Annotated in this window: 51 protein-coding genes and 1 tRNA gene (2 of these 52 only partly in view); 29 read left to right on the top strand and 23 right to left on the bottom strand. The window is 67.4% G+C overall.

The features are described from left to right. The 4 genes from VSR71_RS26675 to VSR71_RS26660 all read right to left on the bottom strand — a co-directional run. Positions 1 to 625, bottom strand: partial view of an ATP-binding protein gene (locus VSR71_RS26675; protein WP_342916771.1) — the beginning only. The gene continues 866 nt to the left of window position 1, outside the view; the window shows 625 of its 1,491 coding nt (coding positions 1–625); the start codon lies at positions 623 to 625; its stop codon lies off the left edge, out of view. 151 nt (positions 626 to 776) lie between these two features. Further along, positions 777 to 1,421 (bottom strand): 3-isopropylmalate dehydratase small subunit, encoded by a 645-nt coding sequence (gene leuD / locus VSR71_RS26670; protein ID WP_342916770.1) that lies wholly within the window; start codon positions 1,419 to 1,421, stop codon positions 777 to 779. Next, positions 1,414 to 2,862: a 3-isopropylmalate dehydratase large subunit gene (leuC, locus tag VSR71_RS26665; protein WP_342916769.1), complete on the bottom strand. Its 1,449-nt coding sequence runs from the start codon at positions 2,860 to 2,862 to the stop codon at positions 1,414 to 1,416. The genes leuD and leuC overlap by 8 nt, the downstream gene beginning before the upstream one ends. 28 nt (positions 2,863 to 2,890) lie before the next feature. Then, on the bottom strand, positions 2,891 to 3,865 hold the full coding sequence (locus VSR71_RS26660; protein ID WP_342916768.1) for a tripartite tricarboxylate transporter substrate binding protein: 975 nt from the start codon (positions 3,863 to 3,865) through the stop codon (positions 2,891 to 2,893). A gap of 102 nt (positions 3,866 to 3,967) precedes the next feature. Here VSR71_RS26660 and VSR71_RS26655 point away from each other — a divergent pair, with 102 nt between their 5' ends. Continuing rightward, positions 3,968 to 4,894, top strand: a complete 927-nt coding sequence (locus VSR71_RS26655; RefSeq protein WP_342916767.1) for a LysR family transcriptional regulator — start codon at positions 3,968 to 3,970, stop codon at positions 4,892 to 4,894. 28 nt (positions 4,895 to 4,922) lie between these two features. Here the strand turns inward: VSR71_RS26655 and kdpE are convergent, their stop codons facing one another. The 4 genes from kdpE to VSR71_RS26635 all read right to left on the bottom strand — a co-directional run bounded on the left by kdpE (position 4,923) and on the right by VSR71_RS26635 (position 10,927). After that, positions 4,923 to 5,618, bottom strand: coding sequence for a two-component system response regulator KdpE (gene kdpE, locus VSR71_RS26650; protein WP_342916766.1), 696 nt, complete (start codon positions 5,616 to 5,618; stop codon positions 4,923 to 4,925). Then, positions 5,619 to 8,516, bottom strand: a complete 2,898-nt coding sequence (locus VSR71_RS26645) for a DUF4118 domain-containing protein (protein WP_342916765.1) — start codon at positions 8,514 to 8,516, stop codon at positions 5,619 to 5,621. A gap of 319 nt (positions 8,517 to 8,835) precedes the next feature. Further along, positions 8,836 to 9,402 carry a single-stranded DNA-binding protein gene (locus VSR71_RS26640; RefSeq protein WP_342916764.1) on the bottom strand — a complete coding sequence of 189 codons (567 nt, stop codon included), beginning with the start codon at positions 9,400 to 9,402 and terminating at the stop codon, positions 8,836 to 8,838. A 274-nt stretch (positions 9,403 to 9,676) separates the two neighbouring features. Further along, positions 9,677 to 10,927: an MFS transporter gene (locus tag VSR71_RS26635; protein ID WP_342916763.1), complete on the bottom strand. Its 1,251-nt coding sequence runs from the start codon at positions 10,925 to 10,927 to the stop codon at positions 9,677 to 9,679. Between the two features lie 415 nt (positions 10,928 to 11,342). On the opposite strand from VSR71_RS26635, the gene uvrA reads away from it, so the two are divergent. Next, positions 11,343 to 14,207: an excinuclease ABC subunit UvrA gene (gene uvrA / locus VSR71_RS26630; protein WP_342916762.1), complete on the top strand. Its 2,865-nt coding sequence runs from the start codon at positions 11,343 to 11,345 to the stop codon at positions 14,205 to 14,207. A gap of 19 nt (positions 14,208 to 14,226) precedes the next feature. Here the strand turns inward: uvrA and VSR71_RS26625 are convergent, their stop codons facing one another. Further along, a complete protein-coding gene (locus tag VSR71_RS26625) occupies positions 14,227 to 14,820 on the bottom strand; it encodes a histidine phosphatase family protein (RefSeq protein WP_342916761.1) in 594 nt (197 codons plus the stop codon). 114 nt (positions 14,821 to 14,934) lie between these two features. Between VSR71_RS26625 and VSR71_RS26620 the strand changes: the two genes are divergently transcribed. Then, positions 14,935 to 15,420, top strand: coding sequence for an adenosine-specific kinase (locus tag VSR71_RS26620; RefSeq protein WP_342916760.1), 486 nt, complete (start codon positions 14,935 to 14,937; stop codon positions 15,418 to 15,420). A gap of 9 nt (positions 15,421 to 15,429) precedes the next feature. Here VSR71_RS26620 and VSR71_RS26615 read toward each other — a convergent pair whose 3' ends face one another. The 3 genes from VSR71_RS26615 to VSR71_RS26605 form a co-directional block, all read right to left on the bottom strand. Next, on the bottom strand, positions 15,430 to 17,109 hold the full coding sequence (locus VSR71_RS26615) for a Na/Pi cotransporter family protein (RefSeq protein WP_342916759.1): 1,680 nt from the start codon (positions 17,107 to 17,109) through the stop codon (positions 15,430 to 15,432). Between the two features lie 181 nt (positions 17,110 to 17,290). Next, complete coding sequence (locus VSR71_RS26610; protein ID WP_342916758.1) at positions 17,291 to 17,902, bottom strand: LysE family translocator; 612 nt, start codon at positions 17,900 to 17,902, stop codon at positions 17,291 to 17,293. Positions 17,903 to 17,948: 46 nt separating this feature from the next. Beyond that, positions 17,949 to 18,521 carry an adenine phosphoribosyltransferase gene (locus VSR71_RS26605; protein ID WP_342916757.1) on the bottom strand — a complete coding sequence of 191 codons (573 nt, stop codon included), beginning with the start codon at positions 18,519 to 18,521 and terminating at the stop codon, positions 17,949 to 17,951. 153 nt (positions 18,522 to 18,674) lie between these two features. On the opposite strand from VSR71_RS26605, the gene VSR71_RS26600 reads away from it, so the two are divergent. Then, complete coding sequence (locus VSR71_RS26600; RefSeq protein WP_342916756.1) at positions 18,675 to 19,253, top strand: DJ-1/PfpI family protein; 579 nt, start codon at positions 18,675 to 18,677, stop codon at positions 19,251 to 19,253. Positions 19,254 to 19,339: 86 nt separating this feature from the next. Then, positions 19,340 to 19,729 (top strand): ribbon-helix-helix domain-containing protein, encoded by a 390-nt coding sequence (locus tag VSR71_RS26595; RefSeq protein ID WP_342916755.1) that lies wholly within the window; start codon positions 19,340 to 19,342, stop codon positions 19,727 to 19,729. Between the two features lie 18 nt (positions 19,730 to 19,747). On the opposite strand, the gene VSR71_RS26590 is transcribed toward VSR71_RS26595, so the two are convergent. Then, positions 19,748 to 21,727 (bottom strand): cation:proton antiporter, encoded by a 1,980-nt coding sequence (locus VSR71_RS26590; protein WP_342916801.1) that lies wholly within the window; start codon positions 21,725 to 21,727, stop codon positions 19,748 to 19,750. A 151-nt stretch (positions 21,728 to 21,878) separates the two neighbouring features. Between VSR71_RS26590 and VSR71_RS26585 the strand changes: the two genes are divergently transcribed. The 11 genes from VSR71_RS26585 (at position 21,879) to VSR71_RS26535 (ending at position 31,372) form a co-directional block, all read left to right on the top strand. Then, on the top strand, positions 21,879 to 22,862 hold the full coding sequence (locus VSR71_RS26585) for a KpsF/GutQ family sugar-phosphate isomerase (protein ID WP_342916754.1): 984 nt from the start codon (positions 21,879 to 21,881) through the stop codon (positions 22,860 to 22,862). A gap of 34 nt (positions 22,863 to 22,896) precedes the next feature. Further along, positions 22,897 to 23,526 carry an LPS export ABC transporter periplasmic protein LptC gene (gene lptC, locus VSR71_RS26580; RefSeq protein WP_342916753.1) on the top strand — a complete coding sequence of 210 codons (630 nt, stop codon included), beginning with the start codon at positions 22,897 to 22,899 and terminating at the stop codon, positions 23,524 to 23,526. A gap of 129 nt (positions 23,527 to 23,655) precedes the next feature. After that, positions 23,656 to 24,303, top strand: a complete 648-nt coding sequence (lptA, locus tag VSR71_RS26575) for a lipopolysaccharide transport periplasmic protein LptA (RefSeq protein WP_342916752.1) — start codon at positions 23,656 to 23,658, stop codon at positions 24,301 to 24,303. 53 nt (positions 24,304 to 24,356) lie between these two features. Next, the gene (gene lptB, locus VSR71_RS26570) at positions 24,357 to 25,157 is read left to right on the top strand and encodes an LPS export ABC transporter ATP-binding protein (protein WP_342916751.1); all 801 of its coding nucleotides are present in this window, start codon (positions 24,357 to 24,359) and stop codon (positions 25,155 to 25,157) included. Positions 25,158 to 25,311: 154 nt separating this feature from the next. Further along, the gene (locus VSR71_RS26565; protein WP_342916750.1) at positions 25,312 to 26,790 is read left to right on the top strand and encodes an RNA polymerase factor sigma-54; all 1,479 of its coding nucleotides are present in this window, start codon (positions 25,312 to 25,314) and stop codon (positions 26,788 to 26,790) included. A gap of 48 nt (positions 26,791 to 26,838) precedes the next feature. After that, on the top strand, positions 26,839 to 27,189 hold the full coding sequence (gene hpf, locus VSR71_RS26560; protein ID WP_029046778.1) for a ribosome hibernation-promoting factor, HPF/YfiA family: 351 nt from the start codon (positions 26,839 to 26,841) through the stop codon (positions 27,187 to 27,189). Between the two features lie 367 nt (positions 27,190 to 27,556). Then, positions 27,557 to 28,012 carry a PTS IIA-like nitrogen regulatory protein PtsN gene (gene ptsN, locus VSR71_RS26555; protein WP_029046777.1) on the top strand — a complete coding sequence of 152 codons (456 nt, stop codon included), beginning with the start codon at positions 27,557 to 27,559 and terminating at the stop codon, positions 28,010 to 28,012. 80 nt (positions 28,013 to 28,092) lie between these two features. Then, on the top strand, positions 28,093 to 29,064 hold the full coding sequence (hprK, locus tag VSR71_RS26550; RefSeq protein WP_063236682.1) for an HPr(Ser) kinase/phosphatase: 972 nt from the start codon (positions 28,093 to 28,095) through the stop codon (positions 29,062 to 29,064). A 187-nt stretch (positions 29,065 to 29,251) separates the two neighbouring features. Further along, positions 29,252 to 29,584, top strand: coding sequence for a PsiF family protein (locus VSR71_RS26545; RefSeq protein WP_342916749.1), 333 nt, complete (start codon positions 29,252 to 29,254; stop codon positions 29,582 to 29,584). A 122-nt stretch (positions 29,585 to 29,706) separates the two neighbouring features. After that, a complete protein-coding gene (gene rapZ / locus VSR71_RS26540; RefSeq protein WP_342916748.1) occupies positions 29,707 to 30,594 on the top strand; it encodes an RNase adapter RapZ in 888 nt (295 codons plus the stop codon). Between the two features lie 109 nt (positions 30,595 to 30,703). Continuing rightward, on the top strand, positions 30,704 to 31,372 hold the full coding sequence (locus tag VSR71_RS26535) for an LON peptidase substrate-binding domain-containing protein (protein ID WP_342916747.1): 669 nt from the start codon (positions 30,704 to 30,706) through the stop codon (positions 31,370 to 31,372). Positions 31,373 to 31,387: 15 nt separating this feature from the next. Here the strand turns inward: VSR71_RS26535 and mutY are convergent, their stop codons facing one another. The 3 genes from mutY to mutM form a co-directional block, all read right to left on the bottom strand. Then, a complete protein-coding gene (gene mutY, locus VSR71_RS26530; RefSeq protein WP_342916746.1) occupies positions 31,388 to 32,560 on the bottom strand; it encodes an A/G-specific adenine glycosylase in 1,173 nt (390 codons plus the stop codon). A gap of 155 nt (positions 32,561 to 32,715) precedes the next feature. Then, complete coding sequence (locus VSR71_RS26525) at positions 32,716 to 34,665, bottom strand: dynamin family protein (RefSeq protein ID WP_342916745.1); 1,950 nt, start codon at positions 34,663 to 34,665, stop codon at positions 32,716 to 32,718. A 278-nt stretch (positions 34,666 to 34,943) separates the two neighbouring features. Further along, on the bottom strand, positions 34,944 to 35,828 hold the full coding sequence (gene mutM, locus VSR71_RS26520; protein ID WP_342916744.1) for a bifunctional DNA-formamidopyrimidine glycosylase/DNA-(apurinic or apyrimidinic site) lyase: 885 nt from the start codon (positions 35,826 to 35,828) through the stop codon (positions 34,944 to 34,946). A gap of 140 nt (positions 35,829 to 35,968) precedes the next feature. Here mutM and VSR71_RS26515 point away from each other — a divergent pair, with 140 nt between their 5' ends. The 8 genes from VSR71_RS26515 (at position 35,969) to VSR71_RS26480 (ending at position 44,284) form a co-directional block, all read left to right on the top strand. Then, positions 35,969 to 37,930 (top strand): tetratricopeptide repeat protein, encoded by a 1,962-nt coding sequence (locus VSR71_RS26515; RefSeq protein ID WP_342916743.1) that lies wholly within the window; start codon positions 35,969 to 35,971, stop codon positions 37,928 to 37,930. Between the two features lie 105 nt (positions 37,931 to 38,035). Further along, positions 38,036 to 38,644, top strand: coding sequence for a lipoprotein insertase outer membrane protein LolB (gene lolB / locus VSR71_RS26510; protein WP_342916742.1), 609 nt, complete (start codon positions 38,036 to 38,038; stop codon positions 38,642 to 38,644). Continuing rightward, complete coding sequence (gene ispE / locus VSR71_RS26505; RefSeq protein ID WP_342916741.1) at positions 38,641 to 39,525, top strand: 4-(cytidine 5'-diphospho)-2-C-methyl-D-erythritol kinase; 885 nt, start codon at positions 38,641 to 38,643, stop codon at positions 39,523 to 39,525. The genes lolB and ispE overlap by 4 nt, the downstream gene beginning before the upstream one ends. A 59-nt stretch (positions 39,526 to 39,584) precedes the next feature. Then, positions 39,585 to 39,661, top strand: a tRNA-Gln gene (locus VSR71_RS26500). A gap of 97 nt (positions 39,662 to 39,758) precedes the next feature. Further along, entirely contained in the window at positions 39,759 to 40,712 is a 954-nt protein-coding gene (locus VSR71_RS26495) for a ribose-phosphate pyrophosphokinase (RefSeq protein ID WP_209756396.1), read from the top strand. Positions 40,713 to 40,844: 132 nt separating this feature from the next. Next, complete coding sequence (locus VSR71_RS26490) at positions 40,845 to 41,462, top strand: 50S ribosomal protein L25/general stress protein Ctc (RefSeq protein WP_342916740.1); 618 nt, start codon at positions 40,845 to 40,847, stop codon at positions 41,460 to 41,462. Positions 41,463 to 41,624: 162 nt separating this feature from the next. After that, positions 41,625 to 42,221, top strand: a complete 597-nt coding sequence (gene pth / locus VSR71_RS26485; RefSeq protein ID WP_342916739.1) for an aminoacyl-tRNA hydrolase — start codon at positions 41,625 to 41,627, stop codon at positions 42,219 to 42,221. 206 nt (positions 42,222 to 42,427) lie between these two features. Beyond that, entirely contained in the window at positions 42,428 to 44,284 is a 1,857-nt protein-coding gene (locus VSR71_RS26480) for a PhoX family phosphatase (RefSeq protein WP_342916738.1), read from the top strand. A gap of 127 nt (positions 44,285 to 44,411) precedes the next feature. Here VSR71_RS26480 and VSR71_RS26475 read toward each other — a convergent pair whose 3' ends face one another. The 5 genes from VSR71_RS26475 to VSR71_RS26455 all read right to left on the bottom strand — a co-directional run bounded on the left by VSR71_RS26475 (position 44,412) and on the right by VSR71_RS26455 (position 49,212). Then, the gene (locus VSR71_RS26475) at positions 44,412 to 44,672 is read right to left on the bottom strand and encodes a YfhL family 4Fe-4S dicluster ferredoxin (protein WP_342916737.1); all 261 of its coding nucleotides are present in this window, start codon (positions 44,670 to 44,672) and stop codon (positions 44,412 to 44,414) included. Between the two features lie 67 nt (positions 44,673 to 44,739). Beyond that, a complete protein-coding gene (gene coaD, locus VSR71_RS26470; RefSeq protein WP_029046761.1) occupies positions 44,740 to 45,225 on the bottom strand; it encodes a pantetheine-phosphate adenylyltransferase in 486 nt (161 codons plus the stop codon). A gap of 239 nt (positions 45,226 to 45,464) precedes the next feature. Then, positions 45,465 to 46,172 carry a 16S rRNA (guanine(966)-N(2))-methyltransferase RsmD gene (rsmD, locus tag VSR71_RS26465; protein ID WP_342916736.1) on the bottom strand — a complete coding sequence of 236 codons (708 nt, stop codon included), beginning with the start codon at positions 46,170 to 46,172 and terminating at the stop codon, positions 45,465 to 45,467. Positions 46,173 to 46,260: 88 nt separating this feature from the next. Further along, a complete protein-coding gene (locus VSR71_RS26460; RefSeq protein WP_342916735.1) occupies positions 46,261 to 47,652 on the bottom strand; it encodes a pitrilysin family protein in 1,392 nt (463 codons plus the stop codon). A gap of 9 nt (positions 47,653 to 47,661) precedes the next feature. Then, positions 47,662 to 49,212 (bottom strand): pitrilysin family protein, encoded by a 1,551-nt coding sequence (locus VSR71_RS26455; protein ID WP_342916734.1) that lies wholly within the window; start codon positions 49,210 to 49,212, stop codon positions 47,662 to 47,664. Between the two features lie 227 nt (positions 49,213 to 49,439). Between VSR71_RS26455 and ftsY the strand changes: the two genes are divergently transcribed. Further along, entirely contained in the window at positions 49,440 to 50,576 is a 1,137-nt protein-coding gene (ftsY, locus tag VSR71_RS26450; protein WP_342916733.1) for a signal recognition particle-docking protein FtsY, read from the top strand. A gap of 257 nt (positions 50,577 to 50,833) precedes the next feature. Here the strand turns inward: ftsY and maiA are convergent, their stop codons facing one another. Together maiA and VSR71_RS26440 are read right to left on the bottom strand one after the other, a co-directional pair. Beyond that, entirely contained in the window at positions 50,834 to 51,481 is a 648-nt protein-coding gene (maiA, locus tag VSR71_RS26445) for a maleylacetoacetate isomerase (RefSeq protein WP_342916732.1), read from the bottom strand. Between the two features lie 4 nt (positions 51,482 to 51,485). Next, a complete protein-coding gene (locus VSR71_RS26440) occupies positions 51,486 to 52,187 on the bottom strand; it encodes a fumarylacetoacetate hydrolase family protein (RefSeq protein ID WP_342916731.1) in 702 nt (233 codons plus the stop codon). Positions 52,188 to 52,431: 244 nt separating this feature from the next. Between VSR71_RS26440 and VSR71_RS26435 the strand changes: the two genes are divergently transcribed. From VSR71_RS26435 to VSR71_RS26420, 4 genes are all read left to right on the top strand, one after another. After that, entirely contained in the window at positions 52,432 to 53,067 is a 636-nt protein-coding gene (locus VSR71_RS26435; protein ID WP_342916730.1) for an ANTAR domain-containing response regulator, read from the top strand. 385 nt (positions 53,068 to 53,452) lie between these two features. Further along, positions 53,453 to 54,793: a CmpA/NrtA family ABC transporter substrate-binding protein gene (locus tag VSR71_RS26430; protein WP_342916729.1), complete on the top strand. Its 1,341-nt coding sequence runs from the start codon at positions 53,453 to 53,455 to the stop codon at positions 54,791 to 54,793. Between the two features lie 56 nt (positions 54,794 to 54,849). Further along, a complete protein-coding gene (ntrB, locus tag VSR71_RS26425; protein WP_342916728.1) occupies positions 54,850 to 55,758 on the top strand; it encodes a nitrate ABC transporter permease in 909 nt (302 codons plus the stop codon). An 18-nt stretch (positions 55,759 to 55,776) separates the two neighbouring features. After that, positions 55,777 to 56,457, top strand: partial view of an ABC transporter ATP-binding protein gene (locus VSR71_RS26420; protein ID WP_342916727.1) — the 5' portion only. The gene runs 123 nt beyond the window's last position; only the first 681 of its 804 coding nucleotides appear in the window; the start codon lies at positions 55,777 to 55,779; its stop codon lies beyond the right edge, outside the window.

Here is a 56,457-nt window from a genome sequence, read left to right as displayed (position 1 = left end):
CGCCGCCGAGCTCGTCCGCGCGCGTGGAATCGCCCTGCATGAAGGGCTCGAACAGGTGCGGCAGCAGCGCGCCATCGATGCCAGGGCCGGTGTCCGCCACTTCCAGCATCAGCCCGACCCGGTCCGCCGAGGGCTGCGGTTCCTGCCACAGGCGCAGCGTGACGCGCCCCTGCGCGGTGAACTTGATCGCATTGCGCAACAGGTTGGCCAGCACCTGCCGCACGCGCAGCGGATCGCCCAGCAGCCATGGCACGCCCGGCTGCAGGTCGCAGTCCAGCGCCACGCCCTTGCGCATGGCCAGCGGCTCCTGCGCGCGCGCCACGGTTTGGGCCAGCGCCACCGGATCGAACGGCACCGCGTCCAGCCGCAGCTGGCCGGCTTCGATGCGCGAGAAGTCAAGCAGGTCGTCGAGGATCTGCAGCAGCACACGCGACGACTCGGTGATGGTCGCCACCTGCTGGCGCTGCGCCACGTCCAGCCCGGTCATCGACAGCAGTTCCAGCGTGCCGAGCATGCCGTACAGCGGCGTGCGGATCTCGTGGCTCATCGCGGCCAGCAGGCGCGCGTTGGCGGGGCCGGGCGCGTCGGCCGGGGCCGGGCCCGCGCTGTCGTCGTTCGTCGTCATGGCATTGTCCGGAGCTGCAGCCTGCCTGAGGCTGGCGGAGATATGCCAAGCATAGCCACGCGCGGCCGCGGGCGCATGAAATCCGGCCTGCACGATTTCCGAAACGCGGAAAGGCGCGCGGTGCGGCTCAGGCCATCGGTCAGGTAATCGGTCAGGTCGTGCCCAGCCTGTCCCGCGTGCGCCGGGCCACATCCTTCGCCCACGGGAACGCCTCCCAGTAGCGGCGCGCAAACTGCTCGATCTCGTCGCGCTGCTTCAGCGACAGGCCGATCATGTCGAGTCCCTCCAGGAACATGCGGCGATGCCGCGCCGACAGCTCGAACGGGAAGTCGCCTGCCGGCGTGCGCACCTGCATCGCCTCGACGTCGATGCGGATCTCATTGGCGCTGTCGGCATCGACCGCGTCCATCAGCCGTTCGATCACCTTGCGCGGCAGCATCACCAGCTGCAGCCGGTTATTCATCGCATTCGAGTAGAAGATCTCGCCGAAGCTGGGCGCGATCACCGCGCGGATGCCGAACTGCTGCAGGCCCCACACGGCATGCTCGCGGCTGGAGCCGCAGCCGAAGTTGGCGCCGCCGACCAGGATGCTGGTGCCGGCGTACTCCGGCCGGTTCAGCACGAATTCCGGGCGCCGCGCGCCGGTGGCGTCGAAGCGGTGGTCATAGAGAATGCCTTGGGCAAGGCCCGATTTGTCGATGCCGCGCAGGAACTGCTTGGGAATGATCTGATCGGTGTCGAGGTTCTCGAAACGGATCGCGGCGGCTTTGCCGGCGAGGCAGGAAAGTTCAGGCATGAGACAGCTCCAGCTTGCGGACGTCGGTGATCGCGCCGGTAATGGCCGCCGCGGCCGCCATGGCCGGGCTCATCAGGTGGGTGATGGCACCCCGCCCCTGCCGGCCTTCGAAATTACGGTTGGTGGTGGAGGCGCAGCGCACGCCGTCGGCGAGCACGTCGTCGTTCATGGCCAGGCACATCGAGCAGCCGGGCTGGCGCCATTCGAAACCCGCCGCGGTGAGGATGTCGGCGAGCCCTTCGCGCTCGGCCTGCGCCTTCACCGCGCCCGATCCCGGCACGACCATCGCGCGCACGCCCGCGGCGACGGTCTTGCCGCGCACCACGCTCGCGACCGCGCGCAGGTCTTCGATGCGGCCGTTGGTGCAGGAGCCGATGAAGACGTGCTGGATCGGCGTGCCGGCCAGCGTCGCGCCCGGCTGCAGGTGCGTGTAGGCCAGCGCGCGCTCGACCGAGCGCTGCTCCGCTTCGTCGATCTGGTCTTCCGGGAACGGAACCTGGCCCGACACCGGCAGCACCTGGTCGGGGCTGGTGCCCCAGGTCACGTGCGGCTCGACCTGGCTGGCGTCGAACACGTATTCCATGTCGAAGTGCGCGCCGGTGTCGCTGTGCAGCGTCTGCCAGTAACGCAGCGCGGCGTCGCGCTGGACGCCACCGTCATCGCCGCCGTCATCGCCATCGCCACCGATATCCGGCGCGCGGCGCAGCACGTAGTCGATGGCGGCCTCGTCCGGCGCGATCAGCGCGCCGCGCGCGGCGGCCTCGACCGTCATGTTGCACAGCGTGAAGCGGGCTTCGATGCTCAGGTCGCGGATGGCCGAGCCGCAGTATTCCACCACGTAGCCGCGCGCGCCCTGCGCGCCAATCGCCCCGATGATGCGCAGGATCAGGTCCTTGGCGGTAGTGCCGAGCGGCAGCCTGCCGTCCACGCGGATGCGCATGGTCTTTGCCATCCGGTAGACCAGCGTCTGCGTGGCCAGCACGTGCTCGACCTCGGACGTGCCGATGCCGAAGCCCAGCGCGCCGAGCGCACCGTAGGTGGTGGTATGGCTGTCGCCGCAGATCACCACCATGCCCGGGCGGATCATGCCGTGCTCGGGCGCCACCACGTGCTCGATGCCCTGCAGCGCGTCGTTGGTGTCGAACAGCGGGATCGCGTGCCGCTCGCAGTTGGCATGCAGGTTGGTGGCCTGCAGCGCCGACGCCGGATCGGCGATGACGCGGATCGCGCCGGGGTGCGTGGGGATGATATGGCTGACTACGGCCACGTTCTGCCCCGGCACCAGCACGCCACGCCCCTGCTCGTGCAGGCCGGCGAAGGCCTGCGGGCTGGTGTATTCGTTCATCAGGTGCAGGTCGCAATACAGCAGCACGTTGTCGTCGTCGATCCTGGCGACGGTATGGGAGTCGACCAGCTTCTGGTACAGGGTGCGGGGGGTCATGGCACAAGCCTTGGTAACGGTATGACGGTCATTCCGCGGTGATGCCGCGCTGCCTGATCAGGTTGGCCCACACGGGCATTTCTTTTTCCAGCCGCTGCCGGGCGGCCGCGGGCGTGCTCGGCGTCGGCTCGAAGCCTTCCTTGAGCATCCGGTCCCGCGTGGCCGGCGTCGCGAGCGCGGCATTCAGCGCGGTGTTCAGCTTGTCGATGACCGGCGTGGGCGTGCCCGCGGGCGCGAACACCATGAACCAGGTCTCGAAGTTGTAGCCCGGCAAACCGGCCTCGGCCGCGGTCGGCACGTTCGGCAACTGGGCGGAGCGCTTCGAACCGGTCACGGCCAGCGCCTTGAGCTTGCCGCCCTGCACATGCTGCTGGGCCGCGGACACCACCGGGAAGCTCATGTCGACCTGGCCGGCAATGGTGTCGACCAGCGCCGGGCCACCGCCGCGATACGGCACGTGGACGATCGACACGTTGGCCACCGACTTGAACAGTTCCGCCGACATATGGAAGGTGCTGCCATTGCCGGCCGAGCCGTAGGTCAGCTTGCCCGGCTGAGCCTTCGCCGCGGCGATCAGTTCCGGCAACGTCTTCGCCGGAATGTTGTTGTTGACAACCAGCACGTGCTGCGAGCTGGCGACCATGCCGATCGGCGCGAGGTCCTTCAGCGTGTCATACGGCATGCGCGGGAACAGGCCGGGGTTGATGGCCAGCGACACCGTCTGCAGCCCGACCGTGTAGCCATCGGCGCTCGCCTTGGCGACCGCGTCGACGCCGATGTTGCCGCCGGCGCCGGCGCGGTTCTCCACCACGATGGTGCCGCCGAGGCTCCTGGCCCAGGCATCGGCGACCAGGCGCGCGGCGATGTCGGCGCTGCCACCGGGGGCATACGGCACGATCAGGCGGACCGGGCGCTGGGGATAGGACTGGGCGGCGGCGCTGCCAGCGGTGGCGGCGAAAGCCGCGGCACAGGCCAGCAAGGCAGTCAGGCGGACAAGTTTCACGGGCGTCTCCTGTGGGATGAATTGTTGTGGAAACGATCGTATCATTGCCCCGGAGAAACATAATTCAGACTCCGTTACTTCTTTAGTTCCTGTAATTCAGCAATGGACAACTTCTCCGACCTAGCCTTCTTCCAGTGCATCAACAAGCACGGCAGCCTGGCCGCCGCGGCGCAGGAACTGGGCGTGACGCCACCGGCGGTCAGCAAGCGGCTGGCCGCGCTGGAAGCGCGGCTGGGCGTGCGGCTGCTGCACCGGACCACGCGGCGTATCAGCCTGACGCCGGAGGGCGAAAGCTACCTGGTCGAAGGCGCGCGCATCCTGGCGGAAATGGAAGCGCTGGAACGCGCCATCGCCGGCAGCAGCAGCACGCCGCACGGCCTGCTGAAGATCGGCGCGACGCTGGGTTTCGGCCGCCGCCATATCGCGCCGGCGCTGTCGGCATTCGCGCGCGCGTTTCCCAGGATCGAGGTCCAGCTGCACCTGAGCGACCGGCCGCTCAACCTGGTCGAACAGGGCCTGGACGCGCTGATCCATTTCGGCGAGCTGCCCGACGTGCGGCTCACCGCGCGGCTGCTCGCCAACAACCGCCGCCTGCTGTGCGCCGCGCCGTCCTACCTGCAGGCCGCCGGCGAGCCGGCGAATCCGCGCGAGCTGGCGCGGCACAACTGCATCTTTATCCGCGAGGCCGACGAGACCTTCGGCACCTGGCACCTGCGCAACGGCGCCCAGCAGGAAACGGTCAAGGTGCGCGGCACCATGAGCACCAACGACGGCGAATCGGCGCTGGCGTGGGCCATCGACGGGCAAGGGCTGCTGGTGCGCTCCGAATGGGACGTGGCCGAGCACCTGCGCAGCGGTGCGCTGCGCCGCGTGCTGCCGCAGTGGCAACTGGCGCCGGCCGACATCTACCTGGTGTTCCCGGCGCGCAACCACCGGCCCGACAAGGTGCGGGCGCTGGTGGATTTCATGCTGGAGCGGTTTGCCGGCCACCGCGCCCGTGGGCCGGGCGGCGCGGACAGCGCGTGGTAGCGGGATTACCGGGGCTGAAAGTACAGCCTTATCCGGCGAACCGGTAGCCCAGCCCCACTTCGGTCAGCAGGTGCGCCGGCTGCGCCGGGTCTGCTTCGAGCTTGTGCCGCAGGTGTCCCATGTAGACGCGCAGGTACTGGCTGCTTTCCGACTGTGCGGGTCCCCAAACCTCGCGCAGCAGTTCGCGGTGCGTCATGACCTTGCCGCGATGCGCGATCAGCACGGCCAGCAGCCGGTACTCGATCGGCGTCAGGTGCACCGCCTGCCCGCCGCGCGTGACCAGGCGGTTGGCCAGGTCGACCTGGACATCGCCGAACGTGACCTGGCTGGAGCCTTGCGCGTTGGCGCGGGCATGCCGGCGCAGCAGCACGCGCAGGCGCGCCACCAGCTCGGCCACGCCGAAGGGCTTGGTCAGGTAGTCGTCGGCCCCCGCATCCAGCGCGCCGACCTTGTCGGCTTCCCCGCTGCGCGCGGACAGCACCAGGATCGGCACGGCGGTCCACGTGCGCACCTCACCGATCAGCTTGAGCCCGTCGCCGTCCGGCAGGCCGAGGTCGAGGATGACCAGGTCGGGCTGCCGCGTGCCGGCCTCGATCAGGCCGCGCTTGAGCGACTCGGCCTCGTGCACCGTGCAACCCTCGGCCTCCAGCGTCAGGCGGACAAAGCGACGGATATGCGGTTCGTCCTCGACGAGCAGGATCGTGGGCGAAAAATCGAACGGCATCTATGCCTCTCCTTGCTTGGTTGGCGACGGCTCGGGCAGTTCAGCCGGCTCGGCCTCGATCGTTGGCGGATTGCCGTGCGGCAACGCGATCGTGAAGCGCGCGCCGGTGCCATCGTCGGGACGCGCATGCCGGCCCTGCCGCTGCGCCGGTTCCACCCAGATGCGGCCGCCATGCGCCTGCATGATGGCATCGCATACGGCCAGGCCCAACCCGACGCCGGCGGTGGCGGACTCGCGTTCGCCGCGCGTGAATTTCTCGAATATCTGCCGCTCCTTGCCGCGCGGCACGCCCGGGCCGTCGTCCTCGACCACGACCCAGACCTCGTCGCCCGCAGCCATGGCCGACAACCGGATTTCGGTGCCTGGCGGCGTGTACTTGGCGGCATTCTCCAGCAGGTTGCACAGCACCCGCTCGAACAGCACGGCATCGCATTCCACCAGCGGCACCTGCGACAGGTTGGCCACGACAACGCGGTGGCGCGCCAGCGCCTCGCGCATCGCAGCCAGGCTCGCGCCGGCCAGTTCCTCGATCGACTGCCACTCTTGCCTGATGCGCACATCGCGGCCCTGCAGCCTGGCCATGTCGAGCAGGTTGACCACCATGGTCCGCATGCGCCGCGCCTGCTCCAGCATTGCGGCGACGGTCTCGTCCAGTGGCGGGGCCAGCAGCGGCGTGCCGCGCTGCATGGTTTCCGCCATACCGATCAGGCTGGTCAGCGGCGTGCGCAGGTCGTGCGAGACCGCGGCCAGCAGCGAGCTGCGCAGGCGCTCCGATTCCATCGACAACAGCGCCTGCTGCGCCACCTCGACATAGTGCAGCCGCTCGATCGCGATCGCGATCAGCGTGCAGAACACGTCGGCCTGGCGGCGTAGCGCTGGCTGCGCGAACGCGTGCGGCAGCGCGGGCTCCACGGCGAGCACGCCACGGGTGCGCATCGGCGCCGTCAGCGGCAGGTACAGCACCGTGCTGCCCGGCAGCGTGTCGGTGCCGGTGCCTGCGGGCTGGCCATGGTGGAACACCCATTCGGCGAGCACGCGGTCGATCGAGTCGGTGTGGCCGGCGCTGTTTCCCATGCCGCGCGCCGCGCCGTCATCCGACACCGGCGGCAGCAGCCGCCCCTCCGCCGAGACCAGGAAGAAGGCCGAACTGGCATCGAAGGCGGCGCGCAGGAAGCGGCTGCCGATTGCGACGATCTGTTCGGACTGCAATGCCGCCGACAGCTCGCGCGCCAGCTCGTACAGCGTGCGCGCGTCCTCTTCGCGCTGCACCGCCAGCCGCGCCTGCTCGCGCAGCCCGGCCGTAAGCTGGCCAATCACCAGACCCACCGACAGCAGCACCAGGAAGGTCAGCAGGTACTGCACGTCGCTGACCGCGAACGACAGCCGTGGCGGCACGAAGAAGAAATCGAACGCCGCCACCGCCAGCACCGACGCCAGCGCCGCCGGCCCGCGGCCATGGCGCAGCGCCACGCCGACCACCGCCACCAGGAACAGCATGACGATGTTGACCACGTCGAACCACGGCAGCGCCAGCGCCGACAGCAGCGTCGCGCCCGCGCACCACGCCACGGCCCACGCGTAGTCCTTGCGCCTGGCGCCGTCGGAGCTTGCCGTGGTTTCCGTGTCGTCGGCGGCGTGGCGCGGACGCAGGTCGGCGCGCGTCATGTCGGCGGCAACGCGGATGATATCGATCTCGGGGCAGCCGCGCGCCAGCGCATCGGCAAAGCTGGCGCGGCGGCCGGGCAGCCAGCCCGGTCCGCTGACGAACGGCGACAGTGCCAGCCCCAGCAGCGCGCGCGCGCGCCCCACCAGCGAGCCGCCGCGGCGCCAGTCCGCCGGCGCGCGGCCGAGCACGACCTTGGTCAGGTTATGGCGCCGCACGTATCCGGCCACCGCCAGCACCATGTCGTTGCCGGCGAGTGTCTCGGTCCGCGCGCCCAGTTCCTCGGCGAGGCGCATTGCCGCCTGCAAACGCAGCCGCGCGGCTTCGGAAGGTGGTGCGAGCCGGGGCGTCGCCACCGTCACCACGTGCCAGTCGCAATCGAGCTGCCCGGCGAGCCGGCGCGCGCTGCGCACCACCTGCTCCGCATCGTCGCCGCTGCCGATGCAGGCGAGCACCGCCTCGCGCGTGCGCCATACCGCCTGCACCGCTTCGGACTGGCGCCAGGCGCGCATATCGTCGTCGATGCGGTCCGCGGTGCGGCGCAGCGCCAGTTCGCGCAGCGCGATCAGGTTGCCCTTGCGGAAGAAGTTGCGTGCCGCGTGGCGCGCCTGCTCGGGCAGGTAGACCTTGCCCTCCTTCAGCCGGCGCAGCAGTTCATCGGCCGGCAGGTCGACCAGCACGACCTCGTCGGCGCCGTCGAAGACCGTGTCGGGCACGGTCTCCCACACGCGGATGCCGGTGATGCCGCCGACGGCCTCGTTCAGGCTCTCGAGGTGCTGCACGTTGACCGTGGTCCACACGTCGATGCCGGCCGCCTGCAGTTCCTGGATGTCCTGCCAGCGCTTGGGATGGCGGCTGCCCGGCGCGTTCGAATGGGCCAGTTCGTCGACCAGCACCAGCGCGGGACGGCGCGCCAGCGCCGCGTCGAGGTCGAACTCGCTCAGCACGCGCTCGCGGTATGGCACCGCCTTCATCGGCAGGCGCTCCAGGCCGTCGATCAGCACTTCGGTTTCCGCGCGGCCATGGGTCTCGACCACGCCGATGACGACGTCGACGCCCTGCGCCACCGCGCGCGCCGCGGCAAGCATGGCAAAGGTCTTGCCCACCCCCGCCGATGCCCCGAAATAGACCCTGAGCTTGCCGCGCGCGGCCCGCGCCGTTTCGGCCTGCACCTGCCTGAGCAGGACATCGGGATCGGGGCGTGCGCCGGCGGCGCGGAGTTCGGTATCAGGCATGGGAAAGCTCGCGTCCCATGCTAGCAGAACCGCCGCCTGCCCGACGCGCCGCCACGGGGCCTGGCTGGCGCAGTGCGGCAAAAGGGATCGATGCGACCACGAAGATCCCGATCACGGCTGGCATCCTTGAATGAGTCCGGGCATGCAGCTTACCGACTGGGCCGTAAAAGCCGGGTAGAAAGGAGGCGGATCGGCATAAAGAACGTATAAAGATAGCGGCTACCTCATGGGCCGGTATGGCGAGCGCGAGGAGCGCCTGCTGATAAAAAAACCCCGCTCGCTGGCGGGGTTGATCTTTACAGGTATCGGTTACACAAGATTAGAACGGAATATCGTCGTCCATATCCTCGAAACCGTTCGACGGCGCCTGCTGCGGGCGGCGAGCGCCGCCACCACCCTGGCCGCCACCCTGGCCGCCACCCTGGCCGCCCTGGCCGCCGCCCTGGCCGCCACGGCCGCCGCCGTAGCCGCCACCGCCACCGCCCTGCGATTCACGGCTGTAGCCACCGCCACCACCGCCGCCGCCGTAGCCGCCTTCATCGCCACCACCCTGGCGCGAGCCCAGCATCTGCATCTGGTCGGCAACGATTTCGGTCGAGTACTTGTCCTGGCCGGACTGGTCCTGCCACTTGCGGGTGCGGATGCGGCCCTCGATATAGACCGACGAGCCCTTGCGCAGGTACTGGCCGGCGATTTCGGCCAGCTTGCCGAACATCGAAACGCGGTGCCACTCGGTGGCTTCCTTCATCTCGCCGGACTGCTTGTCCTTGTAGCGATCGGTGGTTGCCAGGCGGAGGTTGGTGACGGCGTCGCCGCTGGGCATGTAGCGGGTTTCGGGGTCGGCGCCGAGGTTGCCGACGAGAATGACTTTGTTGACCGAGGCCATGTGAATGTTCTCCAAAAGCCACGCGCTGTGTTGAAAAGCGTGGCAATACGATAAGGGTGAATCTGACTGCAAGTGTGATCCGATACTGCGCCGGCGACTACCTTGGCCGCTTGTCTGGTTCGGCACTGCGCCGTCGCTGCGGCGCCGCCTGGCGGCAACGCAACGTACAACGTAAACGAACATCGCGCCGCCCGGCCGGTGTCGGGTGGCGCGATCATGCTAGGCCATTTTCTGGCCGGAAAGCGTTACGGATTGATGCGATGCCAGGCCAACTTCATGCGGCCGGCGCAGGTGCGGCTTCCTGCCCGCGGGCCGGGGGTGCCTTCATGTTCCAGGCGATTATAAGCCAGAGCAGCAACACGGCCGCGCAGCCGACGAACACCGCGCTGCGGCCTTCGTGCTTGAGCAGCCAGCCGCCTACGGCGCCGCCCAGGAACAGGCCCAGCGCCTGCGTGGTGTTGTACACGCCGAGTGCCGCGCCGCGCGCGGCCGCGGCGTAGCGCGACACCAGCGAGGGCTGCATTGCCTCCAGCACGTTGAACGCGACAAAGAACAGCAGGAGCACGCCGACGATGGCCCACAGTCCATGCACCGCTGCGAACAGCAGCTGCACCGCGGTCATCAGCGCCACCGCGCCCAGCAGCACCGGACGTACGCGGCCGTAGCGCTCGGCCGCCATCATCGGGCCCAGCATCAGCACGAACGACACCAGCACCACCGGCAGATAGACCTTCCAATGCTGGTCGAGCGGCATGCCGGCATTGGTCAGCATCGCCGGCACCACCATGAACATGGCCACCTGCGAAGCATGGAGCGCCAGCACGCCGACATTCAGCCGCGCCAGGTCGGCATTGAGCAGTACCTTGCGAAAGGGCAGCCGCACCGGGTGCGGCGCGGGCGGCGTGGGCACCAGGAACAGCGTCACGCCGATGGCCACCAGCCCCAGCACCGACATCAGGCTGAAGATGCCCGGCATGCCGATGCTGTGCAGCAGCGGCGAAGCGATCACCAGCGACAGCGCAAAGGTCAGGCCGATGCTGCCGCCGACCATCGCCATCGCCTTGGTGCGATGGCGCTCGCGCGTGAGGTCGGCGATGCAGGCGGTGATGGCCGCCGAGATCGCGCCCATGCCCTGCAGCGCGCGGCCGGCGATGATGCCCGTCAGGGTATCGGAGAAAGCCGCCACCAGGCCGCCCGCGATGAACAGCAGCAGCCCGGCCACCATCACCGGCTTGCGACCGATACGGTCGGACAGCCAGCCCAGCGGGATATGCAGGAAGGCCTGCATCAGGCCATAGATGCCCATGGCCAGGCCGACGCGCTGGACGTCATGCCCGTCCGGCAGGTTGCGGGCGTATTCGGCAAAAACGGGCAGGATCAGGAACAGCCCCAGCATGCGCAGCGCGAAGATGCTGGCCAGCGACACGCTGGCGCGCAACTCGGTGCGCGTCATGCGTTCGCGGGCGGGGGCCTGGGACGCGCCGGCAGGGCTCGCGTCCGGGGAAGAAGACTGGATCGGCGGCATTGCGATCGTGAGGATCTCTGGAAAGCGGGTCGGCTGGCGGGGCCGGCCGGGTGGCCGATTGCGACGGCGTCGGCCGGTATGGCCAGGAGCCGGTGTCGCTGGTGGTTCCGCGCCTTCCGGGTCGCCCTGGAATCGGACCTGCGGCGGCCCTGCGCCCGGTTTCCGGCACGCGCCCGTTCTAGGCCGACTACCCCGGAAACCGAAGTTGGGTATATTAACAGGTTTGCTCCTTCGCGCTTCCCGGGTCACCTGGCCTTGCCAGAGACCCCCCGGGCGTGTGCCCGGATGCGCATTCCGCCGTCGCCAGCGGCAGGAAGTGCCAGTCAGCGCACTTGGACACTGGGTTTTGCCTTTCCTTCAGACAGCCTCGGCCAGCCCGGCCCGGGCGGCCTGCCTGGCGACGACTTTTCGGCATATGGAAGAAATCAAGATCCGTGGGGCCCGCACCCACAACCTGAAGAACATCAATCTCGACCTGCCGCGCAACCGGCTGATCGTGATCACCGGCCTGTCGGGCTCGGGCAAGTCTTCGCTCGCCTTCGACACGCTCTATGCCGAGGGCCAGCGCCGCTACGTGGAGTCGCTCTCCGCCTACGCCCGCCAGTTCCTGCAGCTGATGGAAAAGCCGGACGTCGACCTGATCGAAGGCCTGTCGCCGGCGATCTCGATCGAGCAGAAGGCCACCAGCCACAACCCACGCTCGACGGTCGGCACCGTCACCGAGATCCACGACTACCTGCGCCTGCTGTACGCGCGCGCCGGCACGCCCTACTGCCCCGACCACAACCTGCCCCTGCAGGCGCAGAGCGTGTCGCAGATGGTGGATGCGGCGCTGGCGTTGCCGGAAGACACCAAGCTGATGATCCTGGCGCCGGTGGTGGTCGACCGCAAGGGCGAGCACTCGGACCTGTTCGACAGCATGCAGGCGCAGGGCTTCGTGCGCTTCCGCATCCGCTCGGGCGGCGGCACCGCGCACGAGGCCGAGGCCAGGGTGTATGAGGTCGACCAGTTGCCCAAGCTGAAGAAGACCGAGAAGCACAGCATCGATGTGGTGGTCGACCGCGTGAAGGTGCGCGCCGACATCAAGCAGCGCCTGGCCGAATCGTTCGAGACCGCGCTGCGCCTGAGCGACGGCCGCGCGCTGGCGCTGGAAATGGACAGCGGCGAGGAGCACACCTTCAGCTCGCGCTTTGCCTGCCCGATCTGCTCGTACTCGCTGCAGGAGCTGGAGCCGCGGCTGTTCTCGTTCAACAACCCGATGGGCGCGTGCCCGAGCTGCGACGGGCTGGGCCAGATCACCTTCTTCGATCCCAGGCGCGTGGTGGCCTTCCCCAACCTGTCGCTGGCCTCGGGCGCGATCAAGGGCTGGGACCGGCGCAACCAGTTCTACTTCCAGATGCTGCAGAGCCTGGCGGCGTTCTACGACTTCGATACCGAGACAGCGTTCGAAGAGCTGCCGGAGACCGTGCAGCAAGTGGTGCTGCACGGCTCGGGCGAGCAGGAGATCCCGTTCACCTACATCAACGAGCGCGGCCGCACCACGGTACGCGAGCATGTGTTCGAGGGGATCATCCCCAACCTGGAACGCCGCTACCGCGAGACCGATTCCGTCGCCGTGCGCGAGGAACTGGCCAAGTACCAGAACAACCAGCCCTGCCCCGCCTGCCACGGCACGCGGCTGCGCACCGAGGCGCGCCACGTCAAGCTGGGCGAGAACGAGCAGGCACGCGCGATCTATGAGATCAACGGCTGGCCGCTGCGCGATGCGCTGACCTACTTCCTGACGCTGGACATGCATGGCGCCAAGCGCGAGATCGCCGACAAGATCGTCAAGGAGATCACCGCGCGGCTGAACTTCCTCAACAACGTGGGCCTGGACTACCTGTCGCTGGAGCGCAGCGCCGACACGCTGTCGGGCGGCGAGGCGCAGCGCATCCGGCTGGCGTCGCAGATCGGCTCGGGCCTGACCGGCGTGATGTACGTGCTGGACGAGCCTTCGATCGGCCTGCACCAGCGCGACAACGACCGCCTGATCGGCACGCTCAAGCACCTGCGCGATATCGGCAACTCGGTGCTGGTGGTCGAGCATGACGAGGACATGATCCGCGCCTGCGACTACGTGGTCGATATCGGCCCGGGCGCGGGCGTGCACGGCGGCATGATCGTGGCCGAGGGCACGCCGCGGCAGATCGAGGACTCGCCGGCATCGCTGACGGGGCAGTACCTGTCGGGCCAGCGCCGCATCGAAGTGCCGAAGAAGCGTGCCGCCCCGGATGAAGAGCGGCTGCTGCGCATCGTCAATGCCAGCGGCAACAACCTGCGCAACGTCACTGCCGAGGTGCCGGTGGGCCTGCTCACCTGCATCACCGGCGTGTCCGGCTCGGGCAAGTCAACGCTGATCAACGACACGCTCTACCACGCGGTGGCGCGCCACCTGTACGGCTCGACGCCGGAGCCGGCGCAGCACGACCGCATCGAGGGGCTCGAGCATTTCGACAAGGTCATCAACGTCGACCAGAGCCCGATCGGCCGCACGCCGCGTTCCAACCCGGCCACCTACACCGGCCTGTTCACGCCGATCCGCGAGCTGTTCGCCGGCGTGCCGGCGGCCAAGGAGCGTGGCTACGATCCGGGCCGCTTCTCGTTCAACGTCAAGGGCGGGCGCTGCGAGTCGTGCCAGGGCGATGGCGTGCTCAAGGTCGAGATGCACTTCCTGCCCGACGTGTACGTGCCCTGCGACGTCTGCCACGGCAAGCGCTACAACCGCGAAACGCTGGAGGTGCTGTACAAGGGCAGGAACATCTCCGAGGTGCTGGACCTGACCGTCGAGCAGGCGTACGAGTTCTTCAGCGCGGTGCCGGTGGTGCGGCGCAAGCTGCAGACGCTGCTGGACGTGGGCCTGGGCTATATCCGGCTTGGGCAGTCGGCGACCACGCTGTCGGGCGGCGAGGCGCAGCGCGTGAAGCTGTCGCTGGAGCTGTCCAAGCGCGACACCGGGCGCACGCTCTATATCCTGGACGAGCCCACTACGGGCCTGCACTTCCACGATATCGAGCTGCTGCTCAAGGTCATCCACAAGCTGCGCGACCAGGGCAACACCGTGGTCATCATCGAGCACAACCTGGACGTCATCAAGACCGCCGACTGGCTGATCGACATGGGCCCGGAGGGCGGCGCCGGCGGCGGCCAGGTGATCGCGCGGGGCACGCCGGAGGCGGTGGCGAAGAGCAAGGCCAGCTTCACCGGCAAGTATCTGGCGCCGCTGCTCAAGCGCGGCTGACCTGCCGACTGGTCGCGGCTCAGTCGAGTCCGGCGGCAGGCAGCACGCGCGTGCGCCGCGCCGTGCCGCCCTGCGGCAACTCGATCGCCACGCCGCCACCGCTGTCGGCGCCGTGGCCGGTCAACGCGGTGATCACCACCTGGTGGGTGACCATCAGGTAGGGACCGCCTTGCGGGTCGAGGCCGTCGATCAGGCGCGACAGCTGCGCGACCTGCGCGTCGCGGCGCGGCGCATCCGCCCCGAAGAACGAATTGAGCAGCGGCTGCACCTGTACCGGGCCCAGCCCGATCAGCCGCGCCGTGTCCTGGCAGCGGCACCACGCGCTGCTCCACACCTGCGTCGGCCTGAAGCCGGCCGCCTTCCAGCTCGTTCCCAGCCGCATTGCCTGCTCGCGTCCGCGCGCGTCGAGGTTGCGCTGGGTGGCGCAATCGGCCAGCCGGAACCCGGGCGGGTCGCCCACGCCCGGCGCGCTGGCATGGCGCAGCACCACCAGGACATTCGGGCGCTGCAGCTCGCTCACCGCGATCTCGCCCTGTGATGCCGGAGAGACCTGCGCGGCGGCAAGCGTGGAGACGATGGCAAGCAGGGCAAGCAAGCGGCAAAAGGCAGGCATCGGCTGCTCCGGTGGTGCGTCAACCCCTCCGGTATAGCAGGCGCTGGCTTGCTTTCACCACCTCGCGCCCTACCATGAACCGGACGGCGACATGCATCGCACAGGAGCCCCGCCATGGAACTGACGGTCGTACCGGTCACCAAGCCGGAAGCCACCAACTTCATCTTCGGCCATTCGCATTTCATCAAGACCGTGGAAGACCTGCACGAGGCGCTGGTGGGCACCGTGCCCGGCATCCGTTTCGGGCTGGCGTTCTGCGAGGCCTCGGGCAAGCGGCTGGTGCGCTGGTCCGGCACCGACGAGCCCCTGATCGACATGGCGTGCGAGAACGCGCGCGCCATCGGCGCGGGGCACAGCTTCCTGATCTTCCTGGGAGACGGGTTCTTCCCGGTGAACGTGCTGGGCGCGGTGCGTGCGGTGCCGGAGGTGTGCCGGATCTACTGCGCGACCGCGAACCCGACGCAGGTGATCATCGCGCAGACCGATGCCGGCCGCGGCGTGGTGGGCGTGATCGACGGCGCCTCGCCGCTGGGGATCGAGACCGAGGCGGATGTAGCGGAGCGGAAAGAACTGTTGCGCAAGTTCGGCTACAAGCTGTAGCCGTGCCGCTCAGTGCTGCGCCGCCTGTACGCGCGTGACCGGCGGCACATCGTCTTCCTTCATCCGGCTGCGGTTCAGCACGCCGGCCTGCTCCAGCACCGGATAGGCGGTCGCGCAGAACAGCGAATTCAGCCGCTTCAGCTCGCTGATCACATCGAGATGCAGCGAACTGGTCTCGACGCTTTCCGCGGTCTGCACCGCCACGCGCTGCAGATGGGTGCGCGCGTACTTGCGCTCCAGCTCGCGGAAGTTGGTCTTCTCCGCCATCAGCGCCTGCGCGCTCTTCAGGTCGCCGTTGAGGAACACCGACAAACCCAGCCGCAGGTTGGCCACCAGGCGCGCATGCATTTCGGCGATTTCCTCCATGCCCGCTTCGGAGAACATCAGGTTGTGCGCGATCTTCTTGTCCTTGGTGTCGAGCAGGATGCGCTCGATGATGTCGCCGGCGTGCTCCAGGTTGATGGTCAGCGAAATGATCTCGGTCCAGCGCTGCCCGTCGCGCTCGTCCAGCGCTTCGAGGCTGATGCGGGTCAGGTAGAGCTTGATCGCGGTGTAGAGGTCGTCGACCTCGTTGTCGATGCGGCAGGTGGCGGTGGCCAGCTTGGCGTCATTGGTGCGCATCACGCGCAGCATGTTGTCGAGCATCTGCTCGACGCGGTCGCCGATGCGCAGCACCTCGCGCGCGGCATTGGACAGCGCCAGCGTCGGCGTTGACAGTGCGGCCGGGTCGAGATGGCGCGGCGTGACCTGGCTGTCGCCGGTATTGCGTCCGGGCAGCACCTTCTCGCACAGGCGCGCCAGCGGCGCGGTGGCGCCCAGCAGCAGCATCGCCAGCGCGACGTTGAACAGCAGGTGGAAATTGACGATCAGCCGTTGCGGATCTTTGTCGATCAGCGCCAGCAGCTCCCCCGCCTCGGTCAGCAGCGGCAGTGCGATGAGGCAGCCCAGCAGGCGCGACAGCAGGTTGCCCAGCGTCACGCGCTTGCCCGGCTGGTTATTGCCCGAAGTGGTCAGCAGCGCGGAGATGCCCGAGCCCAGGTTGGCGCCCAGCACCAGTGCCAGCGCCACGTGGATCGACACCACGCCGGCCGAGGCCAGCGCGCCGCAGAACAGCACCACGGCCAGGCTGGAATAGCACAGGATGGTCAGGAACGCGCCCACCAGCATGTCCAGCCCGGAGTCGCCGGTCAGCGAGGCAAACAGCACCTTGACCCCCGCGGCCTGCACCACCGGGCGCGTGGCAATGGAGATCAGCTCCAGCGCCAGCGTGATCAGGCCCAGCCCGATCAGCACGCGCCCGACGTGGCCGGGCTTGTTGCCCTTCCAGGTCAGGTGGAGGATCACGCCGACGAAGATCAGCAGCGGCGACAGCCACGACAGGTCGAGCGAAAACACCTGCACCATCAGCGCGGTGCCGACGTTGGCGCCGAGCATGATCGCCAGCGCCGGCGCCACGGCGATCAGGCCCTGGCCGACGAAGGAACTGACGATGACCGCGGTGGCGTTGCTGCTCTGGACCAGCCCGGTGACGCCGAGCCCGGCAAGGAAGGCGGTGAAGCGGTTGGAGACGCTGGTCGACAGCACATGGCGCAGGTTGGCGCCGTAGACGCGCAGGATGCCGACCTTGACGATATTGGTGCCCCATACAAGCAGGGCAACACCCGAGAGCAGATGAAGAAGTACGCCCATTGTGCGCCTCAGTGTGACCGGTGCCCGAATTACTGCCGGAGGCGGCCCTGCCCGGTCATCGTGTAGTTGTCAATGGGGCATTATGCGCCCGGCACGGGGCAGCGGCAACGGCACCTGGCAAGGGGTACGGGCAACAGGCAACACATAGGCAACACATGCCGCGGCACGGCCGCGGCCGCGCTCAGGGCAGCGCGACCTTGATCCCCAGCGCGACGAAGATCGCCCCCGCCGCGCGGTCGAGCCAGCGCCCCGTGGCCGGACGGCGCCGCAGCCATGCGCCGAGCCAGCCCGCGCACAGGCCGAACAGGGAGAACACCACCGCCGTCTGCAGCATGAAGACCACGCCCAGCAGCAGGAACTGCAGCCCGGGATGCGCGGTATCGGCGCGCACGAACTGAGGCAGGAACACCAGGAAGAACAGCGTCACCTTGGGATTCATCATGTTGCCGAGCACGCTCTGGCGGAACACGCGGCCAAGCGGCACCGCGTCGACGTCGCCGCCCTGCGCCAGCCCGCCCCTGGCGCGCAGCGCCTGGACGCCGATCCAGATCAGGTAGGCGGCGCCGGCATACTTGATCAGCTGGAACGCCAGCGGCGAAGAGCGCAGCACCGCCGCCAGCCCGACCGCCGCGATCACGGTATGGAACAGGCAGCCGACCGAGAAACCCAGCGCCGCCACCAGCCCCGCGCGCCGCCCCTGAGCCATGCCGCGCGCGAGCACCTGCAGGTTGTCGGGTCCGGGCGCAACGGTGACCGCGATCGAGGTCAGCAGAAACAGCAGCAGGTCTGGCATATGGTCTCCGTGTCGATCTCCGTGTCGTTGCGTCAGTGAGCGTGGATCAGTGTCCGGCGAAGCGGCACACCGTGAACAGCGGCAGCCCCCCGTCCTGCAGCAGCTTCGAGCCGCCCAGTTCCGGCAGGTCGACGATCGCGGCACCCTCCACTACCGTGGCGCCCAGCCGCTCCAGCAGCTTGCGCCCCGCCATCATGGTGCCGCCGGTGGCGATCAGGTCGTCGACCAGCAGCACGCGATCGCCGGCCTTGCAGGCATCGGCATGGATCTCGACGGTGGCGCTGCCATACTCCAGCTCGTACTCCTCGGCCACCGTCTGGAACGGCAGCTTGCCCTTCTTGCGGATCGGCACGAAGCCCAGGTTCAGCTCGTACGCGACGATCGCGCCCAGGATAAAGCCGCGCGCGTCGATGCCGGCGACGAGGTCCAGTTCGGCGTCCATGTAGCGGTGCACGAAGACGTCGATCAGCACGCGCAGGGTCTTGGGGTCCTGCAACAGCGGCGTGATGTCGCGGAACATCACGCCCGGCATGGGCCAGTCCGGCACGGTGCGGATGCGGTCGCGCAGGTAGCCGGTGACATCGCCGAGGTCGGGGGACTGGATGATGGAATCTGCCATAGGGTCTGAAAAAAAACAGGAGCACGCCTCGCGCGCCGGTGAAAGATGCCCGCGCCGGCTGCGGTAACGGGCTACCACCCGCGCCGCCGGGCCGGCCAGCACAATGGCCCTGCCGGCTGCCGCCGGACACCCGTAACCATACAGGAGACCGTGATGGCGAAGAAGATACTGATGCTGGTCGGCGACTACGCCGAAGACTACGAGACCATGGTGCCGTTCCAGGCACTGCAGATGGTCGGCCACACCGTCCACGCCGTCTGTCCCGACAAAAAGGCAGGCGCCGCCTGCGCCACGGCGATCCACGACTTCGAGGGCGACCAGACCTACACCGAAAAGCGCGGCCACAACTTCACCCTGAACGCCAGCTTTGCCGATATCGACCCGGCCGCGTACGACGCGCTGGTGATTCCCGGCGGCCGCGCGCCGGAATACCTGCGCCTGAATGCCCGCGTGCTGGAGATCGTGCGCCACTTCGCCCAGGCCGACAAGCCGATCGCCGCGGTCTGCCATGGTGCCCAGCTGCTGGCCGCCGCCGGCGTGCTGGAAGGCAAGGGCTGTTCGGCCTACCCGGCATGCGCGCCGGAAGTGAAGCTGGCCGGCGGCACCTATGTCGATATCCCGGTCGACCAGGCGCATACCGACGGCAAGCTGGTCACCGCGCCGGCCTGGCCCGCGCACCCGGCCTGGCTGGCACAGTTCCTTGCGGTGCTGGGCACGCAGATCGTACATTAGAGCCTTCCGCCACGCGGCGCCGCGCCACCACCGGGCGGCGCGGCATGCACCCGCGCGCCGCTCGCGGCGCAGCACGGAGAGCTTCGATGTGTGAGATCTTTATCCGCGCCAATCCGGCCTCGTACCAGACCCAGGCGCGGTCGCTGCGGCTGCATGGCGTAGCCACCAGCATCCGCCTGGAGACCCTGTTCTGGGAAGTGCTGGAAGAACTGGCCACGCGCGACGGCATGACCGTCAACCAGCTGATCACGCGCCTGCATGACGAGCTGACCGCCCACCGCGGCAGCGAGGCGGTAGCGGGCAACTTCTCGTCCTTCCTGCGGGTGTGCTGCCTGCGCTACCTGAAACTGCAGGGCGAGGGGCGGATTCCGGCGGACCAGTCGGTGCCGATCCGTTCACTGGACGCGCGCGCCGTGCTGAACGACCTGCCGGAGTCGTGGGTGGAAGCGCGCCCACGCCAGGCGTTCTCCCACTGATCGCGCGCCGCACGGCGGCTAGCCATTCAGGATCCGCATCTCGGCGGCTTCCAAAGCTTCCGGCTGGCCGCGCAGCACGACGATATCGCCCGGTTCCAGCACGGTCTCGGGCTCCGGATCGAAGGCGCGGATGCCGCGCCGGCGCACCGCGGTCACCTCCACGCCGATCCGCTCCAGCCCGAGCATGCCCAGGCGCCGCCCGACCGCTGTGGACTGCGGCCCCAGCGACACGGAATGCAGCCGCACCGAATCGCGCTCGACCATGTCTTCATCGTCGTCGCGGCCGTGGAAGTAGCCGCGCAGCAGGCTGTAGCGCGCGTCGCGTGCCTCCTGCACGCCGCGCAGCACATGCCGCATCGGCACGCCCAGCAGCACCAGCGCGTGCGAGGCCAGCATCAGGCTGCCCTCGATGATCTCGGGCACCACCTCGGTGGCGCCGGCCTTTTGCAGGACATCCAGCTCCGAATCGTCGACGGTGCGCACGATCACCGGCAGCGCCGGCTCCAGTTCCTGCACGTGGTGCAGCACCTTGAGCGCCGACGGCGTGTTGGCGTAGGTGACGATCAGCGCCGCGGCGCGGTGGATACCGGCGGCGATCAGCGCCTCGCGCCGGCCGGCGTCGCCGTAGACCACGGTGTCGCCGGCGGCGGCGGCTTCGCGCACGCGGTCGGGGTCCAGATCGAGCGCGACATAAGTGATGCCCTCGCGCTCCAGCATGTGCGCCAGGTTCTGCCCGCTGCGGCCGAAGCCGCAGATGATGGCGTGTTTTTCCGTCTGCAGGCTTTGCGCGGCGATGCGGGTCATGTTCAGCGACTGCATCAGCCATTCGTTGGCGGCAAAACGCAGCACGATGGCATCGCTGTACTGGATCAGGAACGGCGCGGCCAGCATCGACAGCAGCATCGAGGCCAGGATCACCTGGATCAGCACGGGGTCGACCAGGTTCAGGCCGTCGATCTGGTTCAGCAGCACGAAGCCGAACTCGCCAGCCTGCGCCAGCCCCAGGCCGGTGCGGATCGCCACCCCCTGGCGCGAGCCGAATACCCGCGCCAGCACTGCAATCAGCACCAGCTTGAACAGGATCGGCACCAGCAGCAGCGCCAGCACCAGCCACAGGTGGTCCAGCACCACGCGGATATTGAGCAGCATGCCGATGGTGACGAAGAACAGCCCCAGCAGCACGTCGCGGAACGGCTTGATGTCTTCTTCCACCTGGTGCCGGTACGGCGTCTCGGAGATCAGCATGCCGGCCATGAACGCGCCCAGCGCCATCGACAGGCCCAGCCGCTCGGTCAGCGCCGCCATGCCCAGCGTCACCAGCAGCAGGTTCAGCATGAACAGTTCCTGCGAACGGCGCGCCGCCACGATGTGGAACCAGCGGCTCATCAGGCGCTGGCCGAGGAAGAAGATCACGCCCAGCGCCACCACGATCTTGACCGTGGCCAGCCCCAGCGCCATCACCAGGTCGCCGGGATCGCGCGACAGCGCCGGAATCACGATCAGCAGCGGCACCACCGCCAGGTCCTGGAACAGCAGGATGCTGATGATGTTGCGGCCGTGCTCGCTCTCCAGCTCCATGCGCTCGGACAGCATCTTGGAGACGATCGCCGTGGACGACATCGCCAGCGCCCCGCCCAGCGCCACCGAGGCCTGCCACGACAGCGGGAAGAGCCAGTTGAAGGCCCAGCTGGCGGGCACCACCGCCAGCATCGACAGCACCACCTGCGAGCCGCCCAGCCCGAACACCAGGCGCTTCATTGACCGCAGCTTGCTCAGGCTGAACTCCAGCCCGATCGAGAACATCAGGAACACCACGCCGAACTCGGCCAGGTACTTGGTCTGCGCGGTATCGCTGGCCAGTCCCAGCGCATGCGGGCCGATCAGGATGCCAACGGCCAGGTAGCCAAGCATCGGCGGCAGCTGCAGCATGCGGAACGCGACCACGCCGAAGACGGCAGCGGCCAGCAGCACCAGGGTCAGTTCCAGCGGTGAATGCATCAGGATGGTCGGGTGACCGGCCAGGCGCGCGTCCGACCCGGCACGGGCACCCTGCCGGGGAAACTTGGCAAGCGCGTCGATGCGGCGGGCACGCGGGGGCACATCGAAGCAGCCCCGGGCGACGTCGCATTCGTTGGTATACTTCGACGCCATGATAGCCAATTTCGATGCGGATCGAGCACTCCGACTCGCCCGCGACACACTCCAGACCGAAGCCGACGCGGTTTCCGCACTTTCCGGCCGCCTGACCGACGACTTTGCCCATGCCGTGCAGATGATCCTGCAATGCAGCGGGCGCGTGGTGGTCTCCGGCATCGGCAAGTCCGGCCATATCGGGCGCAAGGTGGCGGCCACGCTGGCTTCCACCGGCACCCCCGCGTTCTTCGTGCATCCGGCCGAGGCCAGCCACGGCGACCTGGGCATGGTCACGCGCGACGACGTGCTGATCGCCTTCTCCAATTCCGGCGAGACCGGCGAGCTGCTGTCGATCATCCCGATCGTCAAGCGCATCGGCGCTCGGCTGATCTCGGTCACCGGCAATCCGGAATCGAACCTTGCCAAGCTGGCCGACGCGCACCTGGACGCGGGCGTGGAAAAGGAAGCCTGCCCGCTCAACCTGGCGCCAACGGCAAGCACCACCGCCGCGCTGGCGCTGGGCGATGCGCTGGCGGTGGCGGTGCTGGACGCGCGCGGCTTCGGCGAGGAAGACTTCGCCCGCTCGCACCCAGGCGGCGCGCTCGGCCGCAAGCTGCTGACCCACGTGCTCGACGTCATGCGCACCGGCAATGCGGTGCCCGAAGTCCGCGAGAACACCCCGCTGGCCCAGGCGCTGATGGAAATCACGCGCAAGGGCATGGCCATGACCGCGGTGGTCGATCCCGACGGCCATGCCATCGGCGTCTTCACCGACGGCGACCTGCGCCGCCTGCTGGAAACCCCGCGCGACTGGAAGACCGTTCCCATCGGCGAGGTCATGCACCGCAACCCGCATGTGGTCAACCAGAACCAGCTCGCCGTCGAGGCGGTGCAGGTGATGGAAGCCAACCGCATCAACCAGTTGCTGGTGGTGGACGACGCCGGACGCCTGGTCGGCGCGCTGCATATCCACGACCTGACCCGCGCCAAGGTCATCTGAACGGGGCGCGCAGAAGCACACCAACAAGCACATCATGCAGGCACTCATCGCCTCCCTCAGCGGCATCGTCATGCGCCTGCTGCCGCTGCTGCTGATGGCCATCGTCGCCGGCAGCACCTTCTGGCTGGTGCAGATCAACTCGCCCAAGGAAAGCCAGGACACGCAGGCGACCAAGAAGCACGAGCCGGACTATTTCATGGACCGTTTCTCGGCCACGGAACTGGCGCAGGACGGCAGCACCAAGATCCGTTTCACCGGCGAGCGCATGGTCCACTTCGAGGACGACCAGACCTACGAGGTCACGCGCCCAGCGCTGCGCGCCTATGAACCGGACCGTCCGCCGGTGACCGCACGGGCCGACCTTGGCCGCATGAACGCCGAAGGCTCGGTGATCGACCTGTACGGCAACGGCCATGTGCTGCGCCAGCAGGGCGCCGACCCGTCCAAGGACCCGCAGCTGACCGCCGCGTCGAGCTATTTCCAGCTGCTGGTCAATGACGACATCGTCAAGACCGACAAGCCGGTGAAGCTGACGCGCGGCCCTTCGGTGATGACCGCGAACGGGCTGATCTTCAACAACGTCACCCGCGAAGTACAATTGCTCGGCAATGTACGCGGCACCATCGTCACCGGGCCGTCCCCGGGCCGTAAGCCGGGACCCTGACCTGGCCCGCGCGGCGGGCCGCCGGCAACGGCAATGCGCGGCGCGCCCTGTCCGCCCCGCAACACCTGCCCGACCCGCCCTGACTCGCCCTAACCCGCATCACCACGCCCTCTAGCCATCGCTGCCAACATGACTGCATCCCTGACGATTTCGTCCCGTCGACACGCCGCCCCGGCCCTGCTCGCCACGGCCATGGCCTTCGGCCTGCTGCTGGCCCAGCCCGCGCTGGCCGAGCGCGCGGACCGCGACAAGCCGATGGTGCTGGAGGCCGACAACGCCAGCTACGACGACGTCAAGCAGATCTATACGCTCACCGGCAACGTGGTGCTGACCAAGGGCACGATGATCCTGAAGTCGGATGCGGCTGAGCTGCGCACCGACCCCGAGGGGTACCAGTTCGCGGTGGCCACCGCCAAGGCGGGCAAGCAGGCCTATATCCGGCAGAAGCGCGAGGGCGTCGACGAGTACATCGACGGCTGGGGCGACCGCATCGAATACGACGGCAAGCAGGAGCTGTCCAAGCTGATCGGCCACGCGCGCATGGCGCGCCTGCAGGGCGCCAAGATGCTCGACGAGATCCGCGGCGCGGTGCTGACCTACGACAGCCGCAAGGAGTTCTACACGGCTGCCGGCGGCGGCGACAACACCTCGGCCGCCAATCCGTCGGGCCGCGTGCGCGCGGTGCTGTCGCCGCGGCAGGACCCGAATGCGCAGGGTTCGGGCAGCGGCTCGCCGCTGGACCTGAAGCCGGCGCCCGCTCCCGCCAACAAACCCTGACGCCTCGCGGGGACCGCATCCCCGCCTGAAACGCTGAACGCCAGACTGTGCCAATGACCGATACCGCCACCATCGCCGAAAAGCCTTCCGTCCAAGCCACGGCCGTCCTCGAAGGCGGCAGCACGCTGGTCGTGCGCCACCTGAAGAAGCGCTATGGCTCGCGCACAGTGGTCAAGGATGTCTCGCTGGACGTGAAGAGCGGCGAAGTGGTCGGCCTGCTCGGCCCCAACGGCGCGGGCAAGACCACCTCGTTCTACATGATCGTGGGGCTGGTGAACCTGGACGAGGGCGATATCGTGCTCGACGGCGACCACATCAGCGGCCTGCCGATCCACGAACGCGCGCGCATGGGCCTGTCCTACCTGCCGCAGGAAGCGTCGGTCTTCCGCAAGCTCAACGTCGAGGAAAACATCCGCGCCGTGCTGGAGCTGCAGGTGGAGAACGGCAAGCCGCTGGCCAGGGCCGAGATCGACCGCAGGCTCGACTCGCTGCTCGACGACCTGCAGATCGCGCACCTGCGCAACAACCCGGCGCTGTCGCTGTCCGGCGGCGAACGCCGCCGCGTGGAAATCGCGCGCGCGCTGGCATCGTCGCCGCGCTTCATCCTGCTGGATGAACCGTTCGCCGGCGTGGACCCGATCGCAGTGGGCGAGATCCAGCGCATCGTCAGTTTCCTGAAGGCGCGCAACATCGGCGTGCTGATCACCGACCACAACGTGCGCGAAACACTTGGCATTTGCGACCACGCGTACATCATCAGTGAAGGCACCGTGCTGGCCGCGGGGCGGCCCGAAGAGATCATCGCCAACGAATCGGTGCGGCGCGTCTACCTGGGCGAAAATTTCCGCATGTGATGTACCCGCCTGCCCGCACGGGCAGGCATTGATTCTGCCTGCTTTCAGCCCCATCATCTGCGTGTGGGACAGCCCACTGCCGGCGTCGATCAAGCCGCGACATTGATAGCAATTTCCGTTCCAACAACGGAAAGATGCGCATAAAATAGGTCGCATGAAACCGTCGCTACAGCTCCGCCTCTCCCAGCACCTGGCACTGACGCCGCAATTGCAGCAGTCGATCAGGCTGTTGCAGCTTTCGACGCTGGAACTGCAGCAGGAAGTCGAGCAGGCGCTCACAGAAAACCCCCTGCTCGAACGCGAGAACGACTGGATCGAAAGCCCACTGCGTGTGGCCGCCGACGGCTCGGTCAACTTGCAGAGCGCGCCGGCACCGGCAGCGGCCGAACCGCAAGGCAATGGCGAGGCGCGCGCCGATGGCGCGGGCGATGACGACAGCTATGGCGACAGCAACAGCGGCGACGACTATGGCGGCGACTGGAGCCTTGACGACTTCGCGCGCCGCCCGCAAGGCGACGAAGACGAGAAGACGCCGATGCAGTTGCGCGAGGCCGAGCCCACGCTGCGCGAATACCTGATGGAACAGCTGACGCCGCTGAAGATTTCGGTGCGCGACAAGGGCCTGGCCATCTTCCTAATCGAATCGCTCGACGACGACGGCTACCTCAGCGCGACGCTCGAAGAGATCTGCGCCGAACTGCCGGAAGAACTCGAATTCGAGATCGAGGAAGTGCAGGCGATGCTGACGCTGCTGCAAAGCTTCGACCCGCCGGGCGTGGGCGCGCGCAACGCGTCCGAATGCCTGGGCCTGCAATTGCGCCGGCTGCAGCACCCACAGCGCGAACTGGCGCTGAACATCGTGCACAACCACCTCGAGCTGCTGGCAGTGCGCGACTACACGCGCCTGAAAAAAGCGCTGCAGGTTGACGAGCCTGCACTCAAGGCCGCACACGAACTGATCCGCTCGCTCGCACCCTACCCGGGCCACGCATACAGCCGCCCCGAGGCGGACTTCGTCGTGCCCGATGTGTTCGTGCGCAAGAGCGGAAGCGGCTGGATCGCGCAGCTCAATCCGGACGTGATGCCCAGGCTGCGCATCAACGACATGTACGCGCAGATCCTGCGCGGCGCCAAGGGCGAGTCGGGTACGGCAGGCCTGCAGCAGAAGCTGCAGGAAGCGCGCTGGCTGATCAAGAATATCCAGCAACGTTTCGACACGATCCTGCGTGTCTCGCAGGCCATTGTCGAGCGTCAAAAGAACTTTTTCACGCACGGCGAAATCGCCATGCGCCCCTTGGTTTTGCGTGAGATTGCCGATACACTGGGATTACACGAGTCAACCATCTCCCGGGTGACGACCAATAAATACATGGCAACGCCGATGGGTACTTTCGAACTGAAGTACTTCTTCGGCAGCCACGTGTCCACCGAAACCGGTGGCGCGGCTTCATCAACGGCCATCCGCGCCTTGATCAAGCAACTGATAGGAGCCGAAGACCCGAGGAATCCCCTTTCCGACAGTCGCATCGCCGAACTGCTGGGTGAGCAAGGCTTCGTTGTCGCACGTCGCACCGTTGCCAAATATCGCGAAGCCCTGAAGATCCCCGCAGTGAATCTCCGCAAGTCTTTGTAGCCGAGCCCACCGCCTGCCTGGTGAGGCTCTTTCAGAAGGAGAAGCGCTATGAACTTCAAGATCAGTGGACACCACCTTGACATCACGCCGCCGTTGCGTGAGTACGTGGAAACGAAGCTGGAGCGAATCGTCAGGCATTTCGATCAGGTCATTGGCGTTAGCGTGCTGCTCTCTGTCGACAATCACAAGGAAAAGGACAGGCGGCAATATGCGGAAATCAATCTACATCTCAGGGGCAAGGACATCTTCGTTGAAGCGCATCATGAAGACCTGTATGCAGCGATCGACGCACTAGTCGACAAGCTGGACCGTCAGGTACTGCGCTACAAGGACCGCGTGCAAGGCCACGACCGCGAAGCGGTCAAGTACCAGATGGCCGCAGCGCAGATGCAGCAATGAGCGTGCCCGGTGGCCCCGCAGAGGGCCGCTGAATCAAGACTGAACAGGCAAGCCGCGCATAGCGCGGCTTTTTTGCGCCTGCGGCGCTGTGGCGCCAGCGCAAAGGCCTGTCACCCGTTTGAGACGGAGTGTTCGCAACGGCCGCAGCAGGGTGTATGCTGCGCCATACATGCAGAGCCGCATCCTGCCCGCGCCCGGTATAGGTGCGGACGCCCACGGGACGGCGCTGCGCTGCACAATCAGAGGGAGGCCGCTGCTCTATAATGGCCGGACGCCTCGGCGTTGCCGGCGACCGGCAGCCCCTGAGCCCCACACTGCCCGGCGGAACGGCGGATCCGCCCGCTAACTGAACTCCTGCGCATCGCCCATGAATCGTTTGGCCAAATTGCTGCCACCCGGCAACATCACCCTCGACGTCAGCGTCACCAGCAAGAAGCGTGTGTTCGAGCAGGCCGGGCTCCTCTTCGAGAACAATCATGGCGTGGCGCGCGCCACCGTGACCGACAACCTGTTCGCGCGCGAGTCGCTGGGCTCCACCGGACTCGGCGCCGGCGTGGCGATCCCGCACGGCCGCATCAAGGGCCTGAAGCAGCCGCTGGCCGCCTTCATGCGCCTGGCCGAGCCGATCCCGTTCGAATCGCCCGACGGCAAGCCGGTATCGCTGCTGATTTTCCTGCTGGTGCCGGAACAGGCCACGCAGCAGCACCTGGAAATCCTGTCCGAGATCGCGCAGCTGCTGTCGGACCGCGACATGCGCGAAGGGCTGGCGACCTTGCCCACTTCCGAAGCCGTGCACCAGCTGCTGACCGAATGGCATCCCTGATCCCCTGATCTGTCCCGAACGGGCCGGCACAGACCGGACAGGCACAGCGCCTGGCACACCGCCCCACACGTCATACCCGAATGGAACTCACCGGCGTCACCTCCCAGTCCATCTTCGACGACAACGCAGCCGACCTCAAACTCTCATGGGTGGCCGGCCTGGAAGGTGCGGACCGCGCCTTCGACGTGGAATTCGCCCGCGAGGCCACCTCCGCCGCGGACCTGGTGGGCCACCTGAACCTGATCCACCCCAACCGCATCCAGGTGCTCGGCAAGCCCGAGATCACCTACTACCAGCGGCTGGACGACGATATCCGCAAGCGCCAGATGGGCGAGCTGATCCTGCTGGAGCCGCCTTTCCTGGTGGTGGCCGACGGCATGGAGCCGCCGCCCGACCTGGAACTGCGCTGCACGCGCTCTTCCACGCCGCTGTTCACCACGCCGGTATCGTCGGCCGCGGTGATCGACCACCTGCGGCTGTACCTGTCACGTATTTCCGCGCCGCGCGTGACCATGCACGGCGTGTTCCTCGACATCCTCGGCATGGGCGTGCTGATCATGGGCGAATCGGGCCTGGGCAAGAGCGAACTGGGCCTGGAACTGATCTCGCGCGGCCACGGCCTGGTGGCTGACGACGCGGTCGACTTCGTACGGCTCGGGCCGGACTTCATCGAGGGGCGCTGCCCGCCGCTGCTGCAGAACCTGCTTGAAGTGCGTGGCCTGGGCCTGCTCGACATCAAGACCATCTTCGGCGAGACCGCGGTGCGCCGGAAGATGAAGATCAAGCTGGTAGTGCAGCTGGTGCGCCGCAACGACGGCGAGTTCGAGCGCCTGCCGCTCGATTCGCAATACCTCGACGTGCTGGGCCTGCCGATCCACATGGTCAAGATCCAGGTGGCGGCCGGCCGCAACCTCGCCGTGCTGGTCGAGGCCGCGGTGCGCAACACCATCCTGCGCCTGCGCGGCATCGACACGCTGCGCGATTTCATGGACCGCCAGCGCGCCGCGATGCAGGCCGATGCGGTCTCGCGCGGCCAGGGCCGCCTGCTCTGATCGGCTGATTGCGGCTGATTGCCCGCGCAGGCGCTTTCAATTGCTTACAACGGCGGCCTCCCCCGCCGTCAACGCCAGCATCCGGTCTTCCGTTTTGTGCTGTAATGGGCATCGAGCCCATTCCAAGGCCGCCACAAGCCCCTGACACCGTGCGGCCACGATGTTTTCCACACCAAGGAGAGCAAGCATGAAGAAACTGATCGCGATGTGCGCGCTGGTCACCCCGCTGCTGGCATCCGTGGCCTTCGCCCAGTCGGCGTCGGCACCGGCCGCCCCGGCAAAGGACGCCGCCAAGGCGCCCACCGCGCAGCAGGAAAAGATGAAGACCTGCAATGCGCAGGCCGGCGACAAGAAGGGCGACGAGCGCAAGGCGTTCATGAAGGAATGCCTGTCGGCCAAGTCAGACGCGACGCCCAAGACCCAGCAGGAAAAGATGGCCGCCTGCAGCAAGGAAGGCAAGGGCAAGAAGGGCGATGAATACAAGGCGTACATGAAGGAGTGCCTGTCGAAGTCGGCCTGAGGCCAGTCCCCTTCCGGGCAAGCAACGATGGCGAACCGCGAGGTTCGCCATCGTTGTTTCCGCGTCCGCAGTCATCCCGCTGTCATGACGCGGCCATCACGTGATGCTATGCTTCAGTTGCTATGCGCATCATCCTCATCACCGGCATTTCCGGTTCCGGCAAGTCCGTCGCACTGAACGTCCTCGAAGATGCGGGGTACTACTGCGTGGACAACCTGCCGGCGCAGTTCATCCCGGAACTGGCCCGCTACCTCTCCAGCCAGGGCTATACGCATCTGGGCGTTGCCACCGACATCCGCAGCCGCGAGTCGCTCGACCAGTTGCCCGATACCGTGCGTACGCTCGCCGGCGAGCACCAGGTCGAGGTGCTGTTCCTGACGGCCAGCACGGACGCGCTGGTGCAGCGCTACTCGGAGACGCGCCGGCGCCATCCGCTTTCGATCCGTACCGATGGCGGCGTGGTGAGCCCAGGGGGCGAGCCCGCGTTCAACGACACCGCGCTGATGGAAGCGATCGAAATGGAGCGCGAGCTGCTGAGCCCGCTGGCCGAGGCCGCGCACCGCATCGATACCAGCAATGTGCGCACCAATACGCTGCGCAGCTGGATCAAGGAGCTGATCCGCAACGACAGCGAGCGCCTGACGCTGCTGTTCGAATCCTTCGGCTTCAAGCACGGCGTGCCCAGCGACGCCGACATGGTGTTCGACGTGCGCTCGCTGCCCAACCCCTATTACGACCTGGCGCTGCGCCCGCTGACCGGGCGCGACACGCCGGTCATCGATTTCCTGCAGGCGCAGCCGATGGTGCTGGCGATGGCCGAGGATATCCGCGCCTATGTGGAAAAGTGGCTGCCGAGTTTCATCGCCGACAACCGCAGCTACCTGACTGTCGCAATCGGCTGTACCGGCGGCCAGCATCGCTCGGTCTATATTGCGGAAAGGCTTGCCAACTATTTCCGCGCGCATGGTAATGTGCTGGTGAGACACCGAGAGCTCGCGCCGGCGGGCTGACGCCAAGCGTGCGAGCCTACGGGCATCGGCGGCGCGGCGTACGGTCCGGCGGCGCGCCGTTGCTGCATCCTGGCATCCCACTGCATCCCCTTATGCACGCTGGCACCGCATGTCTTCCACCGACCTTTACCGCCCCACCTCGTCCGCCGGGTCCGACCCCGAGCCGCAGACGCTAGACAACCTCCCGCTGTTCCCGCTGCACACCGTGCTCTTTCCCGGTGGACGGCTGCCGTTGCGCGTGTTCGAGGCGCGCTATGTCGACATGGTGCGCAACTGCCTGCGCGACAGCACGCCGTTCGGCGCCTGCCTGATCGAGAGCGGCGACGAAGTGGCGCGGCCAGGCAAGGCGACCGTGCCGGAGACCGTGGGCTGCCTGGCCGACATCGTCGATTGCAACATGGAGCAGTTGGGCGTGCTGCTGATCCGCGCGCGCGGGCGCGAGCGTTTCCAGATCATCAGCCACGAGACCCGCGACGACGGCCTGCTGGTCGCGCGTGCCGAAGTTCTGCCCGCCGATATCATCGACTGCAAGCTCGAACTGCTGGGCGAATGCCTGGACGCGCTGCGCCGGATCGTGACGCGGCTGCATGCCGAGCAGCCCGACCGGATGCCGTTCGACGAACCTTACCTGTGGGACGATCCCAGCTGGGTCGCCAACCGGCTATGCGAACTGCTGCCGGTGCCGCTGAAAGCCAAGCAGATGCTGATGGCGCTGCCTGACGCAGGCATGCGCATCGAGATCGTGCACCGCTACATGCGGCAGAACCACATCGTCTGAGCGGCAGGTTCGGCTTCAGAACAGCCCGCCGCGGGCCTGCTCTTCCAGCAGCCTGCGCACCGGCGCGGGCGTGCCCAGCGCATCGAGATCGTCGAGCGAGAGCCAGCGTTGCGCGGCATCCGTGGCGCTGTCCCGCACCATCACCTCCCCTGTGCCCACATCAACGCGAATCGCGCGAATCAACAGGCGGAAGTGCGTGAAGACATGGGTCAGTTCGCCCGCCATCGCGGCGCGCACGGGAGCGCCGTAGGCGCGGGCGTAGTCGAGCGCGGCGGCTTCGGCGGCTTCCGCATCGAAGGGCACGGTGTCGACCGGCATCTCCGGCAGGCTCCACAGGCCGCCCCAGATGCCGCTGTCGGGGCGCAGCCGCAACAACACTTCACGCTCACGGCGCACCATCAGCATCACCGTGCTGCGCTCGGGGATCGCGGCGCGCGGCTTTGGCGTGGGCAGCACGCCGGTCAACCCTTCGCGGCGCGCAACGCAGTCGGCGGACAGCGGGCACGCGCCGGGATCTGCCAGGCACGCCGGCTTGCCGCGCGAGCAGACCGTCGCGCCGAGGTCCATCAGCCCTTGCGTATAGGCAACCATGTCTTCGGCCTGGCGCGGTCCCGCTGCGGGCAGCGCGATCCCGGCCAGCTGCCACATGCGCGTTTCCACCGCGCGCTCGCCCGGATGGCCATGGATGCCGAAGCAGCGCGCAAACACGCGCTTGACGTTGCCGTCGAGAATCGGCGAGCGCACGCCGGCGCTGAAGGCGGCGATCGCCGCCGCGGTCGAGCGGCCGATGCCGGGCAGCGTCGCCAGCACCGCGGGATCGGTCGGAAAAACGCCGCCGTGCTCGCTGACCACCTGCATGGCGCAGCGGTGCAGGTTGCGCGCGCGCGAGTAATAGCCGAGCCCGGCCCAGAGCGCCATCACCTGGTCGGCAGGCGCGGCGGCCAATGCCTGCACCGTCGGTAGCGTGGCGACAAAGCGCTGGAAATACTCGATCACCGCGCTGACCTGGGTCTGCTGCAGCATGATTTCCGACAGCCAGATGCGGTAGGCGTCGCGCGTGTTTTGCCACGGCAGGTCGTGCCGGCCGTGGACGCGTTGCCAGTCGACGACCCGTGCGCCGAAATCGGGCGGCACGTGGATGTCGTCGGGAATGGCTGCGGTGGCTCGGGGGGCGGACTTGCGGGGCATGGGGTACGGCCAGTGGTGTGAAGCCTGGTGTTGACGACCGGCGTTGCATCGCTCTCGGGGGATGCGAACGTCGTCATAAAAAAAAGCGCCGCTGTGCGCGGCGCTACATGATATACCGGCCCGGAAACCGATTCCCGCCAGCCGCTTCCTTCCCGTCAGGCCACCGCCAGGCTCGCCTGCTCCGTCCCGGTCGCCGGCCGCAGCAACCGCTGCGCAAACCCTTCGATCTTCCCGCTGCGTTCATCCAGCCCGTTCAGCACTTCCTCGAGCTGCGCAATACGGCTTTCCAGCGTATCGGTCGCTTCATGGATGCGCTCGATCGAATCGACGCGCCGGCGCAGCTGCTTCTGGTGCTCGCGCACCTGCGCCTCCAGCGGCGTCATCACCGACTTGAGCCACACCTCGATATCGCGATTCAGGTCGCGGAAGTTTTCCAGCACGCGGCTGGCCATGGTGCTGAATGCGTTCTGCACCAGCTGCGGCCGCGAGCGCGTCAGCATGCTGACCGTGCCGAAGTGCGCATGCACCAGCCGCAGCGTTTCCTGCAGCTCGGCCACGTAGCGCTCGGCGGTGAACTGCATCGGCGCGGGCAGCGTGAAGCCATGCTCGGCATTGAAGCGCCGGTACATGCTTTCGATCAGCTGGTGCAGCTGCCCGATCTTGCTGTCTGCATCGGTCACCAGCGCGGTGAGCTGGGCGAACAGCGCATCCATGTCCTCGCGCAGGCCGCGCGAGAAAAAGCGCTCCTTCATCTGCTCGCGCGCGGCCCGCATGGTCCGGCGCACGTCGCGCAGCTGCAGGCTCTTGATGATGTCGGCGCTGTGGCGGCCGAACACCAGCCGCAGCGCCTGGAACTTGCTGATGCTCTGCTCGAACTCTTCCTTTTCGGCCTGCACGCGCATCAGCATGTGCTTGACCATCGCGTGGTTCTTGCCGCGCAGCCCGCGCAGCTCGAACAGTTGCTCGACGATATCGCGGCGGCGGCTCTGCAGCAGCTGCTGCGCGGCCCGCGCCATGTCCTGCGCCTGGCGCTGAACCTGGTCCGAAACGATATCGCGCCGCCGCGGGATCAGCTGGTCGGACAGCACATGCTCGAACTCCGGCAAGCCGCTGCGCGCCAGCAGCGCGTCGTCGTGCGTGACCTTTGCCACCAGGCCCTTCTGCGCCGACACCGGATAGACACGCGCCTGCTCGATGCCCAGCACCTGCGCCGTGCTCGAGACCTGCCGCCCGATCTCGCTCGCGATCTCGGACGGCTGGCGCAGCGGGTCCCACAGCCCGTCGATCTTGTTGAGCACGGCCAGGCAGCCGCGCCGGTGGCCGGCGTCAACGTGCGTGCGCCACAGCTCGAGGTCGCTCTTGGTCACGCCGGCATCGGCAGCCAGCACGAACACCACCACGTGCGCGTCGGGGATCAGGCGCAGCGTCAGTTCGGGCTCGGTGCCGATCGCGTTCAGCCCCGGCGTGTCGAGGATAACCAGCCCCTGGCGCAGCAGCGGGTGCGGGAAATTGATCACCGCATGGCGCCAGCGCGAGATCTCGACCATGCCCTCGGCATCGACCGCGTATGCGGCATCGGGGTCGCTCTCATGGTAGAGGCCCAGCGCCTCGGCTTGCTGCGGCGGCACGCGCACGGTCTGGACCACGTGCTGGAAGGCTTCGAGCATGCCCTCGGGCGAAGATGGGTCCAGCGGCACCGTATGCCAGTGTGTCGACGGGCCCGCCTCGAGGAAGTCGGCGGTGGACGCGTCCTGCAGCCGCGTTTCGATCGGCAGCAGCCGGATGCAGGGCGGCTCGGCCTCGTCGTAGCGCAGCTCGGTCGGGCACATCGTGGTGCGGCCCGCCGACGACGGCAGGATGCGGCGCCCGTAGTCGGCGAAGAAGATCGCATTGATCAGCTCGCTCTTGCCGCGCGAGAACTCCGCAATGAAGGCGACCTTGAGCCGGTCGCTGCGCAGCACGTTCTGGATGCGCTGCACGCGGTCGTCAGCCTGAGCGTCATACAGGTCGTGCTGCTGCAGCCACGACTGGAATTCGGCCAGGGACTGGAGGACCCCCGTTCTCCAGGCGCCGTATTGTTCGAATTGGTGGGCGAGCGTTGTCATGAGCTGTTCGGCTGACTCGGTTTTTGCCTCGGGGCCGCCGCCGGCGGAGGCGTGCCCGTGTTCCCGCACTGCCGGCCCGCCGCGGTCCTCGGGCGAGCCAATCTGTTCCATTTTTGTAACTTTTTATAACTGCGCACACGATACAGGTTTCCACAGCGGTTTTGTGGAATTCGCGTCCCTCGCGAATGACGTGCGGGCAGAGTGTTGCGCCGAGCCATCGACAATCGCCGCCGGCGCGCATTGTGCGCCACACGGCGCATCTCAACGTCAGCCGCCGGTCAGTGCTGGCACTTGGGACAGTAGAACGTGGAGCGCTGGCCTTGCACGATCTGCCGTACCGGCGTGGCGCAGATGCGGCATGGCTGGCCGGCCCGGTCGTAGACCAGACAATCGAGCTGGAAGTAGCCGCTGGCGCCGTCGCTGCCGACGAAATCGCGCAGCGTGCTGCCGCCCCGTTCGATCGCCTGCGCCAGGGTCTCGCGCACCGCCTGCGCCAGCCGGTCGCAACGCTCGCGGCTGAGGCGGCCGGCCGGCGTGGTCGGCCGGATGCGGGCGCGGAACAGGCTTTCCGACGCGTAGATGTTGCCGACCCCAACCACGATGCCGCCGGCCAGCAAGACCGTCTTGATGGCGGCACTGCGGCCGCGCGTGTGCCGGTGCAGCCAGGCGCCGTCGAAGGCAGCATCGAAGGGCTCGATGCCGAGCGTGCGCAGCAGCGGGTGGGAGGGCAGTTCGTGCTCGGGCAGCGTGGTCCACAGCACCGCGCCGAAACGGCGCGGATCCCGGAAACGCAGCACCAGCGGGCGCCCGGCGCCCTCTGCATCCCCTGCACCCTCGGCAGCAGCGGCCAGCACCATGTCCAGGTGGTCGTGGGCGCCTGGCGGCGGCGCCTGCGGCAACACCCTCAGCGTGCCGGTCATGCCGAGATGCACCAGCAACCAGCCGGCCGGTTCGGCGGGATCGTCGCTGACACACTCGAGCAGCAGGTACTTGCCGCGGCGTTCGATCCGGCGCACCACGCGCTGTGCCAGTCGGGTTTCGAGGTCCGGCTCGACCGGCCAGCGCAGCCCGCGGTGGCGCACCGTCACCGCTTCAATGCGCCGCCCCACCACATGCGGCAGCAGGCCGCGCCGGGTCACTTCGACCTCGGGCAATTCAGGCATCGAACCTCTCCGTTGGTTACCGCTCCAAACTCCTGCCGGCCTTGCTGGCCGTGGGCCAGCGCGCCAAGCAGCGCATTGTAGCGGCAGGCTACAATGCCTTTATCCATTCCTTCGCCAGCGCGCGCCGGAGCACTCGATACATGTCGGACCTGAAGTTGGACCTGACGCCGGACCTGATGCCGGACGCCACATTGCAAGCCTCAAAGTGCGGCATCCGCGCGCACGAGGGGGTATTTTCGCGCACAGCAGGCGTCGCAGGAGCCTTTGCCAGAACCCGTCGCCACGCACGTGCGCTGGGCGCCGCGGCACTGCTCACCCTGGCGGGCGCCGCGCATGCGGCACCCCCGGCCGGCGACGTGCCGCTGCCGCAGCTTGCGCCGATGCAGCTCGCCGCCGCCGACGATGCTCGCCCCGCGGGCAGCACCGGCAAGTCGGCACGCACCCAGCTGCCGTCGCTGGAACTGACCGACGACATCGTCTACATGGTGCTGGCCGCCGAGATTTCCATGCAGCGCGGCCTGGTCGGGCCAGCCTACCGCACTTACCTCGAACTGGCGCGGCAGACGCGCGACCCGCGCTTCGCGCAGCGCGCCACCGAGATCGCCTTCAACGCGCGCATTCCGCAGCAGGCGCTGGACGCGGCCCGGCTGTGGCGTGAAATCTCGCCCACTTCGCCCGCTGCCGCGCAGGTCCTGTCGACGCTGCTGGTGCTGAACGGACGCTGGGACGATGCCCGCCCGCTGCTGCAGCAGCAGCTGGCCGCCGTGCCCGCCAGCCACCGCGGCGACGCCATCCTGCAGATGCAGCAGCAACTGTCGCGCACCAGCGATCCCGCCGGGGCGGCCGCGCTGCTGCAGGAACTGACGCGCAACGATACGAAACTGCCGGAAACCCATGTGGCGCTGGCGCGCGCGCGCGAAATCGCCGGTGACGTGCCGGGCGCGATCGCCGCGCTCGACCAGGCGCTGAAGCTGCGGCCGGGCTATGAGGCCGCCGCGCTGATGGCCGCCGAGCTGCGCGCCGAAAAGGAACCCGACGAAGCCGTCGCCATCCTGAAGCGCTTCCTCGACAAGTCGCCCGATTCGGTCAACGGCCATATCACGCTGGCACGGCTGTACCTGCTGCGCAACGACATGCAGGCGGCACGGCAAGAGTTCGAGACCTTGCGCAAGGTGGCGCCCGCCGATCCCCGCGTGCCGCTGGCGCTGGGGCTGACCAGCCTGCAGGCCAAGAACTACAGCGAAGCCGAGCAATACCTGCAGGAGTACCTGCAGCTGGTAGAGAAGCAACCCACTGCCAATCCCGACATCGCCTACCAGTACCTGGCGCAGATTGCCGAGGAACGTAAGGACTATGCCGGCGCGATCCAGTGGCTGGACCGCATCGAGGACATCCGCCTGGCCCCCGCGGCCACCGCCAAGCGCGCGCAGTTGCTGGCCCGCCTGGGCAAGCTGGACGATGCCCAGGCACTGTTCGGCGAGATGCTTGCCGATGCCGACGAAATCCCCGACCCGGGCCAGCGCGCGCAGCGCGTCATGGCGATCCGCCAGGCCGAGGTGGCCACGCTGATGGAGACCAAGGCCTATGACCGCGCCCGCAAGCTGCTCAACGACCGCGTCGCCGCCGAGCCCGACAATGCCGACTGGATCTACGAGCTGGCCATGCTCGACGAGCGCCAGAAGCGCTACGACAGCATGGAAAAAGGCCTGCGCCGCGTGATCGCGCTGCAGCCGCAGCAGAAGCAGGGCTACAACGCGCTCGGCTATTCGCTCGCCGACCGCAACGAGCGGCTGCCGGAAGCGCGCATGCTGCTTGAACGCGCAACCGAGCTGGGCCCGGACGATCCCTACATCATGGACAGCCTGGCCTGGGTCAAATTCCGCATGGGCGAGCTGCGCCCCGCAGCGGACCTGCTGCGCAACGCCTACTCCAAGGCGCCCGAAGCCGAGATCGGCGCGCATCTGGGCGAGGTGCTGTGGCAGCTCGGCGAGCACGAGGAAGCGCGCAAGACCTGGACCGAGGCCATGCGCATCGATCCCGAGAACGAAACCCTGGTCGATACGCTGCGCAGGTACAAGTTCGACGTGCAGCTGGCCAAGTAAGCAATCCCGTCACCCCGCTTGCCGCGCTTGCGTTGCCAGGCGCGGCACGCGATTTCCGTCAGTCCGGCGGCCGCGGCCGCGCGCCGCCGCTCCACGACCATGCCCATGAATCGAACCAGACGCCTGGCACTGCTTTGCCTGGGCGCCCCGTTGCTGCTGCAGGCGTGCGCCAGCGTGGCACCATCGCGCGGCTTTGATGCCGGGGATTCCAGCGCAAGCCAGCAATACACCGGCCGCTTCTCGGCCAACTACCAGCGCTACGGCCGCGACGAAGGCGTGACCGGAAGCTTCCGCTGGGAAGAGCAAGGCCGCAACGTGCGGCTCGACCTGGTCTCGCCGCTGGGCCAGACGCTGGCGGTGGTCACGGCCACGCCGTCCGGCGCCACGCTGGACCTGCCCAACCAGCCGCCGCGCAATGCGCCCGAGGTCGACACGCTGATGGAAGAGGCGCTCGGCTTCGCGCTGCCGGTGGCCGGCATGCGCGACTGGCTGCACGGCCGCGCCGCGCAGGGATCCCCCGCGCGCACCACGCGCGACGAGCAGGGGCGCCTGTCGACGCTGGCGCAGAACGGCTGGACCGTGCGCTACCTCGCGTGGCAGGACACCCAGCCCGCAAGCACCGCCGCGGCGCTGCCGCGCCGCATCGACCTCGCGCGCGACTCCGGCAGCAATCCGCTGTCGGTGCGGCTCGTCATCGATCCCCAGACGCCATGACCCCTGACCGGACCCCGGCACTGCCGCCGGCCGAACTGCGCGACTGTCCCGCGCCCGCAAAACTCAACCTGTTCCTGCACGTGACCGGGCGCCGCGCCGACGGCTACCACACGCTGCAGACCGTGTTCCAGTTGGTCGACTGGTGCGACACGCTGCATTTCCGCCGGCGCGACGACGGCGTCGTGGCGCGCGTCACCGACGTGCCGGGCGTGCCCGCCGACAGCGACCTCGTGGTGCGCGCCGCGCGCGCGTTGCAGGCGGCTACAGGCACCCCCTTCGGCGCCGACATCGAGATCGACAAGGTGCTGCCGATGGGCGGCGGCATCGGCGGCGGCTCGTCGGACGCCGCGACCACGCTGCTTGCGCTGAACCACCTCTGGGGCCTGGGCCTGTCGCGCGAGGAACTGATGCGCATCGGCCTGGCGCTGGGTGCGGACGTGCCAGTGTTCGTGCTCGGCCGGAACGCATTCGCCGAGGGCGTGGGCGAGCAACTGACCCCGGTGGAGTTGCCCGAAAGCTGGTTCGTGGTCATCCATCCGAAACAACATGTGCCCACGTCTGAAATTTTTTCGGACCAGCGCTTGACAAGGGATACGCCCCTCTCCATAATTGCGGTCTTCGCTGCTCGCACAAACAAATTCGATTTCGGTCGCAACGACCTGGAACCGATAGCAACAGCGAAGTTCGGCGAAGTCGCCCGAGCCCTGGAATGGCTGAAGCAATACAATCAGCATGCCAGGATGACCGGTTCCGGAGCCTGCGTGTTTGCGCGTTTTTCTGACGCAAAGACAGCGCAGCAGGTTTTGGAAAGGTTGCCTCCCGAATGGGACGGCAGGTGTGTCAGGAGTCTGGCAAATCACCCGCTCGCAGCGCTCGCATAGCAAATTATCGTTCGGCGCGGTACGGCAGATTGGTACCACGAAGAACGGCCCGGTTGTGTAGGGGAGTCGCCAAGTTGGTCAAGGCACCGGATTTTGATTCCGGCATTCGAAGGTTCGAATCCTTCTTCCCCTGCCATTACTTCCTATAGTGTCCTAACGGAACACGATATCTTCCAAGTCACCGGCTTCGCCGGTGACACCAAGCTCCCCCAGCAGCAAGACAGGTGCCCCGAATGAGCAGCGAAGGCTTGATGGTATTTACCGGCAACGCCAACCCCAAACTCGCGGAGGCTGTCGTACAGCACCTCGGCATTCCGCTGGGCAAGGCCCAGGTTGGTCGTTTCTCCGACGGTGAAGTCCAGGTTGAAATCCAGGAAAACGTTCGCGGCAAGCACGTCATCGTGCTGCAGTCCACCTGCGCGCCGACCAACGACAACCTGATGGAACTGATGGTGATGGTCGACGCGCTCAAGCGCGCCTCGGCACGCAGCATCACCGCCGCCATGCCCTACTTCGGTTATGCCCGCCAGGACCGCCGCCCGCGTTCGGCGCGCGTGGCGATCTCGGCCAAGGTCGTGGCCAACATGCTGGAAGTGGCCGGTGTCGAGCGCGTGCTGACGATGGACCTGCACGCCGACCAGATCCAGGGCTTCTTCGATATTCCCGTCGACAACATCTACGCATCGCCGGTACTGCTGGGCGACCTGCGCGAGAAGAACTACGGCGACCTGCTGGTGGTCTCGCCGGACGTCGGCGGCGTGGTCCGTGCGCGTGCGCTGGCCAAGGAACTGAACTGCGACCTGGCGATCATCGACAAGCGCCGTCCCAAGGCTAACGTGGCCGAGGTGATGAACATCATCGGTGAAGTCGAAGGCCGCAACTGCGTCATCATGGATGACATGATCGACACCGGCGGCACGCTGTGCAAGGCCGCCCAGGTGCTGAAGGAACGTGGTGCGCTGAAGGTGTTTGCATACTGTACGCACCCGGTGCTGTCCGGCGGCGCCGCCGCCCGCATCGCCGACTCGTCGCTGGACGAAGTGGTGGTGTGCGACACCATCCCGCTGTCCGAAGAAGCAGCCAAGTGCGGCAAGATTCGCCAGCTCTCGACCGCCCCGCTGCTGGCCGAGACCTTCACCCGCATCGTCAAGGGCGACTCGATCATGTCGCTGTTTGCGGGTTCCTGATAGAATTTAAAGCTTTGCTGCGTTGGCCGCCGTATTGCGGCGGCCAACGTGACTTGATCGGCGCTGATTCTCTTGTTTGCGCCGCAACGAGGCTGTCTGGTCGCGGACAGCCTTCTTTACTTTGGAGTCATCATGAAAGTTGTCGCTTTCGAGCGTAGCGTACAGGGTACGGGTGCGAGCCGCCGCCTGCGCAATTCGGGCAAGACCCCCGGCATCATCTACGGCGGCGCCGCCGAGCCGAAGATGATCGAACTGGATCACAACGCGCTGTGGCACGCCCTGAAGAAGGAAGCGTTCCACTCGTCGATCCTGGACCTGGAAGTTGCTGGCAAGTCGGAAAAGGCCCTGCTGCGCGCATTCCAGATGCACCCGTTCAAGCCGCTGGTGCTGCACGTCGATTTCCAGCGCGTGTCGGCCAACGACAAGATCCACGTCAAGGTGCCCCTGCACTTCATGAACCAGGAAACCGCTCCTGGCGTGAAGCTGGGCCACGGCCTGGTCAACCACATCGTCAACGACCTGGAAGTGTCGTGCCTGCCGGCCGACCTGCCTGAGTTCATCGAAGTGGACGTCGGCGCGATGGAACTGGGCCAGACCCTGCACCTCGCCGACCTGAAGCTGCCGAAGGGCGTGACCGTCATCACCCACGGTGACGACAACCCCGCCATCGCCAGCATCTCGCTGCCGGCTGGCGCTGCTTCGGCCGCCGAAGGCGCTGCCGAGGGCGAAGGCGAAACGCCGGCTGCCTAAGCTGCTGCTGCAGCGGGCGCGGCTTCCGCGCCTCGCCACGGAGAAAACCGCCGCCCTTCGCGGCGGTTTTTTTTCGACCCTGCCGAACCGGCATCTGGCTGGATTTTCGGTATCCTTGGCGCCTGTGGCGCAGCCCTGCGCGCCAACGACTCAGTCAATCGCATGATCAAGCTCATCGTCGGCCTCGGCAATCCCGGTGCGGAATACGAGGCCACCCGCCACAACGCCGGCTTCTGGCTGGTGGACCAGCTGGCCCGCATGGGCGGCGCCACGCCGCGCGTGGAAGGCCGCTTTCACGGGCTGGCCGCGCGCGCGCGGCTGTGGGACCAGGACATCTGGCTGCTCAAGCCGTCGACCTTCATGAACCGCTCGGGGCTGTCCGTGGTCTCGCTGGCACGTTTCTACAAGATCCTGCCGGACGAGATCGTCGTCGCCCATGACGAGATGGACCTGCCGTCCGGCACCGTCAAGCTCAAGCGCGGCGGCGGCGCGGGCGGCCACAACGGCCTCAAGGACATCTCGGCCCACCTGACCACGCAGGATTACTGGCGCCTGCGCATCGGCGTTGGCCATCCGCGCAATGCGCCCGGCGGCGCCGGCGCGGGCCGCGAGGACGTGGTCAACTTCGTGCTCAAGCCGCCGCGCAAAGAGGAGCAGGAAGCGATCGACGCGGCCATCGACCGCAGCATCGATCCGCTTGGCCTGCTGGCGCGCGGCGATGCCGAACGCGCGATGGCGCAGCTGCACACCACGCGCTGACGGCGGGCGACGCAGGCACAGTCCCGCGACATCCATGTGACACGGGCCGCACACGCGGCCCGTTTGTCGTTGATGGGCTGCAACTCTTATCTTGCAGACAAGCTGTCATCAAATGTCCACGGGCAGTCACTACATTGCGGGTTTCCACCGCGCCGGCATCACAGCGTAGCCAGCGCGCATGACAAACCCACAAGAGAGGAAAGCCCATGTCTTACCTGACCGACGAAGCGCGCGCCGCCGCCCGTGCTGCAAAGCCTGACGTTGACGTGCCCGGCCAGCGGCTGGAAGACATTGTTGCGGCCAACCCGGCCCGACGCCGGGTGCTGCGCGGCGGCGTGGGCCTGTCGCTGTTCTCCGCTTTCGGCAGCGGCCTGCTGGCCGCCTGCGGCGGCGACGACGATCCCGCACCTGCACCTGCACCTGCACCTGCACCCGCGCCCGCGCCGGCACCTGCCCCGGTCACGCCGAGCTATGAGGTCACCTTCGAGCCGGTCGCCAAGTCGACCGCAGACACGGTGGCCGTGCCGAACGGCTACAGCGTCGACGTGCTGTTTTCCGCAGGCGATCCGGTCGAGGCCGGCGCCACCGGCTATGCCGGCGCGTTCCAGTCGTCGGCCGAAACCGAGCGCCAGGCCGGCGGCAACCATGACGGCATGCACTTCTTCGCGCTGTCGGGTGTCGATCCGCAGAAGGGCGGCCTGCTCGCCATCAACCACGAACTGCCGGACTACAAGATCCTGTTCGCCGGTGGCACCTATGCCGAAGCCACGGCCAGCCCCGAGCAGAAGCGCATTGCGCTGTCGGCGGTCGGCATCTCGGTGATCGAGGTCGAACTGGCTGCCAGCGGCAAGTGGCAGGTCAAGCGCGACTCGATCTACAACAAGCGCTACACCGGCAACACGCTGTACCGCGTGGGCGGTCCGGCCGCTCCGGTGGTGGGCTCGACCGTGGTCGGCATGCTCAACAACTGCTCCAGCGGGTACACGCCCTGGGGCACTTACCTGACCTGCGAAGAAAGCACGGACAACTACCTGGATACGACCCAGGACGAGAAGGGCTACGGCTGGGTCGTCGAGATCGACCCGTATGGCACGCTGGGCGCGCCGGCCAAGCGCACGGCAATGGGCCGCTTCGACCATGAAAACGTCGCCTTTATGACCGATGCCAGCAATCGGGTCGCCTTCTACATGGGCGACGACGGCACGCCGGGCTGCATCTACAAGTTCATTCCGGCCACGGCGTTCGATCCGAACAACCGCGCTGCCAATGCCAACTTGCTGGACAGCGGCACGCTGTACGTAGCGAAGTTCAACGCCGACGGCAGTGGGCAGTGGGTCGAGCTGACGCAAGGCAAGAACGGCCTGACCGTTGGCGCCTCGGATCCGGGCAACTGGACCCAGTCCGCCACCTCGCCGGCACCGACCACGGTCGACTTCGCCACGCAGGCCGATGTGCTGGTCAACACCAAGGCGGCCGCGCGCGTGGCCGGCGGCACGCTGATGGACCGCCCGGAATGGATCACGGTCGGCCTGGACAAGACCGTCTACTGCACGCTGACCAACAACAGCGGCCGCCAGCAAACCGACGCTGCCAACCCGCGCGTGCAGAACCTTCACGGCCACATCGTCCAGTGGAAGGAAGCCGGCGACTCGCCGCTGGCCACCACCTTCAGCTGGAGCATCCTGCTGCAGGCCGGCGACCCGTCGCTGGCCACGGACAACCTGAAGGGCAACATCAACGGCGATACGTTCTCGAGCCCGGACGGCCTGCGCGTGGACCCGAAGGGCCGCCTGTGGGTGCAGACCGACTCGAGCACCAGTTCGACCTACACCAACACCTTCGGCAACAACAGCATGTACTACATCTCGCCGACGGGGCAGTCGAAGCGCTTCCTGGTCGGGCCGACCGGTTGCGAGATCACCGGCATCGCCTACACGCCGGACCTGACCACCTGCTTCATCAATATCCAGCACCCGACCGGCCAGTGGCCGGACGCCGCCAAGCCGCCGCGCTCGTCGACCATCGTCGTGCGCCGCACGGACGGCAAGCCGATGGGTGCGTAACCGAGTAGTGCCGTAGTACCGTAGTAACTGGGGAAAAGTTAAGCCCCCGCCACCTTGCGGTGACGGGGGCTTTTTTTACCTCTGAGTGCAGTGCGACGTGGTGCAGTACCGGCCGACGGTCAGCGGATCAGGCCGTGTGCTTGGCCGCGGTCAGCAACCGGTAGCGTTGCATCAGCACGTCTTGCGACTCCACGCGGTTCGGATCCTTGGGGATGCAGGCGACCGGGCAGACCTGCTGGCATTGCGGCTCGTCGAAGTGCCCGACGCACTCGGTGCACTTGTTGGGGTCGATTTCATAGATCTCGGGCCCCATCGAAATGGCTTCGTTCGGGCACTCGGGTTCACAAACGTCGCAGTTGATGCAGTCGTCGGTGATCATCAGCGCCATGGTGTTTCCTTCCTGCGGACACGCCCGCGCCCGACTGGCCGCGGTCTGACGTGTCTGAAGCCGTATTTTATTCCGGTTTGGCGATTTTCTCTTGCAGCCAGCGTTCCACCGACGGGAACACGAACTTGCTGACATCGCCGCCCAGTACCGCGATCTCGCGCACGAAGGTGCCGGAGATGAACTGATACTGGTCCGACGGGGTCAGGAACATGGTTTCCACGTCGGGCAGCAGGTAGCGGTTCATGCCCGCCATCTGGAATTCGTATTCGAAGTCGGACACCGCGCGCAGGCCGCGCACGATCACGCGCGCATTGTTCTTGCGCACAAAGTCCTTGAGCAGCCCGGCGAATCCTTCCACACGGACGTTTGGATAGTGCCCAAGCACTTCGCGGGCAATGCCGATGCGCTCATCGAGCGAAAAGAACGGGCGCTTGTTGGGGCTGTGCGCCACGCCGACCACCAGTTCGTCGAAGATGTTCGACGCACGGCGGACCAGATCCTCGTGTCCCCGGGTCATTGGATCGAAGGTGCCGGGATAGACCGCGATGACCATACTTCCTCCTTGATCTGCCCGCTGCCGGCCGTTGTGGCCGCCTCGTTCGCCGGCCGGACCGGCGCGGGTGCTGCGTCGCGAGCGTTGTGACAGCGGCGTAGTGTAACCCTAAATGCGCCGCTTGGAAGGCGTGCGGCACGCCGTTTTGCGGCACTGCACCCACGAATCCGTCTTGCAATCGGAAAGGCGCCCTTAGCCCATGACGAAACAGGTGCTTCGGGCAACGCCGGCGCGGGCCGTCAATCCGCGCCGCTACCGTGCTGTCGGTGCTGGCGATGCTGCAGCAAATGGAAATGCACCGCGCCGGCGCGCGCATGGCGCACGATCTCAAGCGATGCCGGGACCGGGGCGTCGGCGCCGGTCAGCGCATGGTCGGTTTCGACATAGACGGCGCCACCGGGCCGCAGCAGCCGCGCGGCGTGCTCCAGCGACGGGCCGATCCAGTCCTCGGCAAAGGGCGGGTCCAGGAACACCACGTCGAAGCCGCCGTCGGGCAGTTGCGCCGCGACCGTAAAGGCATCGCCCTGGACGACGCGCACCTGGCTGGCATTGAGCCGGTACTGGTTGTCGCGCAGCTGCTTGGCCACGCGGGCATTGAACTCTACCAGCGTGACCGCGGCCGCACCGCGCGACGCGGCTTCGAAGCCGAGCGCGCCGGAGCCGGCGAACAGGTCCAGGCAGGCGAGCCCCGACAGATCCTGGCCAAGCCAGTTGAACAAGGTCTCGCGCACGCGGTCGGGTGTCGGGCGCAAACCCTGCGAGTCAGGCACGGGCAGCAGTGTGCGCTTCCAGCGCCCGCCGATGATGCGGACCTGGGACGGCGCCTGGCGCGGCACCGGGCGCGGAGGCGCTGCGGGAGAACGTCCGCCGGCGGCAGCGGCGGCCGGCGCGGAGGAAGGAGTACGCCCGCCGGGAGCGGGCGAAGGCAATCGGGAACGCGAATTCATCCCGTGATTGTAGAGCCTGCGGGACGGTTCGCCGCAGCCGCGCGAGGGGCGGCGCGCATACGCCGCCCCTCGCCGTGCGGCGCGTGCATCACTGCCGTGACGCGGTCGGCGTGCTGCCCACTGGGCCGCCGACGATTACCGTGGCCATGCCGTCCGGGCGCACATGGCGCTGGAAGGCGGCCCGGACCTGCTCGCGGGTAACCTTGCCGACCTGCGCGGTCCAGGTGTCCAGGTAGTCCAGTGGCAGTCCGTACCAGCCGATATTGGCAACGTTGGTCAGCAGCTTGCGGTTGTTGTCAATGCGCAGCGGGAAGCCGTTGATCAGGTTGTCCTTGGCCGCGCGCAGCTCCTTGTCGGTCGGCCCTTCGGCGACAAAGCGCGCCAGCACCTGGCGCACCAGCGCCAGCGCCTCGTCGGTCTGCGCCTTCTTGGTCTGCAGGCTGATGCCGAACGGCCCCGGCTGCTTCGACGGCGCGAAATAGCTGTCGACGCCGTAGGTCAGGCCGCGCTTCTCGCGCACCTCGTCGGTCAGGCGCGAGCTGAAGCCGCCGCCGCCAAGCACGTAGTTGCCAACCAGCAGCGCGAAATAGTCGGGGTCGCCGCGCGCGATCGACGGCTGGCCGATGGCCACGCTCGATTGCTGCGCCGGATGCGGCAGGCGCTGTTCGCTGGCCGGGATGTTGAGCTTGACCTGGGGCAGCGCCGGGGCGGCGCTGCCCTGCGGCAGCCCGCTCGTCAGCCGCTCGGCAAGGGCTTCGGCCTGCTTGCGGTCGATCGCGCCGATCAGCGTCACCACCGCGCGCTGCGCACCGTAGTTGTCGCGCCAGAATCTGGCAACGTCATCGCGCGTGATCGACTGCACGCTCTCCGGCGTGGCCGCGATGCCGTAGGGATGGTCCGGGTACATGGCCTTGGCCAGCGCCTTGTCGGCGATCACGCCCGGCTTGGTGTCGGCCTCGCGGATTGCGGTGATAAGGCGCTGCTTCTCGCGCCCGACCACGGCGTCCGGGTAGGTGGGCGCCTTGATCAGCTGCGCCGCCAGCGCCACCGACTGGTCCAGCTCGGGTTGCGCGGTCAGCGTGCGCAGCCCGATGCCGCCGCGGTCACCGCCCGCCGCGCCGCCGAACGCCGCGCCGGTGTCGGCAAAGGCGTCGGCGATCTGGGCCTCGTCGCGGGCCGGCTGGCCGTCCTGCGCGGCCGCGCCCTTGTCCAGCAACGCCGCCGTCAGCGTGGCCAGCCCGGCCTTGCCGGGCGGGTCATAGCGGCTGCCGGCATCGAAATCGATATTTACGTCGAGCATAGGAATCGACGGACTGTGGACAAAGTACACGCGCGCCCCGGTGGACGCGGTCCAGTGCTCGATCGGGATTGCGGCCTGGGCCAACTGTGCGGCCAGCAGCATGGCGGCGCCGAGCGCCGCGCCGGCCAGCGCGCGCAGCGTGCGGGGCCGCGCGTTGAATGAAGTGGCGGACTGGGACATCGTCATTCCTCAGTGGCGCAGGCCCGCCGGGGCCTGGGACTTGGGCTTGTTCGGATCGATCGGCTGCGGCAGCAGCGTGGCCACGGTCAGGTTGTCGTCGTTGAAATACTTCGAGGCGACGGCCTGCACCTGCGCCGGCGTGACGGCCTTGATCTTGTCGAGCATACGGTCGATCTGGCGCCACGAGATATCAGAAATCTCGGATACGCCGATCTCCATGCCTTGCCCGAACACCGAATCGCGCTTGTAGATCTGCCCGGCCACCACCTGCGCCTTGACCCGCTTGAGCTCTTCCGGCGAGACCCCTTCCTTGGCGATGCGCTGGATCTCGGCGCGCAGCGCGCGCTCGATCTCGTCGGTGCTGTGGCCGGTCGCCGGCGTGCCGTCGAGGACGAACAGCGACTCGCCGCGGTTGATGCTGTCGTAGCCGACGTTGACATCGTCGGCCAGTCGCTGCTCGCGCACCAGCTCGCGTGTCAGGCGGGCGTTGTCGTAGCCGTTGAGCACTGCCGCCAGGACTTCCAGCGCGTAGGGGTCGACGTCCTTCTCGACATCGCGCAGCCGCGGCACCTTGTATGCCATCACCATGTACTGGTTCTCGGCCGGGGCCTTGACCCAGATGCGCTTGATGCCCTTCTGCTCCGGCTCTTCCTGATCCTTGCGCAGCGGCAGCGTGCGCGGCTTGAGCTTGCCGTAGTAGCGCTCGGCGAGTGCGCGCACTTCCTCGGCCTTGACGTCGCCGGTGACGATCACCATCGCGTTGTTCGGCACGTACCACTGGCGGTACCAGTCCTTGACGTCCTCGACGCGCATATTGACCAGGTCGTCCATCCAGCCGATCACCGGGTGGCGGTACGCCGCCGCGGTATAGACGGTGGCGAGCAGTTGCTCGTAGACGGTGCCGCGGGAGGAGTCATCGGTGCGCAGGCGGCGCTCTTCCATCACCACCTTCATCTCGCGGTCGAACTCGTCCTTCTTGATGATCAGGTTGGCCATGCGATCGGCCTCCAGCTCCATCATCTTCGGCAGGTACTGCTTGCCGATCTGCTGGTAGTACATGGTGAAGTCGCGGTTGGTCAGGGCATTCTCGCGCCCGCCCAGTGCCGCCACCTGCTTGGAGAATTCGCCCACGCCGACCTTGGGCGTGCCCTTGAACATCATGTGCTCGAGCATGTGGGCCACGCCCGTGGTGCCGCTGACTTCGTCGATGCCGCCGACGCGGTACCAGATCTGGTGCGCCACCGTGGGCGCCCGGTGGTCTTCCTTGACGATCAGCCGCAGGCCGTTGGAGAGCCGGTATTCGGTGGTGCCGTGCGCGGTGGCGCCGGCGGGCGCGGTCTGCGCGGAAGGCATCGGCGATCCGACCACGCCTTGCGCGCCGGCCGGCAACGACCAGGGCATCAGGCCCAGCAGCAACGCCGGGACCAGAGCCGGAACGATGCGCCGCGCCAGGCGCGCTGCGCCGGCGGGAAGTGTTGAGGAGGTAGGCTGGCAGTGCCGTTGGATGCGTGCTTGAGCACCTTCGGCGCCCGCCACGGTCAGGACAGCGCAATGGTTCATGCGACCCCGTCTGCTAGAATTTTGCCGATCGATCCGCGCGGGCAGCACGCGCGCGCGGATCAGCCATGTAGCGAACTGATGTAGCGAACTATACGCAATCGCCGGCCGGGACCACAACGGGTTCTCCCCGACCTTCGCGATGCCAGCGTAAGCCCTTGATTATTAACCGGTCGCCTGCCGGCAATGTGCCACCAGGGTATCGGCCCCGGTATTGACTCCATTCCCCAATGTTTAGTTTCTGGAAGAAGCGCAAGGCCGAGCCCGCGTCCGTCGAGACGCCAGCCCCGTCGCCCGCGCCCACCCCCACGCCCGCGCCTGCCCCGGTCCCCGCTCCCGCTCCGGTCCCGACGCCGACACCGGTTCCCGCCCAGGTGCCGCCCCCGGCGCCGGCCCCCGTGGCGTCCGCACCGGCCCCCGCCATCGAAACGCTTGAACTGGTCCCTCCACCCGCCACCAGCGCCGAAGCCCGGCAGGGATGGATGCACCGGCTGCGCACTGGCCTGTCCAAGACCAGCCGCAATATCGGCACGCTGTTCGTCGGCGTCAAGGTCGACGAGGCGCTGTTCGAGGAGCTGGAGACCGCGCTGCTGATGGCAGATGCCGGCGTGGAAGCCACCGAATACCTGCTGGCCGAGCTGCGCAAGCGGGTCAGGTCCGAGCGCATCGAATCGGCCGAAGGCGTCAAGGCCGCGCTCAAGACACTGCTGACCGACCTGCTGCGGCCGCTGGAAAAGACCATGGCGCTGGGCCGCGAACAGCCGCTGGTGATGATGATCGCGGGCGTCAACGGCGCCGGCAAGACCACCAGCATCGGCAAGCTGTGCAAGCACTTCCAGCGCTACGACCAGAAGGTGCTGCTGGCCGCCGGCGATACCTTCCGCGCCGCCGCGCGCGAACAGCTGTCGATCTGGGGCGAGCGCAACAACGTCACCGTGGTGGCGCAGGAAAGCGGCGACCCCGCCGCGGTGATCTTCGACGCGGTCAATGCGGCCAAGGCGCGCGGCATCGACATCGTGATGGCCGATACCGCCGGCCGCCTGCCGACGCAGCTGCACCTGATGGAGGAGCTGAAGAAGGTCAAGCGCGTCATCAGCAAGGCCATGCCGACCGCGCCGCATGAGGTGCTGCTGGTGATCGACGCCAATACCGGCCAGAACGCGCTGCAGCAGACCCGCGCCTTCGACGATGCGCTGGGGCTGACCGGCCTGATCGTGACCAAGCTGGATGGGACTGCCAAGGGCGGCATCCTGGCGGCGATCGCGCGCCAGCGCCCGGTGCCGGTGTACTTTATCGGTGTGGGCGAGAAGGTGGAGGACCTGCAGCCGTTCAGGGCGGAGGAGTTCGCCGAAGCGCTGCTGGGCTGACCCTACCACACCCAAAACCAAACCAAAAAGCCAACGGTTTGGGGTGCTCCCAAGCCGCCCGAACTCGCCTAAGCAAGGTGTTCTCCCTCTCCCCTCATGGGGAGAGGGTTGGGGTGAGGGGTGGGCTAGATGGGTATCACAGCAAGCGAAGCCTTCGGTTTTAGCCCCGAGGACGTCGGCCATGGATGCTCCCGCCCTCACCCCCGGCCCCTCTCCCGCGAGCGGGAGAGGGGAGCAAACCCCAGCAGATAAACGTACTATTCCGCGTCCGGCTGCGACTTCGGCTCCGCCTTCTGGAACGCCTCCATCTCCATGCAGGCCTCATAGATCTTCGCGATCGCCGGGTAGCGGCTCACGTCGACATTGAAGCGCTGCGCATTGAACACCTGCGGCACCAGGCAGATATCGGCCAGCGTCGGCGTATCGCCAAGGCAGAAGCGCCCCGCCTTGCCGCCGCGCGCCAGGTTGGCCTGCAGCGACTCGAAGCCCAGCTCGATCCAGTGGCGGTACCACGCGTCCTTGACCTCGTCGGTCACGCCCACCTTGTGCTTCAGGTATTTCAGCACGCGCAGGTTGTTCAGCGGATGGATCTCGCACGCGATTTCCTGCGCCAGCCCGCGCACATAGGCGCGGTCCAGCGCCGTGCCGGGCAGCAGCTTCGGCTCGGGATGGACTTCATCCAGGTATTCAACGATGGCCAGCGATTGCTGCAGCACGTTGCCGTCGTCGGCAAGCGCCGGCACCAGGCCGTCTGGGTTCACCACGCGGAACTCGGGCTTGAGCTGCTGGCCGCCGTCCTTGAGCAAATGCACCGGCACATATTCGTACGGCAGCCCCTTCAGTTCCAGCGCGATGCGCACGCGGAACGAGGCCGAGCTGCGGAAGTAGCTGTAAAGCTTGAGCATCGGATCAGACTACCTTGATGGTGAGGTCGCCCACGCCGCCGATGTGGCACTGCATGACATCGCCCTTGACCACCGCGCCCACGCCTTCGGGCGTGCCGCTGAAGATCAGGTCGCCCGGCTGCAGTTCGAACAGCTTGGACAGGTACGACACCATCTCCGGCACCGACCAGATCAGGTCGGACAGGTCGCCGCGCTGCTTTTCCACGCCGTTGACCGACAGCGTCACCTCGCCCTTCTGCGGGTGGCCGATGGCCGAGACCGGCACGATCGGGCCGATCGGCGCGGACTTGTCGAAGGCCTTGCCGGTTTCCCAGGGGCGGCCGGTCTTCTTGGATTCGTTCTGCAGGTCGCGGCGCGTCATGTCCAGGCCCACGGCGTAGCCGAACACGTGCTGCGCGGCGCTTTCCACCGGGATGTCGCGACCGCCCGTGCCGATCGCCACTACCAGCTCCACTTCATAGTGGCAGTTGCTGGTGCCCGGCGGATACGGGAACGCGCCTTCGGTGCCATCGGCGACATAGCTGACCGCATCGGACGGCTTGCAGAAGAAAAACGGCGGTTCGCGGTCGGGGTCCGAGCCCATTTCGCGGGCATGGGCAGCATAGTTGCGGCCGACGCAGTACACGCGGCGGACCGGGAAGCTAGCGTCGCTGCCACGCACCGGCACGCCAACAGGGGCCGGCGGGGCGAACACGAATTCGGTCATGCATCTCTCCAGAATTTTTCTGATCGGTTCCGCGGCACGGGATGCGAGGATGTGCATCGCGGCGTCGCCAGCAGACGCCCCCGGCGCGGCAGGGCAACAGGATACACCGCGCGCGGTGGGCTGCGTACGACGGCATACAATGAATCCAGGCGGGCCCGCGACCGCACTGCACCACGGCAGTGCGGCGTGGTCCGCCCCGCACCCGGCGCGAATCTTGCATGGCGCACTGCAACAGAATGAAGCCATGACCCGACGCCATCCGCCCCCATCGCCATCGACGCCTGCCCCCGCCGCCGGTCGGGCGCTGCGTATCCTGCTGGTGCGCGATCCCCTTGACGGTAACCCACTCAACGTCGAGACCATCCGCAACGGACTGGTCAGCGCGGGTTTCAGCGAGATCCAGATCGTCGATGCCGACCTGCACTTGCCGGACGTGATCACCGCGACTCAGCCCGACATGCTGATCATCGCCTCGGAGTCGGCCGCGCGCGACACCATCGAGCACGTGTGCGTCTCGACCCAGCATGCGCCGCGGCCCATCGTGCTGTTCACCGACAACGATGACAGCCAGCGCATCAAGGCCGCGCTGTCGGCCGGTATCACGGCCTATATCGTCGACGGCCTGCGCGCCGAGCGCGTCAAGACCGTGCTCGACGTCGCCTACGCCCGCTTCGAGCTGGACCAGCAGCTGCGCGCCGAGCTCGACGCCACCCGCCTCAAGCTGGCCGAGCGCAAGGTGGTCGAGCGCGCCAAGGGCCTGCTGATGCAGGCGCGCGGCATCAGCGAGGACGAGGCCTACAAGCGCTTGCGCAGCATGGCGATGGAGCGCGGGCTGAAGCTGGTCGATGCCGCCCAGCGCGTGATCGACGTCATGGGCTGAGCGCCCGCCTGCCAGCCGCGGGGCGCGACGGCCCGCGGCTGGTGCAATGCACGAAACTGGCGCCGCCCCAAAGCGAACCCCTCCCGCACGGCCGTCCCCGGCGCTGCCCCGCGATGTGGCAGCGCAGCCGGCGCACGCACCTTGCCCGCTCATTTCGTCACGATGCGTCACCTCCGTCGTCACGATCCGCCCCGAAATGCTGCACCGCACAGGCTGGCACACGCCTTGCGATATGCAGGCATCGGCCAAAGGCGGCCGATCACAATTTGGGCGGACACAGCCAACGCAGGCTGCGTCACGCCATGGACAACGGCGTCCCTGCACCGTACCGGACTTCTTGCGAAGCCGGCCGCGGACGGGGACGCTTTTTTCTTGGAGTTTCGCAATGCCCTCTCGCCTCAGGATTGCCAAGCCGCTGCACGCGGCGGTGAACGCCTCTGAAGCCGCCTCCGCGGCCGCAGCCGACGCGGTGCCGGCCAGCAGCGGCCGCCGCCGCGCGCTGGCGACCATCGCCGGCGCCAGCGTGATGACGCTGGTCGATCCGCTGGTGCGCGCCGGGGCGTGGGCGGCGGGCTCGGACGCCCCGGAGAAGACCGACGTGCGCATCGGCTTCATCCCGCTGACCGACTGCGCTTCCGTGGTCATGGCGTCCACGCTCGGCCTCGACAAGAAATACGGCATCAAGATCACGCCGACCAAGGAAGCCTCGTGGGCCGGCGTGCGCGACAAGCTGGTCAACGGCGAGCTCGACGCCGCGCACGTGCTGTACGGCCTGATCTACGGCGTTCAGCTCGGCATCGGCGGCCCCAAAAAAGACATGGCGGTGCTGATGAGCCTGAACCAGAACGGCCAGGCCATCACGCTGTCGTCGAAGCTGGCCGAAAAAGGCGTGCGCGACGGCGCCAGCCTGAAGGCGCTGATGGCCAGGGAAAAGCGCGACTACACCTTCGCGCAGACCTTCCCCACCGGAACGCACGCGATGTGGCTGTACTACTGGCTCGCGGCCAACGGCATCAACCCGATGCAGGACGCCAAGGCGATCACCGTGCCGCCGCCGCAGATGGTGGCCAACATGCGCGTGGGCAACATGGACGGCTTCTGCGTGGGCGAGCCCTGGGGCGCGCGCGCCATCGCCGACAAGATCGGCTTTACCGCCGAGACCACGCAGTCGATCTGGAAGAACCATCCGGAGAAGACGCTCGGCACTACCGCGGAATTCGTGCAGAAGTACCCCAACACCGCGCGCGCGATGGTGGCCGCCGTGCTGGAAGCATCGAAGTTCATCGACGCTTCGGCCTCCAACCGCCGCAAGACCGCCGAGACCATCGCCGCCAAGTCCTACGTCAACACCGACATGGACATCATCCTGGACCGCATGCTCGGCCGTTACAGCAACGGGCTGGGCAAGACCTGGGACGACCCCGATGCGATGAAGTTCTACCAGGACGGCAGCGCCAACTACCCGTTCCTGTCCGACGGCATGTGGTTCCTGACCCAGCACAAGCGCTGGGGCCTGCTCAAGGATCACCCCGACTACCTTGCCGTGGCGAAGCAGGTCAACCGCATCGACATCTTCAAACAGGCCGCCACCGCGGCACAGGTGCCGCTGCCCAAGAGCGACTTCCGTACCGCGAAGCTGATTGACGGCGTGGTCTGGGATGCCACGAAGGACCCGAAGGCGTATGCCGACGGCTTCAAGATCAAGGCCGGCGCGCAGAACGCTTGACGCCAGGCCGCCACCATCCCACTGATCTGCAGCGCCCCTGGATAATGGAGCCCGACGTGAATGCCATCGCCCACACCGCGCCTGAAGGCGCCAATGCCTCCAATGCCGCCGCCGACACCGACACCAAGGAACGCGCACGGCGGCGCGAGCTGGAAATCACCGCGCAGGAACGGCGCGCACAACGCCAGGACATGCTCGGCGCGCTGGTGCTCAAGGCCGTGCCGCCGGTCCTGGGCTTTGCGCTGTTCGTGCTGGCCTGGCACGGCATCGCCACACTGATCCCGGCAATTCCGACGCCGGGCGCAACGTGGAGCGCGGCAGTGCCGTTGTTCTCCGATCCGTTCTATCGCAACGGCCCCAACGACCAGGGCATCGGCTGGAACGTGCTGGCGTCGCTGGCGCGCGTGGCCGCGGGCTTCGGCCTGGCCGCCGTGATCGGCATCCCGGCGGGATTTCTGATCGGGCGCTTTGCGTTCCTGAACGCGATGGCGTCGCCGGTGATCAGCCTGCTGCGGCCGGTCTCGCCGCTGGCCTGGCTGCCGATCGGGCTGCTGCTGTTCAAGGCCGCCAACCCGGCAGCGATCTGGGCCATCTTCATCTGCTCGATCTGGCCGATGGTGATCAACACCGCCGTGGGCGTCACGCGCGTGCCGCAGGACTACCTGAACGTCGCGCGCGTGCTCGACCTGTCGGAATGGAAGGTGTTCACGCGGGTGCTGTTTCCCGCGGTTCTGCCCTACATGCTGACCGGCGTGCGGCTGTCCATCGGCACCGCGTGGCTGGTGATCGTCGCGGCCGAGATGCTCACCGGCGGCACCGGCATCGGCTTCTGGCTGTGGGACGAGTGGAACAACCTGAAGGTGGAGCACATCGTGATCGCGATCTTCGTGATCGGCATCATCGGCCTGATGCTCGAGCATGCCTTGCTGGCACTGGCACGGCGCTTCAGCTACGGCGCCAACTAAGAGCGAGGGAGAGACGCCATGGACAAGTTCGTCAGCATCGAGAACATCGGACAGACCTTCAAGACGCGCAAAGGGCCGTTCGTGGCCTTGCGCGACATCAACCTGCAGATCGCCGAGGGCGAGTTCATCACGCTGATCGGCCACTCCGGCTGCGGCAAGTCCACGCTGCTGAACCTGATCGCGGGGCTGGCCACGCCGACCACCGGCGCGCTGATCTGCGCCGGGCGCGAGATTGCCGGACCGGGGCCGGAGCGCGCGGTGGTGTTCCAGAACCATTCGCTGCTGCCCTGGCTGACGTGCTTCGAGAACGTCTACCTGGGCGTGGAGCGCGTGTTCGGCGCCTGCGAGGGCAAGGCTCAGCTGAAAGCGCGCACGCACGAGACGCTGGCGCTGGTGGGCCTGACGCACGCCGAGGGCAAGTACCCGCACGAAATTTCCGGCGGCATGAAGCAGCGCGTCGGCATTGCCCGCGCGCTGGCGATGGCACCCAAGGTTCTGCTGATGGACGAACCCTTCGGCGCGCTCGATGCGCTGACGCGCGCCCACCTGCAGGACGAGCTAATCAAGATCGTGGCGCGCACGCGCAGCACGGTGGTGATGGTCACGCACGATGTGGATGAGGCCGTGCTGCTCGCCGACCGCATCGTGATGATGACCAACGGCCCGGCCGCCACCATCGGCGAGATCCTCAGGGTGGAC

Origin of the sequence: Cupriavidus oxalaticus, from assembly GCF_038900635.1 — a bacterium.
Classification (GTDB): domain Bacteria; phylum Pseudomonadota; class Gammaproteobacteria; order Burkholderiales; family Burkholderiaceae; genus Cupriavidus; species Cupriavidus oxalaticus_B.
Note: the sequence above shows the minus strand (reverse complement) of the source record. Positions and strands in the feature narration are given on the sequence as shown.

Excerpts from the sequence above, each read along its gene's own strand:
- leuD (WP_342916770.1), bottom strand. The coding sequence starts at position 1,421 with ATGCCTGAACTTTCCTGCCTCGCCGGCAAAGCCGCCGCGATCCGTTTC.
- leuC (WP_342916769.1), bottom strand. The coding sequence starts at position 2,862 with ATGACCCCCCGCACCCTGTACCAGAAGCTGGTCGACTCCCATACCGTC.
- VSR71_RS26655 (WP_342916767.1), top strand. The coding sequence starts at position 3,968 with ATGGACAACTTCTCCGACCTAGCCTTCTTCCAGTGCATCAACAAGCAC.
- kdpE (WP_342916766.1), bottom strand. The coding sequence starts at position 5,618 with ATGCCGTTCGATTTTTCGCCCACGATCCTGCTCGTCGAGGACGAACCG.
- VSR71_RS26645 (WP_342916765.1), bottom strand. The coding sequence starts at position 8,516 with ATGCCTGATACCGAACTCCGCGCCGCCGGCGCACGCCCCGATCCCGAT.
- VSR71_RS26640 (WP_342916764.1), bottom strand. The coding sequence starts at position 9,402 with ATGGCCTCGGTCAACAAAGTCATTCTCGTCGGCAACCTCGGCGCCGAC.
- VSR71_RS26635 (WP_342916763.1), bottom strand. The coding sequence starts at position 10,927 with ATGCCGCCGATCCAGTCTTCTTCCCCGGACGCGAGCCCTGCCGGCGCG.
- uvrA (WP_342916762.1), top strand. The coding sequence starts at position 11,343 with ATGGAAGAAATCAAGATCCGTGGGGCCCGCACCCACAACCTGAAGAAC.
- VSR71_RS26625 (WP_342916761.1), bottom strand. The coding sequence starts at position 14,820 with ATGCCTGCCTTTTGCCGCTTGCTTGCCCTGCTTGCCATCGTCTCCACG.
- VSR71_RS26620 (WP_342916760.1), top strand. The coding sequence starts at position 14,935 with ATGGAACTGACGGTCGTACCGGTCACCAAGCCGGAAGCCACCAACTTC.
- VSR71_RS26615 (WP_342916759.1), bottom strand. The coding sequence starts at position 17,109 with ATGGGCGTACTTCTTCATCTGCTCTCGGGTGTTGCCCTGCTTGTATGG.
- VSR71_RS26610 (WP_342916758.1), bottom strand. The coding sequence starts at position 17,902 with ATGCCAGACCTGCTGCTGTTTCTGCTGACCTCGATCGCGGTCACCGTT.
- VSR71_RS26605 (WP_342916757.1), bottom strand. The coding sequence starts at position 18,521 with ATGGCAGATTCCATCATCCAGTCCCCCGACCTCGGCGATGTCACCGGC.
- VSR71_RS26600 (WP_342916756.1), top strand. The coding sequence starts at position 18,675 with ATGGCGAAGAAGATACTGATGCTGGTCGGCGACTACGCCGAAGACTAC.
- VSR71_RS26595 (WP_342916755.1), top strand. The coding sequence starts at position 19,340 with ATGTGTGAGATCTTTATCCGCGCCAATCCGGCCTCGTACCAGACCCAG.
- VSR71_RS26590 (WP_342916801.1), bottom strand. The coding sequence starts at position 21,727 with ATGCATTCACCGCTGGAACTGACCCTGGTGCTGCTGGCCGCTGCCGTC.
- VSR71_RS26585 (WP_342916754.1), top strand. The coding sequence starts at position 21,879 with ATGATAGCCAATTTCGATGCGGATCGAGCACTCCGACTCGCCCGCGAC.
- lptC (WP_342916753.1), top strand. The coding sequence starts at position 22,897 with ATGCAGGCACTCATCGCCTCCCTCAGCGGCATCGTCATGCGCCTGCTG.
- lptA (WP_342916752.1), top strand. The coding sequence starts at position 23,656 with ATGACTGCATCCCTGACGATTTCGTCCCGTCGACACGCCGCCCCGGCC.
- lptB (WP_342916751.1), top strand. The coding sequence starts at position 24,357 with ATGACCGATACCGCCACCATCGCCGAAAAGCCTTCCGTCCAAGCCACG.
- VSR71_RS26565 (WP_342916750.1), top strand. The coding sequence starts at position 25,312 with ATGAAACCGTCGCTACAGCTCCGCCTCTCCCAGCACCTGGCACTGACG.
- hpf (WP_029046778.1), top strand. The coding sequence starts at position 26,839 with ATGAACTTCAAGATCAGTGGACACCACCTTGACATCACGCCGCCGTTG.
- ptsN (WP_029046777.1), top strand. The coding sequence starts at position 27,557 with ATGAATCGTTTGGCCAAATTGCTGCCACCCGGCAACATCACCCTCGAC.
- hprK (WP_063236682.1), top strand. The coding sequence starts at position 28,093 with ATGGAACTCACCGGCGTCACCTCCCAGTCCATCTTCGACGACAACGCA.
- VSR71_RS26545 (WP_342916749.1), top strand. The coding sequence starts at position 29,252 with ATGAAGAAACTGATCGCGATGTGCGCGCTGGTCACCCCGCTGCTGGCA.
- rapZ (WP_342916748.1), top strand. The coding sequence starts at position 29,707 with ATGCGCATCATCCTCATCACCGGCATTTCCGGTTCCGGCAAGTCCGTC.
- VSR71_RS26535 (WP_342916747.1), top strand. The coding sequence starts at position 30,704 with ATGTCTTCCACCGACCTTTACCGCCCCACCTCGTCCGCCGGGTCCGAC.
- mutY (WP_342916746.1), bottom strand. The coding sequence starts at position 32,560 with ATGCCCCGCAAGTCCGCCCCCCGAGCCACCGCAGCCATTCCCGACGAC.
- VSR71_RS26525 (WP_342916745.1), bottom strand. The coding sequence starts at position 34,665 with ATGACAACGCTCGCCCACCAATTCGAACAATACGGCGCCTGGAGAACG.
- mutM (WP_342916744.1), bottom strand. The coding sequence starts at position 35,828 with ATGCCTGAATTGCCCGAGGTCGAAGTGACCCGGCGCGGCCTGCTGCCG.
- VSR71_RS26515 (WP_342916743.1), top strand. The coding sequence starts at position 35,969 with ATGTCGGACCTGAAGTTGGACCTGACGCCGGACCTGATGCCGGACGCC.
- lolB (WP_342916742.1), top strand. The coding sequence starts at position 38,036 with ATGAATCGAACCAGACGCCTGGCACTGCTTTGCCTGGGCGCCCCGTTG.
- ispE (WP_342916741.1), top strand. The coding sequence starts at position 38,641 with ATGACCCCTGACCGGACCCCGGCACTGCCGCCGGCCGAACTGCGCGAC.
- VSR71_RS26495 (WP_209756396.1), top strand. The coding sequence starts at position 39,759 with ATGAGCAGCGAAGGCTTGATGGTATTTACCGGCAACGCCAACCCCAAA.
- VSR71_RS26490 (WP_342916740.1), top strand. The coding sequence starts at position 40,845 with ATGAAAGTTGTCGCTTTCGAGCGTAGCGTACAGGGTACGGGTGCGAGC.
- pth (WP_342916739.1), top strand. The coding sequence starts at position 41,625 with ATGATCAAGCTCATCGTCGGCCTCGGCAATCCCGGTGCGGAATACGAG.
- VSR71_RS26480 (WP_342916738.1), top strand. The coding sequence starts at position 42,428 with ATGTCTTACCTGACCGACGAAGCGCGCGCCGCCGCCCGTGCTGCAAAG.
- VSR71_RS26475 (WP_342916737.1), bottom strand. The coding sequence starts at position 44,672 with ATGGCGCTGATGATCACCGACGACTGCATCAACTGCGACGTTTGTGAA.
- coaD (WP_029046761.1), bottom strand. The coding sequence starts at position 45,225 with ATGGTCATCGCGGTCTATCCCGGCACCTTCGATCCAATGACCCGGGGA.
- rsmD (WP_342916736.1), bottom strand. The coding sequence starts at position 46,172 with ATGAATTCGCGTTCCCGATTGCCTTCGCCCGCTCCCGGCGGGCGTACT.
- VSR71_RS26460 (WP_342916735.1), bottom strand. The coding sequence starts at position 47,652 with ATGTCCCAGTCCGCCACTTCATTCAACGCGCGGCCCCGCACGCTGCGC.
- VSR71_RS26455 (WP_342916734.1), bottom strand. The coding sequence starts at position 49,212 with ATGAACCATTGCGCTGTCCTGACCGTGGCGGGCGCCGAAGGTGCTCAA.
- ftsY (WP_342916733.1), top strand. The coding sequence starts at position 49,440 with ATGTTTAGTTTCTGGAAGAAGCGCAAGGCCGAGCCCGCGTCCGTCGAG.
- maiA (WP_342916732.1), bottom strand. The coding sequence starts at position 51,481 with ATGCTCAAGCTTTACAGCTACTTCCGCAGCTCGGCCTCGTTCCGCGTG.
- VSR71_RS26440 (WP_342916731.1), bottom strand. The coding sequence starts at position 52,187 with ATGACCGAATTCGTGTTCGCCCCGCCGGCCCCTGTTGGCGTGCCGGTG.
- VSR71_RS26435 (WP_342916730.1), top strand. The coding sequence starts at position 52,432 with ATGACCCGACGCCATCCGCCCCCATCGCCATCGACGCCTGCCCCCGCC.
- VSR71_RS26430 (WP_342916729.1), top strand. The coding sequence starts at position 53,453 with ATGCCCTCTCGCCTCAGGATTGCCAAGCCGCTGCACGCGGCGGTGAAC.